52 protein-coding genes and 7 pseudogenes (1 of these 59 only partly in view) are annotated in these 56,961 nt (G+C 59.6%); 30 read left to right on the forward strand and 29 right to left on the reverse strand.

Annotated features, from left to right (window positions below):
• Nucleotides 1-54 precede the first annotated feature (54 nt).
• A complete protein-coding gene (locus NLN62_RS53640) occupies nt 55-453 on the reverse strand; it encodes a hypothetical protein (RefSeq protein WP_371933044.1) in 399 nt (132 codons plus the stop codon).
• A 196-nt stretch (nt 454-649) separates the two neighbouring features.
• On the reverse strand, nt 650-853 hold the full coding sequence (locus NLN62_RS30985) for a hypothetical protein (RefSeq protein WP_371933045.1): 204 nt from the start codon (nt 851-853) through the stop codon (nt 650-652).
• A 276-nt stretch (nt 854-1,129) separates the two neighbouring features.
• Here NLN62_RS30985 and NLN62_RS53040 point away from each other — a divergent pair, with 276 nt between their 5' ends.
• On the forward strand, nt 1,130-1,264 hold the full coding sequence (locus NLN62_RS53040; RefSeq protein WP_256575984.1) for a hypothetical protein: 135 nt from the start codon (nt 1,130-1,132) through the stop codon (nt 1,262-1,264).
• A gap of 10 nt (nt 1,265-1,274) precedes the next feature.
• Here NLN62_RS53040 and NLN62_RS30990 read toward each other — a convergent pair whose 3' ends face one another.
• Nucleotides 1,275-1,454, reverse strand: coding sequence for a hypothetical protein (locus NLN62_RS30990; RefSeq protein ID WP_035665280.1), 180 nt, complete (start codon nt 1,452-1,454; stop codon nt 1,275-1,277).
• Between the two features lie 189 nt (nt 1,455-1,643).
• On the opposite strand from NLN62_RS30990, the gene NLN62_RS30995 reads away from it, so the two are divergent.
• The 3 genes and pseudogenes from NLN62_RS30995 (at nt 1,644) to NLN62_RS31005 (ending at nt 4,152) form a co-directional block, all read left to right on the forward strand.
• Entirely contained in the window at nt 1,644-1,847 is a 204-nt protein-coding gene (locus NLN62_RS30995; protein ID WP_254111339.1) for a hypothetical protein, read from the forward strand.
• Between the two features lie 72 nt (nt 1,848-1,919).
• A complete protein-coding gene (locus NLN62_RS31000; RefSeq protein ID WP_254107408.1) occupies nt 1,920-2,108 on the forward strand; it encodes a hypothetical protein in 189 nt (62 codons plus the stop codon).
• 1,667 nt (nt 2,109-3,775) lie between these two features.
• Nucleotides 3,776-4,152: pseudogene (locus tag NLN62_RS31005) on the forward strand (NUDIX hydrolase).
• A gap of 15 nt (nt 4,153-4,167) precedes the next feature.
• Here NLN62_RS31005 and NLN62_RS31010 read toward each other — a convergent pair.
• From NLN62_RS31010 to NLN62_RS31030, 5 genes are all read right to left on the reverse strand, one after another.
• A complete protein-coding gene (locus tag NLN62_RS31010; protein WP_245288303.1) occupies nt 4,168-4,395 on the reverse strand; it encodes a hypothetical protein in 228 nt (75 codons plus the stop codon).
• Nucleotides 4,396-4,518: 123 nt separating this feature from the next.
• Nucleotides 4,519-4,896 carry a TadE/TadG family type IV pilus assembly protein gene (locus tag NLN62_RS31015; protein ID WP_084801920.1) on the reverse strand — a complete coding sequence of 126 codons (378 nt, stop codon included), beginning with the start codon at nt 4,894-4,896 and terminating at the stop codon, nt 4,519-4,521.
• The gene (locus NLN62_RS31020) at nt 4,893-5,390 is read right to left on the reverse strand and encodes a TadE/TadG family type IV pilus assembly protein (RefSeq protein WP_254111340.1); all 498 of its coding nucleotides are present in this window, start codon (nt 5,388-5,390) and stop codon (nt 4,893-4,895) included. Before NLN62_RS31020 ends, NLN62_RS31015 begins: the two co-directional genes overlap by 4 nt.
• A gap of 11 nt (nt 5,391-5,401) precedes the next feature.
• Nucleotides 5,402-6,706 (reverse strand): TadE/TadG family type IV pilus assembly protein, encoded by a 1,305-nt coding sequence (locus tag NLN62_RS31025; RefSeq protein WP_254111341.1) that lies wholly within the window; start codon nt 6,704-6,706, stop codon nt 5,402-5,404.
• Nucleotides 6,707-6,874: 168 nt separating this feature from the next.
• Nucleotides 6,875-7,063 carry a hypothetical protein gene (locus NLN62_RS31030; protein WP_254111342.1) on the reverse strand — a complete coding sequence of 63 codons (189 nt, stop codon included), beginning with the start codon at nt 7,061-7,063 and terminating at the stop codon, nt 6,875-6,877.
• 896 nt (nt 7,064-7,959) lie between these two features.
• Between NLN62_RS31030 and NLN62_RS31035 the strand changes: the two genes are divergently transcribed.
• Complete coding sequence (locus tag NLN62_RS31035) at nt 7,960-8,358, forward strand: hypothetical protein (protein ID WP_254111343.1); 399 nt, start codon at nt 7,960-7,962, stop codon at nt 8,356-8,358.
• 176 nt (nt 8,359-8,534) lie between these two features.
• Here the strand turns inward: NLN62_RS31035 and NLN62_RS53645 are convergent.
• The 4 genes and pseudogenes from NLN62_RS53645 to NLN62_RS31050 all read right to left on the reverse strand — a co-directional run.
• Nucleotides 8,535-8,639 (reverse strand): annotated as a pseudogene (locus NLN62_RS53645) (hypothetical protein); the annotation flags it as partial.
• Nucleotides 8,596-9,207: a glutathione S-transferase family protein gene (locus NLN62_RS31040; protein ID WP_254111344.1), complete on the reverse strand. Its 612-nt coding sequence runs from the start codon at nt 9,205-9,207 to the stop codon at nt 8,596-8,598. The pseudogene NLN62_RS53645 and the gene NLN62_RS31040, both read right to left, overlap by 44 nt.
• Before the next feature lie 104 nt (nt 9,208-9,311).
• Nucleotides 9,312-10,142 (reverse strand): AraC family transcriptional regulator, encoded by an 831-nt coding sequence (locus NLN62_RS31045; protein ID WP_254111345.1) that lies wholly within the window; start codon nt 10,140-10,142, stop codon nt 9,312-9,314.
• 174 nt (nt 10,143-10,316) lie between these two features.
• The gene (locus tag NLN62_RS31050; protein ID WP_254111346.1) at nt 10,317-10,562 is read right to left on the reverse strand and encodes a hypothetical protein; all 246 of its coding nucleotides are present in this window, start codon (nt 10,560-10,562) and stop codon (nt 10,317-10,319) included.
• Nucleotides 10,563-10,743: 181 nt separating this feature from the next.
• Between NLN62_RS31050 and NLN62_RS53650 the strand changes: the two are divergent.
• A pseudogene (locus tag NLN62_RS53650) lies at nt 10,744-11,190 on the forward strand (transposase); the annotation flags it as partial.
• A 194-nt stretch (nt 11,191-11,384) separates the two neighbouring features.
• On the opposite strand, the gene NLN62_RS31060 reads toward NLN62_RS53650, so the two are convergent.
• The 8 genes from NLN62_RS31060 to NLN62_RS31095 all read right to left on the reverse strand — a co-directional run bounded on the left by NLN62_RS31060 (nt 11,385) and on the right by NLN62_RS31095 (nt 22,805).
• Nucleotides 11,385-11,828, reverse strand: coding sequence for a CBS domain-containing protein (locus NLN62_RS31060; RefSeq protein WP_254111347.1), 444 nt, complete (start codon nt 11,826-11,828; stop codon nt 11,385-11,387).
• Nucleotides 11,829-12,364: 536 nt separating this feature from the next.
• Nucleotides 12,365-13,345 carry an ABC transporter substrate-binding protein gene (locus tag NLN62_RS31065; RefSeq protein ID WP_254111348.1) on the reverse strand — a complete coding sequence of 327 codons (981 nt, stop codon included), beginning with the start codon at nt 13,343-13,345 and terminating at the stop codon, nt 12,365-12,367.
• A 203-nt stretch (nt 13,346-13,548) separates the two neighbouring features.
• A complete protein-coding gene (locus NLN62_RS31070) occupies nt 13,549-13,938 on the reverse strand; it encodes a response regulator (RefSeq protein ID WP_027527826.1) in 390 nt (129 codons plus the stop codon).
• 24 nt (nt 13,939-13,962) lie between these two features.
• Nucleotides 13,963-16,887: a GAF domain-containing sensor histidine kinase gene (locus tag NLN62_RS31075; RefSeq protein WP_254111349.1), complete on the reverse strand. Its 2,925-nt coding sequence runs from the start codon at nt 16,885-16,887 to the stop codon at nt 13,963-13,965.
• Between the two features lie 381 nt (nt 16,888-17,268).
• The gene (locus NLN62_RS31080) at nt 17,269-17,571 is read right to left on the reverse strand and encodes a hypothetical protein (RefSeq protein WP_254111350.1); all 303 of its coding nucleotides are present in this window, start codon (nt 17,569-17,571) and stop codon (nt 17,269-17,271) included.
• Nucleotides 17,572-18,517: 946 nt separating this feature from the next.
• Nucleotides 18,518-18,853, reverse strand: coding sequence for a GYD domain-containing protein (locus tag NLN62_RS31085; RefSeq protein ID WP_027527827.1), 336 nt, complete (start codon nt 18,851-18,853; stop codon nt 18,518-18,520).
• Between the two features lie 1,448 nt (nt 18,854-20,301).
• Nucleotides 20,302-21,261, reverse strand: coding sequence for a formylglycine-generating enzyme family protein (locus tag NLN62_RS31090; protein ID WP_254111351.1), 960 nt, complete (start codon nt 21,259-21,261; stop codon nt 20,302-20,304).
• Nucleotides 21,262-22,115: 854 nt separating this feature from the next.
• On the reverse strand, nt 22,116-22,805 hold the full coding sequence (locus NLN62_RS31095; RefSeq protein ID WP_254111352.1) for a Crp/Fnr family transcriptional regulator: 690 nt from the start codon (nt 22,803-22,805) through the stop codon (nt 22,116-22,118).
• Between the two features lie 90 nt (nt 22,806-22,895).
• Between NLN62_RS31095 and NLN62_RS31100 the strand changes: the two genes are divergently transcribed.
• From NLN62_RS31100 to NLN62_RS31120, 5 genes are all read left to right on the forward strand, one after another.
• Nucleotides 22,896-23,729, forward strand: a complete 834-nt coding sequence (locus NLN62_RS31100; protein ID WP_254111353.1) for a TauD/TfdA family dioxygenase — start codon at nt 22,896-22,898, stop codon at nt 23,727-23,729.
• A gap of 101 nt (nt 23,730-23,830) precedes the next feature.
• Complete coding sequence (locus NLN62_RS31105; protein ID WP_254111354.1) at nt 23,831-24,028, forward strand: hypothetical protein; 198 nt, start codon at nt 23,831-23,833, stop codon at nt 24,026-24,028.
• Nucleotides 24,025-24,924, forward strand: coding sequence for a fatty acid desaturase (locus NLN62_RS31110; RefSeq protein WP_254111355.1), 900 nt, complete (start codon nt 24,025-24,027; stop codon nt 24,922-24,924). The genes NLN62_RS31105 and NLN62_RS31110 overlap by 4 nt, the downstream gene beginning before the upstream one ends.
• Nucleotides 24,925-25,110: 186 nt before the next feature.
• Nucleotides 25,111-26,382: an MFS transporter gene (locus tag NLN62_RS31115; RefSeq protein ID WP_254111356.1), complete on the forward strand. Its 1,272-nt coding sequence runs from the start codon at nt 25,111-25,113 to the stop codon at nt 26,380-26,382.
• A gap of 1,158 nt (nt 26,383-27,540) precedes the next feature.
• Nucleotides 27,541-28,718, forward strand: a protein-coding gene (locus NLN62_RS31120) for an IS3 family transposase (RefSeq protein WP_254107522.1) whose coding sequence is annotated in 2 segments (ribosomal slippage) — nt 27,541-27,838 and nt 27,838-28,718 — 1,179 coding nt in all. Because the reading frame shifts where the segments join, the coding sequence is not laid out codon by codon here.
• Here the strand turns inward: NLN62_RS31120 and NLN62_RS31125 are convergent.
• Complete coding sequence (locus NLN62_RS31125) at nt 28,704-29,075, reverse strand: hypothetical protein (protein WP_254111357.1); 372 nt, start codon at nt 29,073-29,075, stop codon at nt 28,704-28,706. The two genes, NLN62_RS31120 and NLN62_RS31125, sit on opposite strands and share 15 nt — an antisense overlap.
• 1,489 nt (nt 29,076-30,564) lie before the next feature.
• Here NLN62_RS31125 and NLN62_RS31145 point away from each other — a divergent pair.
• Nucleotides 30,565-30,711, forward strand: coding sequence for a hypothetical protein (locus tag NLN62_RS31145; protein ID WP_254111359.1), 147 nt, complete (start codon nt 30,565-30,567; stop codon nt 30,709-30,711).
• A 202-nt stretch (nt 30,712-30,913) separates the two neighbouring features.
• Nucleotides 30,914-31,474 (forward strand): hypothetical protein, encoded by a 561-nt coding sequence (locus NLN62_RS31150; RefSeq protein WP_254111360.1) that lies wholly within the window; start codon nt 30,914-30,916, stop codon nt 31,472-31,474.
• 691 nt (nt 31,475-32,165) lie between these two features.
• Here the strand turns inward: NLN62_RS31150 and NLN62_RS31155 are convergent.
• The 3 genes from NLN62_RS31155 to NLN62_RS31165 form a co-directional block, all read right to left on the reverse strand.
• Nucleotides 32,166-32,339 carry a hypothetical protein gene (locus tag NLN62_RS31155; protein WP_198031966.1) on the reverse strand — a complete coding sequence of 58 codons (174 nt, stop codon included), beginning with the start codon at nt 32,337-32,339 and terminating at the stop codon, nt 32,166-32,168.
• A gap of 40 nt (nt 32,340-32,379) precedes the next feature.
• Nucleotides 32,380-32,574, reverse strand: coding sequence for a hypothetical protein (locus tag NLN62_RS31160; RefSeq protein WP_156944911.1), 195 nt, complete (start codon nt 32,572-32,574; stop codon nt 32,380-32,382).
• Nucleotides 32,575-33,559: 985 nt separating this feature from the next.
• On the reverse strand, nt 33,560-33,979 hold the full coding sequence (locus tag NLN62_RS31165; protein ID WP_254111361.1) for a hypothetical protein: 420 nt from the start codon (nt 33,977-33,979) through the stop codon (nt 33,560-33,562).
• A 99-nt stretch (nt 33,980-34,078) separates the two neighbouring features.
• Here NLN62_RS31165 and NLN62_RS31170 point away from each other — a divergent pair, with 99 nt between their 5' ends.
• The 10 genes and pseudogenes from NLN62_RS31170 to NLN62_RS31215 all read left to right on the forward strand — a co-directional run bounded on the left by NLN62_RS31170 (nt 34,079) and on the right by NLN62_RS31215 (nt 42,258).
• On the forward strand, nt 34,079-34,360 hold the full coding sequence (locus tag NLN62_RS31170; RefSeq protein ID WP_254111362.1) for a hypothetical protein: 282 nt from the start codon (nt 34,079-34,081) through the stop codon (nt 34,358-34,360).
• Nucleotides 34,361-34,814: 454 nt separating this feature from the next.
• Nucleotides 34,815-35,069 carry a hypothetical protein gene (locus NLN62_RS31175; RefSeq protein ID WP_254111363.1) on the forward strand — a complete coding sequence of 85 codons (255 nt, stop codon included), beginning with the start codon at nt 34,815-34,817 and terminating at the stop codon, nt 35,067-35,069.
• Nucleotides 35,070-35,316: 247 nt separating this feature from the next.
• Entirely contained in the window at nt 35,317-35,676 is a 360-nt protein-coding gene (locus tag NLN62_RS31180) for an SPW repeat protein (protein ID WP_254113762.1), read from the forward strand.
• A gap of 694 nt (nt 35,677-36,370) precedes the next feature.
• Nucleotides 36,371-36,802, forward strand: a complete 432-nt coding sequence (locus NLN62_RS31185) for an SRPBCC family protein (protein WP_027528097.1) — start codon at nt 36,371-36,373, stop codon at nt 36,800-36,802.
• 204 nt (nt 36,803-37,006) lie between these two features.
• Entirely contained in the window at nt 37,007-38,647 is a 1,641-nt protein-coding gene (gene groL, locus NLN62_RS31190; RefSeq protein WP_254111364.1) for a chaperonin GroEL, read from the forward strand.
• An 81-nt stretch (nt 38,648-38,728) separates the two neighbouring features.
• Nucleotides 38,729-38,917 (forward strand): annotated as a pseudogene (locus tag NLN62_RS31195) (hypothetical protein); the annotation flags it as partial.
• Nucleotides 38,907-39,341 carry a hypothetical protein gene (locus NLN62_RS31200; protein WP_027528113.1) on the forward strand — a complete coding sequence of 145 codons (435 nt, stop codon included), beginning with the start codon at nt 38,907-38,909 and terminating at the stop codon, nt 39,339-39,341. The pseudogene NLN62_RS31195 and the gene NLN62_RS31200, both read left to right, overlap by 11 nt.
• Before the next feature lie 766 nt (nt 39,342-40,107).
• Nucleotides 40,108-40,770, forward strand: coding sequence for a ParA family protein (locus tag NLN62_RS31205; RefSeq protein WP_254111365.1), 663 nt, complete (start codon nt 40,108-40,110; stop codon nt 40,768-40,770).
• A complete protein-coding gene (locus NLN62_RS31210; protein WP_156944789.1) occupies nt 40,739-41,767 on the forward strand; it encodes a hypothetical protein in 1,029 nt (342 codons plus the stop codon). Before NLN62_RS31205 ends, NLN62_RS31210 begins: the two co-directional genes overlap by 32 nt.
• Before the next feature lie 128 nt (nt 41,768-41,895).
• Nucleotides 41,896-42,258 (forward strand): hypothetical protein, encoded by a 363-nt coding sequence (locus NLN62_RS31215; protein WP_254111366.1) that lies wholly within the window; start codon nt 41,896-41,898, stop codon nt 42,256-42,258.
• A gap of 300 nt (nt 42,259-42,558) precedes the next feature.
• Here the strand turns inward: NLN62_RS31215 and NLN62_RS31220 are convergent.
• Nucleotides 42,559-43,600: pseudogene (locus NLN62_RS31220) on the reverse strand (IS110 family transposase).
• Between the two features lie 182 nt (nt 43,601-43,782).
• Here NLN62_RS31220 and NLN62_RS31225 point away from each other — a divergent pair.
• The 5 genes and pseudogenes from NLN62_RS31225 to NLN62_RS31245 all read left to right on the forward strand — a co-directional run bounded on the left by NLN62_RS31225 (nt 43,783) and on the right by NLN62_RS31245 (nt 50,670).
• A complete protein-coding gene (locus NLN62_RS31225) occupies nt 43,783-43,926 on the forward strand; it encodes a hypothetical protein (protein ID WP_156944792.1) in 144 nt (47 codons plus the stop codon).
• 133 nt (nt 43,927-44,059) lie between these two features.
• Nucleotides 44,060-45,265, forward strand: a complete 1,206-nt coding sequence (locus NLN62_RS31230; RefSeq protein ID WP_254111367.1) for an efflux RND transporter periplasmic adaptor subunit — start codon at nt 44,060-44,062, stop codon at nt 45,263-45,265.
• A complete protein-coding gene (locus NLN62_RS31235) occupies nt 45,265-48,396 on the forward strand; it encodes an efflux RND transporter permease subunit (RefSeq protein WP_254111368.1) in 3,132 nt (1,043 codons plus the stop codon). The genes NLN62_RS31230 and NLN62_RS31235 overlap by 1 nt, the downstream gene beginning before the upstream one ends.
• A 149-nt stretch (nt 48,397-48,545) precedes the next feature.
• Nucleotides 48,546-49,523, forward strand: coding sequence for an ABC transporter substrate-binding protein (locus tag NLN62_RS31240; RefSeq protein ID WP_027527333.1), 978 nt, complete (start codon nt 48,546-48,548; stop codon nt 49,521-49,523).
• 120 nt (nt 49,524-49,643) lie between these two features.
• Nucleotides 49,644-50,670 (forward strand): annotated as a pseudogene (locus tag NLN62_RS31245) (IS110 family transposase).
• A gap of 565 nt (nt 50,671-51,235) precedes the next feature.
• On the opposite strand, the gene NLN62_RS31250 reads toward NLN62_RS31245, so the two are convergent.
• The 4 genes from NLN62_RS31250 to NLN62_RS31265 form a co-directional block, all read right to left on the reverse strand.
• Nucleotides 51,236-51,397, reverse strand: coding sequence for a hypothetical protein (locus NLN62_RS31250; RefSeq protein ID WP_254111369.1), 162 nt, complete (start codon nt 51,395-51,397; stop codon nt 51,236-51,238).
• 1,144 nt (nt 51,398-52,541) lie between these two features.
• Entirely contained in the window at nt 52,542-53,264 is a 723-nt protein-coding gene (locus NLN62_RS31255; RefSeq protein ID WP_371933046.1) for a cyclase family protein, read from the reverse strand.
• Nucleotides 53,265-53,370: 106 nt separating this feature from the next.
• A complete protein-coding gene (locus tag NLN62_RS31260; RefSeq protein ID WP_027527335.1) occupies nt 53,371-53,946 on the reverse strand; it encodes a thiamine pyrophosphate-dependent enzyme in 576 nt (191 codons plus the stop codon).
• A gap of 2 nt (nt 53,947-53,948) precedes the next feature.
• Entirely contained in the window at nt 53,949-54,461 is a 513-nt protein-coding gene (locus NLN62_RS31265) for a thiamine pyrophosphate-binding protein (protein WP_027527336.1), read from the reverse strand.
• A 121-nt stretch (nt 54,462-54,582) separates the two neighbouring features.
• Between NLN62_RS31265 and NLN62_RS31270 the strand changes: the two are divergent.
• A pseudogene (locus NLN62_RS31270) lies at nt 54,583-54,780 on the forward strand (transposase); the annotation flags it as partial.
• Nucleotides 54,781-56,769: 1,989 nt separating this feature from the next.
• Nucleotides 56,770-56,961, forward strand: partial view of a GNAT family N-acetyltransferase gene (locus NLN62_RS31275; RefSeq protein ID WP_198031920.1) — the beginning only. The gene runs 222 nt beyond the window's last position; only the first 192 of its 414 coding nucleotides appear in the window; it begins with the start codon at nt 56,770-56,772; the stop codon falls past the right edge of the window.

The raw sequence follows: 56,961 nt of genomic DNA on the forward strand, positions 1-56,961 counted from the left end.
CGGGACGCTCCTTGAAGAGGATTATTCCGGTCGACCTAGTATTGTTTGGGCTCACTAGAACTTCAACGTCCAATCAAGAACTCTTAGCCCAAGACCGCCAAAGCGCTCGGCATTGCCGTGCCTTCCACCTTGCTGGCACTCGCCGACGAGGTTTTCGAATAGAGTTCGCCCTTGCTGCACTGCATGAGAATCGAATGATCGCGAAATATCCAGCCCGACGGTGAGGCAGAGGGACCTCAACGGTAACCCATCGCAGACGTACACCGGCTTATTCCAGTTGAAATCCGGCCGGACATCGGCACCGCTCCTGCCGCAGGCAGAGCAGGTGAACCTAGGCTCGATGTCGGACACGCGCACCTCATCCGGCCAGCGATCGGCGCTCAGGGTCGTCCAATGGCCGCAACGGTGGTCGGCGCAATAGACCAGGACGCCGCGCACGCCCATCTCGCGCATGTCGGCGAAGGTTATCTCGACCGGGCGGTGACCAGGCGGTGTACGGTTCTCTTGGTGGACAGGTCCAACCATACCGCGATCAAAGCGGCACCGGGAGATATCGGCAAATTATCAATCTCTTGGGCGTCTGAGCGCACCAGGATTCGGAAGCTAGCCGTCTCAGGAAATCGCGCTCGATCGCATTTAGGTCCATTCGTTACTGCGTCAGGTGTACCAGAAAAGCCTCGCAGGCAGTCTCGGCTTCGGCGAAGGTCTTGAAGGGAGACCCAGCAATTTTGATTGCCGGCCTGTTCAGGTGGATGGGCCGCCACGAGGCAATGAAGCCGGGCTGTCCGTGAAGCCCGGGACCGGTACGGCTTTCATTGCTGATCACGAACGAAAATCCGTCGCTGCTCGCCATCCATATTTCGAGCTCGTCCCGTGAGGTATCAACGCGAGTAAAGTGCAGGGCCAAATCACCCCCCACATTCTTACTCGTCATAAAGTGTCACGGGTGCAGGCCGGGCGCATTTACCTGCGTAAATTCCTGACGATCGCACAAAGGCGCAACCGCCAGCGCCTGGCAGCGCACGCGTGCGGCTGACGCGGTGACGGAGAGACAGGCCCGCCGGTACGTGCTGGCGGGCCTTTAACGTAACTGAATTACATTTCTAAGCTTTCCGTCGATCATCGAGACATGGCAGCAGACGATGACAAACGGGAAGCGCCGCCCCCCGATCCTTCGCGCTCAGCAGAGGCCTTGCAGGTTATTGAGGAGTACGCTGGCGACCTGCGGGAGATCATCAGGAAGCTTCGTCGCAAGCTGAATTGAGGCCGCGCATTCACCTCACGAGTCGATGGGCCTTCGTTCGCTTGCGGTGCGGCGGGACCTCCGGGCTTGGCTTCCATCTGTTCAGCGCGCGCGCGTGCTTGATGCCGGCGCCGAACTCCTCGCCGCTGGCCTTCAGCGTGTAGAGGAAAGGCGCGTTGATCTTCTCGATATGGATGCGACCGCCTTGCACGGGCTCGATGCTAGTGGCGATCTCGACCAGCTTCCGTGCTGCGGCTTCCGAGTTGACGAAGGGACGTTCGGTGGGTGATTTCTGTCACAGATAAAAAATCCGTCCTCAGGCATCTACACGAGCAGTGAGGCACTGGCTCGCTTCGAGCCGGATGTTGTTCACAGATACAAACTCTTTGGATAAATCATCATGATTCGTGAACTCATCGATACGGACCTCGAGGCGGTGGCTGGCGGTACTGTCAACGTTGCTTCGATCTCGCTCCCGACGTTGACCCAGACTCTTCTTCAGAACAACTCGCTCAACCAGACCGGTGTTGCTATCGGCGGCTCCGTTGTCCAGGTGGCCGGCCCTCAGTCGAACACCGGGGTCCAGGCTGGATCCATCAGCTAAGTCGGCAATGCCCGCACACTCCACGGGCTGCTCCCGAGGGGTGTGCGGGCTTTTCTCCTAAGGAGGCAAGTCATGATCCGTGAACTGACGGAGATGGAAGTCGAGGCGGTGTCTGGCGGCGATTTTATCGGACCTATCACCGTAGCCCCCCAGGTCATCACACAGATCAACGCTCCCGTGCAGGCCGCTGTGGCTGTCGGCGGTGACGCTGTGAACCTGATCAATGGTGGTCTAACAAACTTGGGTTTCCAATCGCACTAACAGACTTCGGTTTCCAACTGTAAAATGCAATAAAGCCCCCCGCCATCGGGAATGCCCGCCCGGGCTGCTCCCGTGGTGGGTTTTTTTGCGCGCACTTCCGCCCGCACACTCACTGCCGGCGGCGCGACAGGGACTGGATCAATCCCCGTTAGGCGCGAGCACCCTGGTCGGTCAAGTCGCCCACAGGCGCGTCTTCGAATGATCCGGGATCAGCTTGACGTCCGAGAGCCGCTGTAGGGCGCCACGCTTCATCGATATCCCATAGCCGGAGTCGGAGGCCTATTCCAATTGAAGTCCGGACGGACATCTGCACCGCGGCGGCCGCAGGCCTGGCAGACGAAGCGCGGCTCGATGTCAGACAGCCGCACCTCATCCCGCCAGCAGTCAGCGTTAAGGGCAACGCTATGGCTGCAACGGTAATCGGCGCACCAGACCAATACTCCACGCATGCCCATCTCGCGCATGTCGCCGAAGGTAATCTTGAACGGGCGGTGTGCGGTTCTCGCGGCGGACAGGTCTACGCATGCCGCTATCCAAGCGGCATCGTAAACCTAGATCGCGCCCATCTTCACACAGATCGCATAAGCAATCACAAAGGCGGGGAGAAAGAGAAGAAACCACACGACGCCGGCCGGCTCGCGATGCGATGCGAACTCACGGTTTGCGTCCGTCTTTTGGCCGTGAGGGACAATTGAATAGACCTGACTTGGACGCCTGCGTCTGGCTGCCTTCCTTAGGAGCTGCTTGACAGTGGTTTCGTGCTCGATTGTCGGGGCGTCTTTTCGATCGGACATCCGTGCTCTACCTCTTTGCCTTGAGCCCGATCGTGACCAGCCCATCACGCCCATCTTCACACAGATTGCATAAGCAATCACAAATGAATCGCGCACGCGACATGATTGAGTTGGGCCACAGGGCTTGCACCTCGGCTTGTTTCGAGGGAGGGCGGAGGCATGCAGGCACCCGGTCGAAGCCTCGAAGGGGTGAGGGCGGCATGCAGGATTCAAGCGCCTCCCATGCGCCTCGCAAATTATCGATTCCTCGCGGTTCAGAACGGCGGCGGGCTGCCCCGACGTTGGGCCCGCCGGTTCACGCTGGCGGGCTGCAAAAAGGCCGCAGCGTCGAATGCCGCTGCGGCCCCGCCGGGTCAAAAAAGAATTGGTGAAGTATTAGCCAGCCCCGGTAGCCAACAGGGTACGCGCCGATAATTCCGCACCTCAAATCAAATCCGGCGGGTCACTTAACGAACAGGATTAACTGTTGCAGTGGAGACATCATTAGGACAACTGCTCTGACTGATTATAGGGAAGAGCTGACGTTGGCCTGGCTGGCCTACCGAGGCTGGTAGTAGTCCGGAGTGGCGGGGGATCGGCTTCCTTTAGCATCGAAAGGAATTCGATCCTGACGGGAGCCGGGGCCCGTGGAGTGGCTGGCAAGACAAGTCTCTTTTACGACCCTTCCAATCCAGAACTGGATGTTATTTGCACTTGCGGGACTGATCATCGGTGCAGCGTTCGTCTTGATTGTGCGCGTGATGGCATCGCGCTGAAACTATGTGCAGCGGGGGTGCTGTTCGGGCCGGCTGCCCGTTAGTTTGTCATTTAAGGCTAACCCGGCTTCGCTACACTCTCCACATATCTTCTCTTCGCGAATCATGAACGGAAGGCATGGCAAAATCGTCTAAGCTGGTCGCTGCAAAGCGAGGCAAGATCTTGTTGGTGCGGCGTCGATCGGACGGTTTGTGGATGTTTCCAGGCGGCCGCAAGCGTGCACGTGAAACGAACAAGGACTGCTTGCGGCGCGAGATTGGCGAGGAGTTGCCAAGCTCAAACTGGGTCGCCTGAGCCTCTGGAAAGAACTGAAGGTGAAGAACAAACGCTCCGGCCGTCGAATGAGCGATGCAATCTTCATTGCGCGAAACGCCAAGGGCAGGTTAGCGATTGGCGATAAGAAGGAGATCGATCGTGCGATGTGGCGAAAACCCCACCGTGTTCGTCTGACACCGACATCCCGTCATATTCGGGACAAGTTACTTCCGAGATAGATCTGCCGAGCAGCCTCACTCAGTTGCCAACTTGGTTTCGATATAGGCGTTCACGGTTTCGGCAAAGGAGCGCTGAACACCAACCACGGCATTGCGCTGGGCTAGAACGTCCTGCTGGAGAAGCCGCAGATCGCTCTTACGGGCCATAGCTGGGGTGACCTCCAGGTACTCGTTGATAGCTCTTTCAGCTAAGGGCAGGGCATTTGGATCTCCCTTAGCTATCAGTCGGCGCAGGATTCCCAAGCAGGTGTCCAAGTATGGCATAGTTTGAAATATAGATGCACAGTCACACCTTATCCACTTCCGATCGCGGGCAAGAGACCAGTGTCTCATCTGCTGCCGCCAGCACCACGCGACATCTTCCACTCAACTCGGAAAGCACGCCTGAGCTGTCAGTGTTAGCGGCGAAAGGTTCAGAATCTCCGGGAATCGAAAAGCATACGTAGCGCTGACTTGATTGCCACAGGTCGGCGCCGAATAGGTGAACGTTTGCGCCGGCAAGCTTAGCCCCAGTGCCTGTTGGGCGGCGTAGCCGGTGATGGCAGTGCTACTTGGACACAGCGTGGGATTGACGCTGGCGCAACGCGCCGCGAACTCGGCGCCATGCTGTAAGCCAATCTGCGTCCATAGAACCAGGCCAAATTCGATAATACCAAAGATAAACAGGAAAAAAACGGGCGCGGTCAATGCAAACTCGAGAGCCGTGGCTCCTCGGGTGTCGTGCCACAGAGCTCGGAGCTTCATTGCAGCCTCGACGTCGCTTGGGCGGTAAACGTATAAAGCGGAGCAACGATCTGATAGTTGATGAGCGTATGGTACGTTGCTTGAGCCGAAACCGTGGCATAGGTGCCGGCAAGGTTGCCGCTCGGGCAAGTCGAGCCGCAACTCACGGTGCTCAGGCCAGCGGTGCCGGGACAACCACAGAATTGAAATGCGCCGGGCGAGGCCGTGATCGATGATGAATTGGTGGCGCTCGTTACCGCTGCGGAGATTCCTGTCGTGTCAAAGCCATGCGTAATCGCGTATTGGGCACCGACTTGCGCGGCGCCTTCAACTTGCATCTTGCGATAAACGGCCAGGCCGATATCGGTGACCGAGACGACCATCAGCGACAGGAGCGGAATCAAGATCCCGAATTCTATCGCCGCAGCGCCCCTCGCATCGCGAATGCCACCCTGAAGAAGAGTACGCCAGACACGCACTGACCTTACACTTCCGAGCAAAGGCTGAATGGTCATGACAAGCTTCCTCACTCGACAAGTTGCGCGGTTTGGACTCCGATGTTGGCGGTGCCAAGTCCAGAACAGTTGACCTGAACATTGGATGTGCCGGTGAAAGTAATGGTGTCAGCGATGATTTTTGTGCACGAGGTGCTGGTGCCGCTACCGCCGCTAAAACTTAGATTCGCCTTGGGAAGATAGATGGCGCCATTAAAGATCTGTGTAGCGCCGCCGGTCAGATTGAAGGTTGTTCCCACCGGCATGTTGCGATCGCCATACATGACGATGCCCTGCGTCGAGCCCGACGTCGGCGCCGTCAGATTGATGATCGCGTTGCTGCCCAGTGAGGCCGTGCCCCAGTTGCTGCCTGAACCGGTGAACACGAGCGTTACGCCAGTTCCAGTCAGCGTAGCGTTACCGGCCACGCTTAGGTTTGCACCGTCTAGATAGTAGATACCAGGGTCGAGGTCCAGGGTGGCTCCAGCGTTGACGGTGATATTCCCGCTATAGCAGCCGGGGCTGAGCGAGTTGGTCTTTCCGTTGGCATTGATCGTGATCTTGCCGTTGCTGCAGCTAGGCTTTGCCGGCGGATAAACGCTTGAATAGGGGTCGGCAGTCGGTCTTGCATGGGTCCTGATGCCGTTTGTCGCCGTGATGCTGCTCGCGCCGGAGATGTCCCCGGAAACTGAAACCTGATTGGCGGCCACCGTTCCGCTGCCGCTGACGTTCAGTGACGGGCTCGCGCTGGAATTGCTGTAGAGATTACATTTGATGAGATTGAGCTGATTGCTCCCGCTCACATTCACTGCAGGACTTGCTGTCGAGTCGAGTGCCAGCACGCAGCCCGTTCCGGAATTCGGCATCGCGACAGAGCGGGCGGTGATGAGAACCGGGTCAGAGCCAAACAACGCAGACAGCAGCCGTGGCTGCGATTGACTGACAACAACTTCGACGGCCTGAGTGTTGGCAACATAACTGCCAGTCGTCGGCGGCTGACTGACGCTAATGGTGACGTTGTTCAAGCCATTCGTGTAGCCATAAGCGGCGGTCACGGCGTTGGCCTCGGCCGCCAAATTGCTTCCAGCGGTTGCAGCGCTTACAGCTCCTGAATCTGCAGCGCTCTGCATATTCTTATGCTTGTAATACCACCATCCGACCTCCGTGCCGAGGCCGGCCGCGCCGACCAGAACGGGCATGAGCAGCGCGGAAATAATCACATAACTGCCCGACTGGTCTTGGATAAAGCGTCGAAGAATGCCTTGCTCGCGCGCGCAGCTCGGCGAGGCTTGTCGCAAAGCAGGGTCGAAGTTCATGCTAAAGGGTTCAAGGCGCATTGCAGCCTCATTCAGCTGATTGCAACTTTTTCCCGAGTAGAATTTACGAGCCGTTTTAAAGGCGGCCTAAAAGGATCGATAAAATTGAAAAGAGGCTTGGTGAAGCTTTGGGATTACGATGTTCGGTCGCCGCATTCTCTGGTCGTGGGTACAATTCGACCTCTGCTCTTATTGTCGACCTGCAAAATGTAGCCTGCCCGAGAACTGCTCGACGTTCGAGGGCGGATAGGTCGCCGCTTTGATGATGGCATACCCGCTTTCACCCGCCGCACTGCACGAATTCAGCTCAGCAGTTTTGCCCCAGCCGCCGTCATCGCCCGCTGGGAAAACTCGCTGATCTACTACGGCGATGTTCACGTCGGGACTATCGGTCTGCGGAGCAGCAACCGGTCGAGAGTGATTCATGGCATGGCGCTGCGGCTCGCGACTGGACGGCGGAGAAGTATGCCGCATGGGCGCGCGGCGAGAATATGCCATTGCAATTGCCGGCGTCCGTGGCGGCGAACGTTTCGACAGCCACGCCCCGGCCGTGAGTTACATCCATCGCGCGCACATTAGCGTCGCGCGCCAATTGGCCGAGACCAATGATATGCAATAATCCCCGAATACTTGATCAAGTTTAATGAGGTAATTGCGTCATAGGTGTTGAAGGGCTGAGCGATGAAAGCGTTTTGCGTCTGTACGAAAACTTTAAGCAACAGGTCTCGGCTGACAAGCTCAATAGAGGCCGTCACCGCCTAATGGGCGAGGCCGCCAAGCAGCAAGCCGAGCGGCTGAGAGAAGAAATCGATCGCCGACGCTTGCGGTACAATCCAATAGACTGGTGAGGCCGGGTGCCCTCCATCCACCCGTAAACTTCTAAAGTGTCCGGCCGTCGTCGGTCGGATAGCGGTCCCTTGCCATGCGAACCGATGAGGATACCAAGCCACCTCCGGCGTGCGAGAACTGCGCGCGAAATGATGCCGGTGGGACAATTGCCGGCAATCGGAAATCGCAGAGCCGTCCAGGTCTACAAGTGTCGTCCCTCCGGCGCATCGGGGTTTAGCCCGGGCATCAGATGCACGCGGCATCTTCAAGCACGTCCTCCAGACATCCCGGCGCATCGGGGTTCAGCCCGGGACATAAGATGCAAGCGGCGGCTCCGAATCCTTAAGCCGGCGACGACCAGCAGTTCGCATCGAGCTTCGCGCTCCGAGGCAGGACGTAGAACGGCCTCCACTAGTCGTCGCGTCACGCGGCGGTCGGACAGCCGCGTGGCGATGATCGCACGCCAAGCAAAGCATCCGGAGCTGTCGGTCGTGCTGTCGGCTGATATCGAAGTCCGCATCTGCATCGCGGTCCGGTGGGATACTGCAGCTTCCGCTGCCGATCTGCTGAGCCGGCGTCACGCCCGTGCAGAAGACGTTCTTGTCGCACTCATGGCATTTGAAATTGTCTCGGAGAGGCGTTCTTGCTGGCGTCGTCTTGCCGTGGCCCACTACGACGCGCGTCAGGCCGACATCACGACAAAACCGGCGCGTGGGAAATGCACACAGACCTCTCCGACCGCGGGATCGCTGCGTCGGATGACGATCTCATGGACGCCCGAGGCGACCAACTCGCCGACGACCGGGTCGCGTCCGGTATCATCCGGCGTGACGGTCACTGTCTGACCAGGTTTCCGGCCGATCGGATCTCGCGGATCGGGGATTACGCTGGCGATCGACGTAGCGTCCCTCGCCGCATCGAGCGCTTTTTTCGAGGTCGTTGGGCTCCGCCTGCCGTGGCCGATTGCGGCAATGCGCTCGGTCCAACTCAGCAGCCTCGGAAAGCCGTCGAGCGGCACCGCCGTTGGCCCGAATTTTTGTTTCAAGAACCAAATCGGATGGTAGGCGGCGAGATCGGCAAGGCTAGCGGCAGAGCCCTGCAAGAATGAGCGCTCGTCGATCAGCATCTGATTCAGCCAATCGAAATGCGCGCGCAACTGATCGAGCAGGTTCGGTACTGCCGCCATCATCGCGGCCGGATCGATATTTCGGCCGGAGAATTTGATTCAGCCAATCGAAATGCGCGCGCAACTGATCGAGCAGGTTCGGTACTGCCGCCATCATCGCGGCCGGATCGATATTTCGGCCGGAGAATTTGGCCCGATCTTCGAGAAATCCTTCGGGCAACGCGTCGGGTCTCTTCGCGAACGCGATGCTAACAGCCGGGCTGAACGTTGTCTTCTCGGCCCACCAGGCAAGCGCATCGGCCGCGCCGTGGCCGGCGGGATAAAAGCTCGGGGTGGGATGCCGGCGCTCGAGTTCGCGCATAATCAACTGGCTATCGCAATAGATGTCTGCGCCGATCTGCAACACGGGCGTCTTGCGGTAGCCTCCGGTCAGCGCCGTCAGGTCGGGTTTTGGCATGATGACGGGGATTTCCACCGATTCCCAGGCCAAGCCCTTCAGACCAAGACCGAGCCGAACTTTCTCCGAATAGGGAGAGGTCTCGTAGTGATGCAGGATGATATCGGTCATCGAGACGGCCCTCGTTTTGGGATGATCGTTGCCCTGGATATCCCGCTCGCATCACCGGCTCTACCATAATCTTTAGCGATCTTACGTTCGGCGGTCGGCCAACTTCAGGAAAGTCGAGAGAAGTGTTGAAACGCCGAGGGTGTAAGGCCGTAAGCCTGTTTAAATGCGGTACTGAAATGGCTGTAGCTTGAAAAACCGAGGTCGAGCGCCAAGCCCGTCAAATCTGAACAATCATCAAGCAGGTCAAGCGCCCGGGCGAGCCGCAGTTGGAGTTGATAACGACAAAGCGGCAGACCCTCGACTTGCCGGAACAGCTGAGTGAGATAGACCGGCGAGACGCCGACGGCGCTGCCAATCTCAGCCAACGTCCATCGGCGTCCAAGATCTGAAGAAAGCACAAGTTTGGCGCGGTCCACCAGTTTTTGCCGCCCTACGCTGCCGGATGCGGCGTACGATGTGCGCTTCCCGAGGGCGCGGCTTACCAGCGATAGGATCAAATCCTCAGCTTCAAGAGTCTCAGTCATCCCGCGGGCAAGACGATGACGCACAAGTGCTGCGAGCAACTGTGCGGGCGCATCAATACGCATGCGAGGCCGGTTGAAAAGGAGTCGAGCTTTCGTATGGAGGAAGTCGGCAGGCGCCAGCTCCAACAGCGTCGCCTCATCGATTCCGATCGATAGACTTGCATCGCCGCCTTCAAGAGGATGGCTAACTCGATAGGGTTCACTTTCATTAAAGAACACCACCTGATTCGCTTCCGCGACTGTCTCGACCTGACCTGTATGATGCACGTAGACGCCGCGGTAAGGAAACACGAGATGTGTTGTGCTAACGCATTCCTCGGCGCTTTTGTGCTTGCATGTGCCTGAGCACAAAACGTCCCACACCGCTACGGTGTCAGTCGCCAAAAGTGGGTGAGAGCTGATTTCAGCCATTGTTGAACTGCCTACCCGGCCGCGTCGAGCTCAGTATCCTCGGTTGTCGGTTACGGTTCCTCGCCAGCTAGGTCATGGCCGCCTACGCGCGGCATCGGCGTCTGCCATTTACGAGAGCGGATATTCGCCAAGGTGAATGGTAGGTCGGCTAAGGCCATTTCCGGACTCATGAGGTCAACGGATTGCTTTTTCGACCGTTCCATTGAGGTCTATGAACTCGACGGCAAGATTTTCTCCCTCGGCATATCCAAGTTCTTTCAGCCGCTGTTCGAATGCTGTCCACAATGGTCCCGTGCGGGGTTGAATCGTCGCGATACCCACCCGCGTCATTTTGCGCGGTGCTTGCGCGCTGGACAGACGTGCAAGCGTGGTACCACCTCCCATGACGGCTAGGCCGGTGAGGGAATCACGCCGTCTCATGGATTTCTCGCCCCTAAGAGTGCTGCGCTGTAAAAGCCTAGCACAGTCTTCGAACGACTACGGTGTGGTCGCATTGCAGCAAATTGGGCCGCTCGACTTCCGCTAATGGGATGGTCCGGCCGTGCTCCAGCCCCGCCAGTGCGAGAAGCTGGCAAGGGCCGCTCAAGTCAAGGAGCACGCCATGTCTCAGAACCTCAACACAGCGATCGCCGTGATCGGCATCGATATCGGCAAGAACTCGTTCCACCTCGTGGGTCATGATCACCGCGGTGCCATCGTGCTGCGTCAGAAGTAGTCACGCAGCCAGGTGGAAGCACGGCTCGCGAACTTGCCGCCGTGCTTGATCGGTATGGAGGCTTGCGTTGGCGCGCATCACCTCAGTCGCAAGCTCCAAATGCTTGGCCACGACGCTCGCTTGATGCCGGCGAAATACGTGCGCCCCTACTCGAAGGGGCAGAAGAATGACTTCCGAGATGCGGAAGCCATCGCTGAGGCTGTCCAACGCCCGACCATGAAATTCGTCGCGACCAAGACAGCCGACCGGCTCGACCTTCAGGCGCGGCACCGCGTCCGCGATCGATTGGTCGGCCAGCGGTGGCGTCCGATGATGGTGAAGCGGGCGATCGCGGCGACCGCCTGACGCATTGCTGACGTAAAAAACCGGCCGCAGGGGCCGGGCTGAACCAAAGTCTGTTGCGCGAGAGGAGAAAACCACTTTCGCGTGGCGGCGGCTAGACCACCTCGGCGAGCGGTCTTCAATCGTGGAAGAACTAGGCCTGCCGCAGGATCGCGGCCGGGGGCGACGGCACCGCGGTTCGTCTGTCAGCCCCCGGGGCCGTCCTTCATGATGTAGCCCATCAGGTCGTCCACGTTGTGCTCCAAATCCCGGATGATGTTCTTGACGACGTCTCCGATCGAGATCACGCCCACGACCTTGCCTGCGTCTAGCACTGGCAGATGGCGAAAACCGCGCGCAGCCATCATTGCCATGCAGCCTTCTAGCCGATCGTCCGGCTTGACCGTCACCGGGTTGCCCGTCATCACTTGGCCCACCGGCGTCTGCTTCGCATCGAGCCCGGGCAGCAGCACTTTGATGGCGCAGTCACCCTGGGTCACGATACCGACCAGCACGTCGTCGTCGATGACCAGCACCGACCGGACCTGGTTGTCGCGCATCTGGCGCAAGGCTTCGACGACCATGTCGCCGGAACGAACACGGATCAGGGCGCCACTCTTCTGGGCCAGAGCGTTTTTTACAGTGCTCATCGATCTCCTGTCGTGGGCCCTGTTCCTTCCCGCCTTGCAGGTTAGTCGAAATATCTTGCCTTGTCAGCACCGCGCCGGGCTACGCCATCGAGGCGGTGAAGATCCCGCTGTCGGGATCGGTGGCAGGCTTCGCTGGCACATCGCCTGCAGCACCTTCACACTTCCAGCTCGAAGCCGCTGCCTTCCGTTTCGATGGATGTGCCACGTCTATTTCCCTCACCGAGGCAGCAGGTCTTGTTTCGGGATCGGGCTGTAACACCAACCCGTAAACCCCAGTCAGGCACCTCGGCGAAATGGAAGTAATCAAGCGGTTCGGCGACAACGCCCGCAACGTTTCTGCCTCCGTCGCCGGTGCTGACAGAAGGCGCTATGATCACATATGCCCCAAAATGGATTGGCGTCCATGAGAGGTCTGCTCGGGGTCAGACTCGGAATAACTCGCAGTGAGCACAACGAGTCCGCTTTGCGCCGATAGGCGGACGCAGCAGCGGACCCTCAAGGAGGCCTGCGTCGGGCCACAGCAGACTGTTGTCGCGCTATTCGATCACCTCGTCGGCAGTGGCGAGAAGCGTCTGCGGGATGGTCAGGCCAAGCGCCTTTGCCGTTCTCAGATTAAAAATGAGTTCGAACGTGGTGGGCTGCTGGACTGGTAGGTCCGCCGGCTTCTCACCCTTGAGAATGCGTCCGGCATAGACGCCCGACTTGCGGTACATATCGGCAAGGGTTGATCCGTAGCTAACGAGGCCGCCAGCAGCGGGGAATTCACGTGACTGATAGACTGCGGGCAACGCTTTTTCAGCTATGGCGGCAATAATTTTCTCGCGCCGAGACACGTAAAATGGATCGTTGGCAACAAGAATACCACCTGCCTTCCACTGTGGCAGGGTGGCCAGCGCCGCGTCGAGCTGTCCGTCAGTGGCAGCCTGCAGGAAGTGAATGCTGACACCGACGGATTTTCCGGCCGTCTCCACATTTGCGGTGACGTCGGGCGCGTTCGGATTGTCTGGGTTGACCAGCGCCGCAATGAGGTCGGTGGAGGGAGCGAGCTGCCGTAACAACTCAACGCGCTTAGCCTCAAGGGCGCTTGTGCTCAGCGTAACGCCGGTAGAATTGCCGCCGGGGCGCGGCAGGCTGGTCACCAGTCCCGCTCGCACCGGGTCGCTGCCCATGACGAAAACCAGGGGGATATCCACTGATACCTTGCGTGCCTCGATGGCGGCGACGGAGCCGCCCGCGGTGTACAGCACGGCGACATGACGGCTAACCAAATCACTGGCGAGTTGCTGTAGCCGATCATACTTACCCTCCGCCCAGCGATACTCCACAACAACGTCGTGCCGTTCGCGAAAGCCAGATTCCTCTAGCCCGCGTAGAAACGCCGCAACGAGATGCGCGTTCGGTCCAGGGGACCCGCCGTGCAGGAAACCAACCACTGGTACGTGCTGCTGCGCCCTCGCTGCGAGCGGCCACGCGAGGCTGGCACTGCCAAGCGCACCGAGGAATTCGCGCCGCCTCATGCCCGCCTCCGACCCAAGAGACAACAGCTTATCGTTTCAGCCGGGCTCATTGATAGGGGCCAAAAACCCAGCTTCGCTACTGCGTACATTCTGTCCGATGTCCGTTGAGGGTCAAAATGCGAAGAACTCAGCGTGTTCGCTATGCCCCACTCAGCGGACCTCAATGAGAGCTGCCGCCACTTCGCTGATCGGCCACTACCGAACTACGCCGCCCGTTGCAGCCGCTCATCGATTTCCTCGCGCAACAGCCCGAAGTCGATCGGCTTGGTCAGCAGGCCGGCGGCCCCGAGTTGAGCAGCTTTCTTCTTTGTCGCTTCATCGCCGTAGGCCGTGATCATGATCACGGGCACGTTCGGCCTCGCTGCCCTTACCTTCGGCAGCATTTCAAGTCCGCTCATGCCGGGCATGTTGATGTCCGACAGGATCAGGATCAGTAAGGGATCGGCGATCGTCTTCGTGCGCTCCAGCGCCTCCGCCGCTGACGTCGCAAACTCCATGACAAAACGTCCGGAGCGAATGTCCCGGCGGAATTGCTGGCGAAACAGGTGTTCGACGTCGGGTTCGTCATCGACCACAAGGATATAGGTGCTCAATTTCTCTGCCCCTGCTTCTGCTTGCTAAGGCATGACACGCAGCAACGTAATAACGAATTCGGTAAAGGAACCGGGTTCAGTCACAACTTCAATTGTACCTCCGTGCTGTTTCACCACGATGTCGTGGCTCATGGACAGCCCGAGCCCGGTACCTTCACCAGCCGGTTTTGTCGTGAAGAACGGGTTGAAAATCTTCTCCCGGATTTCGAGCGGGATGCCATTACCATTGTCGCGGATGCGCACTTCGACCCTGTCGCCGAGGTTTCGTGTTGCCGCTTTTAACCTCGGTTCAAAGCCGTTGCCGGCCGTCCCTGCGCGCTGGGTAGCGGCGTAAAACCCGTTCGAGATCAGGTTCAAAAGCGCCCGGGTGACCTCCTGCGGGTAGATGTCGGCAACTCCGATCGCCGGATCGAAATCGCGCTCCAGTGTGATGTTGAAACCCTGTTTCTCTGCGCGGGCTCCATGGTAGGCGAGGTTAAGGCTCTCGTCGATGATTGCGTTGATCTCAACTGCCCGATGCTCACCAGAGCCCTCGCGGGAATGCAGCAGCATGTTCTTGACGATGGAGTCGGCGCGCCTGCCGTGCTGTACGACCCTTCCGAGGTTGTCCTTCAAGGTGCCGGTCAGCTCGCTGACTTCCTCGCGGACCTTGCTAGGCAACGCTACCGGTTTGAGTACGTCGCTCAACTCGTCTGTCAACTCGGATGAGAGTGCCGCAAAATTGTTCACGAAATTGAGCGGGTTCTTGATCTCGTGCGCGATGCCGGCAGTCAATTGCCCAAGCGCCGCCATTTTCTGGGCATGGACCAGGCTCGCCTGCGCCGTCTGCAACTCGCGCAACGCCGTCTCGGCGGCGTCCCGTGCTGCGCGAACCGCCTGCTCGGCGCGCTTCCGCTCCGTGATGTCGGCATAGATCAGCACGAAGCCGCCGCCCGGTACCGGATTGCGGCGCACCTCGATGACGCGGCCGTCGGGCCGCATACGCTCGAAGCGCATCTCAAGCCTGGTGTCTTCGACCGTGCGGCTGAGTTGAGCTTCGAGATCGGCCGAGACGTACTCGCCGCGCTCAGCGAGATAGCGGAAATATTCGGCAAAGCTCGGCCGCGCGGCTAGAAAAGCGTCGGGCAGCTCGAGCATCTCCTGGAAATTGCGGTTCCACGCGGTAAGTCGCGCCGCGGTATCGAACATGACGACCCCGTCGCCCATATTGTCGAACGTGACGCGCAGCTCGGCCTGACGACCGCGCAATTCATCGAAGAGCCTGGCATTCTCGATCGCGATCACAGCCTGGTCGGCGAAGCTGGTGGCGAGTTCGATCTCTTTGTTCGTAAAAGGTTCGACGAGCGTCCGGGCAATGCTGTATACACCTATCAGCGTATCCTCGCGAAGCAGCGGAATGCCAAGCGTCGTGCGGTAGCCGGCGATCTCCTGCCCTTCGCTGAGGGTGTATTCTGGATCCTGCAAGACATCGGGGATGAGGACGGCTCGACGCTCCAACGCGGCGCGACCGGATGTCGAGCCGCGGCCAGGCGTGAACGGGTGCGTTTGAAAGAATTCTCTTGCCTCCGCCGAAAGCCCGCAGGCCGCGATCAGGTGCCACAGGTCATGGCGCAGGTGGAACATATATACCTGGTCTGCGCGGCAGAGACGCGCCACGGTCTCCACCAGCGTGTCGAGCACCGTCTCGAGGTCGATGGACGACCGGCTGATAGTCTTGAGCACGTCTGCGGTGGCGGTCTGTTGCTGCAGCGACTCCTCGAGATCGCGCGTCTTGGCCTGGACCTCGTCGAACAGGCGGACGTTGGCGATCGCGATCACGGCCTGGTCGGCGAAGGTCTGCAGCAGCTCAATCTGTTTCTCGCTGAATGGACGTACCTCCATACGGCGAAGCGCAATTACGCCGATGCACTCGCCTTCGCGCAGCAGGGGTACGGCTAGCACGGTGCGAGCACCGTCCCGGCGTGCGAGTTCGCGCCCGTCGGGAAACTCGTCGCCTTCAGGCGAAAGGAGGTCATGCACATGTACAGCTCTGCGGTCGACTGCCGCACGCCCCGTGACCCATAGGCGGTTGATTGGCCGCCGTTTCCAGACAACCGGGGCCGACCCGTGCTGCACCTGGAATACGAGGTGATCGCCATCCCTCAAGGCGACGTGGGCCTCTTCTGCTTCGCAAATCACGCAGGCGCTCTCCACGATTGCCGTCAGCACCGGTTCGACATCAGTCGGCGATGAGGCGATGACCTTGAGGATGTTAGCGCTGCCGGTCTGGTAGGTGAGGGCGTCCGTCAAATCGCGCGTCCTGGTCCGCACCTCGTCGAAGAGGCGGACGTTCTCGATCGCGATCACAGCCTGGTCGGCAAATGTTGTCGCCAATTCGATCTGCTTTTGTGTAAACGGACGCGCTTCCTTCCGCGTTATTACGATGACGCCAATGGGGGCGCCATCGCGCAGCATTGGTACCGCGAGGACGGCGCGAAAATCCGCAAGCCGCTGGCCTTCCGTGAAGGTGTATTCCGGATCGGCAAGCGCATCGGGGATATGAACGGCTGTCCCTTCGAGCAACGCGCTTCTGATCGCCGAGCCTCTGTCCGCCGCGACCGGAATGGTTCTGGAGTATTCGATAAACTGGTCAGGAAAACCATAAGCCTCCGCCCGAAAGAACACGCCGCCACGTTGGCGAGTGATTTGCGCCATGTCGGCATCGCACAGCCGGGCAACCGACTCGACGAGAGCTTGCAGCACAGCCTGCAGGTTGAACGTCGAGCGACTGATGACTTTCAGAACTTCGGCTGTGGCGCTCTGTTGCTCCCGCGTCTCTTTCAACTCGCGGGAGAGAATGCTGACCTGTTTTTGCAGATCGGCAACGGAAGGGACCGCAATCGCGCGAGCCTTGGCCCTATTCGCGCGCCGCCCCTTAATCGGTTGCTCGTTTCCATCACGTTGTCGCATTTCGCTCCCCTCGGGCGGATCACGACAAGGCTTAATCTTATGCAAATCTTGCGTTTCCCGCTATGGCAAGAAGTCCGCCTGGGGGCAAAATGAAGAACTCAACGTGAGTAAATCGAGTCCGCAATAGGCGGCCACCTCTCGCCGCCTTGTCGCTGTCGATGCGGAATACTCGCCCGAGGAGAGCAACCCCAAGACCTCGCCTGGAAGGGGCGAGATCGAACCCGACTTGCGGTCGTTGGAAGTGCGCGGTGTGATCTCGCCGGGGAGGGCCGCTCGGGTAGATGTGCCGTTCTGGTCACAGTCTGCGCAGAAAACAGCGTGCGCGCCCATTTGCCTTATTCGATGACTTTTTGGGCGGAACATTGGTCGCGCGCTCGACTTTCAACCACCGCCGAGCCCCGCAGTGTAGCCTGGAGCTGGACGCGGAGTGAGGGCGAAGAGGAGATCATCGTGACGAGGGTGGCAAAGCTTCTTGCAGTAACCGCAATACCTGCATTGTTGATCACAACGGCCGGGCCGCTGCTCGCTGGTGGTGGTGGTGGTGGTGGCGGCGGTGGTGGTGGCGGCGGTGGTGGTGGTGGCGGTGCCGGAGCGGGAGCAGGTGGCGGGGTAGGAGCTGGCGTTGGTGGATCCGGCGGACATGGCGGCGGCGTGGGACATGGTGGCATTGGTGGTGTCGGTCACGGCAGTTCGGCATCGACCGCTGCTCCAGGGCACGCGATGCAATCAATGTTCTCAAGCCCGCAGTCGCATGGCGCGCATCACGGGGCATCAAGCCTCAGCCTGGGACACGCGATACAAGCGGCGTTTTCAGCGGTGTTTTCAGGCTCGCACTCGCATAGCGGGCATCATGGTTCATCAAATCATGCCGGGCATCTCGGCGCGTCCGGCTTCAGTCCGGGACACGAGATGCAAGCCGCATCCTCAAGTTCGTCCTCCGGGCACCCCGGCGCGTCCGGCTTCAGCCCGGGGCATGAGATGCAAGCCGCATCCTCAAGCACGCCGTCTGGGCCTCCCGGCGCATCCGGTTTCAGTCCGGGACACGAGATGCAAACGGCGGCTCCGAGTCCCTAGGCCGGCGACGACCGGCGGTTCGTATCGAGCTTCGCACTCCTCCACTACGGTCGGTAATGCCTAACTATCGAAAGCTAGGTAACTCCTCGCGCAAGATCGCGACCTATTGGGGCCCCGTTGGAAAGTGATTGATCCTGCAGCATGAACGACGGCGCCGATCGCACAGGGAAGCGCAACCGGCAGCGGTTGTTGACGCATCGCTGGCGGCTGGGGCGATCAATCCAGGGCCCGCCAGCATGAGCCGGCGGGCCCACTCCGTTTGACCATTATTCTGTTTTTCCAACCGAGGCTTCGCGGTCAAAATCCGCAAGCTTAATATTGCTTTCTGGCGAGCCGAAAGTGTGAGCCAACTTGTACGAAGCGAGACACTGATTGCCTCGTCGGAAGTCACCACCGAGGCCTCTCGCATCGAAGGTATTCAAGATTGATGCGCCACCGGTGTTCACTCGGCAGGTAGGTAGCGAAGTAGTGCCGCGCCGCGCCTGCCGCGGGACTGGCAGACGAAGCGCGGCTCAATGATCCGACAGCCGAAAATCGTCTGGTGGCAATGTCTCTCTTAGCTCTTGCCGGGAGCCCGATAATGGCTAGCTGCTTTGGAAGCCCTTTCGGCCACCGATTTGAATTCCGCTCCAGTCCAAGCTCTTGCTGTTTTCACGCCGGATATTGTGCCCGCCGCCACCGCTGCCAACAGAGCGGCGATAATGGATTCGGACTCGTCAGCCTCAGAAATGAGCATGAAATCAGAGTCGCCGGTCGTGAAATAAAAGCTAACAAGCTTGCCACCTGCACCCTCAATCAGCTTGCGCACAGCCGGCTCTCTGTCCTCGGGTGCGCTAACTAACCCCTTGGCATAACTCTCAGTGAAGCAACCACGCGTAAACAATCTGATCATAACGCCCTCCATCGTTAGTGAGCGCATTGACGCGGATATTCTAGGGGCGGGCTCAGGAGGATTATTGAGATGGATCAATCCAACCAGCGATATTCCCATCTATCGCGCCGCCCTATTCCATCCCGCCGACAATTGATGTCCGGCGGTCCCCCTTGCCACAGCGGCGCGACAGACGAACCGCTGCTCGACGTCCGACAACCGCACCTAGTCCGCAAAGCGATCGGCTATGAGCAACACCAAATGACTGCAACGATATTCAGCGCAATAGACCAGGACGTCCACGCACGTCCATCTCGCGCATCTCGCCGAAGGTTAACTTGAGCGGACGGTGACCGGGCGGCGGTGTGCGGTTCTCGGGGCGGACAGGTCTACGCATGCCGCCATCAAAGCGGCCCCGACGCGGGCTTGCAAAATATCAATTACTGGGGGCCTCGGCGTGCGGTGGGCCCACTGGCTATCGCCGGTGGAGACTTAGGTCCCCGGTGTCCGTCCGTATTTGTCTGCCTGAACTCCCCCTTGAGAGCTGAACTCCCCCCTGAGAGACGGAATCGCGCTTCGTTGAGTCGGAAAATGCAGTGCTGCTGGGTTGTTTTCCCACCCCGGCTGCTGAACTCTCGCAAAACCGAGGCCGTTACACGCATGTGTTTCACTGATTGGTCTTTTCTATTCAACGTCGTCGCACTCGTCTCGAGTCGCGGAAAATTACTGTCCGGGGCGCTGTCCTGAAATTCTTTCCGTGAACGTTGCTATCGGGCAGACCACGCCAATTGGTGACACTAACATCTCACCTGGCGACAGTTTTACTGACTGCCGCCTTTAATTAAGCATATTAGTGATTGCGCAAACAGAATTCGGCGCGGCTAGTGAGCGAGTTCACATATGCGTCGCTGACCTAGAACTATGGTGACTGTGGAATTCGTGGTGAAAATATCTCTCTATTCCAGTGGGGTATTATCATGAGAAATCTGTTCTTGATCGCAACCGCCGTCGCCTCCGTAGCAGGTGCGGCGCCCCATCAAGCCGGCGCGTGCACTTTGCGCTTTCCGGCTTTCGAAGTGACGGGCTTCCCGATCTCCCGGACCCAAGTAGCAGTGCTGGGAGCGGCCCACGTTGAGGAGACTTCAGCTACGCCACAGCTAATGTTGGCCGGCATGCCCGCTTCTCCCAATCAGATCGCGATTCTGACACCACGCCTAAAACCACGGATAGTTGAGGCGTCGGCAGATCCCAGCCAACTCACCGTGGGCGTGGCGTCTAGCTTGCAGAGGAACACCGCAGAGACGTGTGCCGCTGACTGATATTGGCAGACCCATTGCGGTACCTTGCGCAACCCGCCTTCGGGCGGGTTTTCTTTTCTAACCATCGAACGATCTTTGTCGGCAGCGACGGGGCATTCCGCGACGATTGCTCCGTTTTGCTTTACCCCGCAGTGCCAATTAAAAGTGTCGTCAAGACTCACTGACATGTACATGGCTCATTGACGTGTCGATCGGTTGCGCATGGCGAGCTGCCGGACGATAGCGACGGCAATAGTTCGGTGCGCACAAATGAGAGCCGCCCTTCACAACCTTGCGCGGAATGTTGATTTGTGGCTGACACGGATCGTAGCTTGCAGTCTCGCCTCCCCCGCGGGGATTTTCCGGAATACAGCAGGATTTTAGCGCATCGGCCTGGTGCTGCGGCGAGTACCAGTCGGCGGTCCATTCCCAGACGTTGCCGATCATGTCATGGACCCCGTAGCCGTTGGGTGGAAAGGCGGTTACTGGCGATGTGCGTTCAAAGCCGTCCTCAGCGGAATTCTGCCGGGGAAATTGCCCCTGCCAGGTGTTGGCCATATGCCGCCCACGGGGGGTAAATTCATCGCCCCAGGCGAACTCAGCCCCGTCGAGACCGCCGCGAGCAGCAAACTCCCACTCCGCTTCCGTCGGCAGTTCTTTGCCCGCCCAGGCGGCATACGCTTCCGCATCACGATAAGCGACGTGAACGACAGGGTGATCATCGAGACCGCTGATCGAGCTGCGCGGACCGTACGGTCGGCGCCAGTTGGCGCCGAACTTGAACCTCCACCACTGGCTCCAGTCCCGGAGATCGACTTGATGTTTCGGCGGCGTGAACACGAGCGAAGCGGCCTTCAGCATGTGCGGCAGCGCACCAGGATAGTCGCTCGGGTCAGGTCTGATCTCGGCGCAGGTGATGTAGCCGGTCGCTTGCACGAACTTACGGAAGGCGCGGTTGGTGACGGGAGTTGCATCGATCCAAAAGCCAGCCACGGTCACACGATGGACCGGTGACTCCTCCGGATAGTGGTTATCGGAACCCATACGAAAGATCCCGCCCGGTATACGAACCATGCCGCGAAGCACATCAGATACTGAGGCTTGTGGTCGTCGACCAGTTTGGTCCAACATCGCGGGTACTCCTCGTGATGGGCACCGCCATGACATCCGCTGAACGTCCTGCCAGAAGGTTGAGCTTTGGATGGTTGGCGCGCTATGCACTTTCGGCACAGGCGCTGCGGTGCGATGGCCCTGGCAGGCCAGAAACTCGGTATGGTCGATCCGCGTCTTTTGGCAGAGATAGACAGTCGCGGTACCGCGCACGGCAGATGTTTAGGCGCTACTGTTTACCGCTGTGAGCCGCCGCAAAAGTGAGAGATTTGTCATCGGGCCCTCGCGCCTTAAACTGTTGCCGTCGGCAATGCCAGTGCTACGAGAATGTGGAGAGGACAACAAATGACCAAGTGCCGCTTTTCATGATCAAGCCCTTTCGTGTTGGGAGATTGAATTCAGTTCAGCAATGTTGACGGCGCATCCTAGCTTCCTTCGCCCAATTTGCACTTGCGAACCTTGCCGCGGAAGATCCAGACGCCGATCGTGTAAGTGGCGATGGCCGGCAAGACCAGGATTCCGCCGAAGAATGGGCTCTGCCGATTGCGGGCTCTGCTGGATCCGCAGTCCAATAGAGCTCGAGACCATTCGCGCTGTCGGATTCCATCTTGGCTCTCCCTACGATTGCGCGGTACCTGCATCACATTGAAGAGCAACTGCGGCGCACAGCTCAAACCTCCTCGAAGACAATATTGCAGTCTATGCGGCGTCGGCAGGTCTGCCCAAATGCGGGGCAGCGCTATTCGCCGTGCCGCTTGCCGGAATTGCATAGGCGTAACGACAAGACCGGTCGTCAAGCTGGGGGCAAAGCGCGACCTCACGGTGAGGGCGGCTGTTCGGCGCAATCCGAAAAATGAACCAGGATGATTGTGGTTTTAGCTTTCGGCAATGCGCCATAGACCCTGCGGATCGAGCAGAACGGCTGATCCGTAAGTGCGCCTGATCAAACCCTCGCGTTCGAATTCGGCCAAGTAGCCGTTTACGGTCTTCCGAGTTAGGCCCACCATTTCGGCGAGCGCCTCCTGGCTGAGTGATAGCACGTATTTTCCGGCTTGCTCCTCTGCCTGCGCGAGGCGCGTAATCCGGGCGGCAAGCCGCTGGCGCGGGGGCAACGCAATCACCTCTGCAGCGAGCTGGAGCAGATCGCGCACCTGCAAATAAAGCAGCGCCGCGACAGCTTGCCAAATTTGCGGCCGTTTCATTGCGATCTGAGTCAGGGCACGGTCGGACGCGAGCAGGATCAGACTGTCATTCATGCATTGGACCGTAACCAATCGCGGGCCTCCGCCAAACCGCGTCGTCTGACCAATCGCGCCGCCAGGAACTGTAGGGCCGATCAGAACCTCCCGATCACCTGGCGCCTTGCACAAGACGTAAACCAATCCGCGAATGACAACCAATATGCCGGTCTCTTCGTCACCTTCCGCGTGCGTCCATTGGCCGGCTTCAAAGCTCACCAACCGGCCATGGGCTAACAGCGGCTCCACAAGGTCCACGCCGTGACCATGCAGCCACGTCTGCTTTTTCAGAATTTCGCGGGTCTGGACAAGGTCGGCCTTTTCCAAGCCGAACTGTAACAGAAGTGACAGTCTTTTACATCCGCTCCGATATCCTGCGCTGATAAGGAAAATGCCGGCACAGGGAGGAAGACCCTCATGAGTTCTGCAATTATAGACATTCGTCCGTTGGACCGTTGCGGCGCCTTGATTGAAGAAATCGATGTGACGCGCGCCGGCGACGATGTGATCGAGACCATTCGCAACACCGTCTTTCAGCGCGGCGTCGTCTTCATCCATGGACGGGTGCTCGAACCCGAGGAACTGATCGGCTTCGCGCGCCGATTGGGTCCGATCGTGATCAATCGCTATTTTCCCAAAACCGAACGCTACCCCGAGATTGCCAAGGTTGAAAAGTCCGAGTCCCAGAAAACCAATATCGGTGGAGGATGGCACACCGACCACAGTTACGACGTAGCACCGGCGATGGGCTCCGTTCTGATGGCAGTCGAGACGCCCCCCGTGGGCGGTGACACCTTGTTCGCCAATCTGTACGCCGCCTACGACGCACTCTCAGCCGGGCTCAAGGCCACCTTGCACACACTGAAGGCTCATCACGCATCGGCTCACGCATTTGGCGAAGGGGGATACTACGCCAATAGCGATCGCGTGGAGTTGGGTGGCTTCAAGAATACGCCCCAGGCGATCCATCCGCTCATCATCACCCATCCCGGCAGCCACAAGCCGGTGCTCTACGTCAATCCTGGCTTCACGACTGGCATCGTCGGTTGGACTCGCGAGGAGAGCGCGGCGCTGCTCAACCATCTCTATCAGCATGTCACGCAGGATCGCTTCGTCCGTCGCTTTCAGTGGCGCCCGGGCTCGATGGCCATTTGGGACAATCGCTGCACGTGGCATCAGGCGCTCAACGACTACCACGGCCATCATCGCCTGATGCATCGGATCACCCTTGAAGGCGGTCCGCTTTCCTAAATGTAGGTCGGTTTCGTTAGCGAGAAATGCCCGCGAAACCGCGGCCGGAAAAAAAGCTCACTGATACCGCCCTGAAACCAGAACGGAAGGAGCAAGCGCGCATGATCCGAACCGTGCTGCAACGGTTGAATCCCTGGGGACCGCTGTTCTTCGGCCTGGGCTTTATCGCTCCGCTGACTGCAACGCTCCTGACGGGCACCGGCCTCGGAACATCGTTCGGCTTCTCTCCGATCTGGCCCGGGCTCGCCCTTGGCGCCGCTTGGGGTCTCTACGCAAAAATTCGCGGAAGCTGGCTATGACAATGACCATGGATGCAGGCATTCTCGCGGCCACCGATGGCAACAACGATCGCAATGACCTTATCGGTCAGGAGAGGGCGATCGCCCGCAAATATATCGGCAAGTTTCCGCTCGCGATGGCGATCTGGGGCTTCGGCAATCTCGTATGCTGGCTCGCCCTCTGGCCGCTTGTTTTCACCGGCATGCTGCCGCTATGGGCGACGTTCCCGATCGCAACCGTGAACGTCATTCTTTGTTACCTGCCTTCGCACGAGGCCCAGCATTCGAACTTCGCCAGACCCGGAGAGAGCCTGCGGTGGCTCAATGAACTGATCGGCTATGTCTCAACCATCCCGCTGGTGCTGCCGTTCAAGATCGCGCGGATTACCCACATCGAGCATCACCGTCATACGAACGATCCCGACCTCGACCCTGATCATGGCGCGAAGGCCGACACGTGGTGGCAGGCGATTCTGACCGGCATCAAGCGACGGCAACCGGGTCGGCCAAACAGCTACGCTGTCGCGATCAAGCGACTCGGCGGCAATCCGGTCGTCCATCGCGCCGCCTTGGAAGGCGCGCTGCAAACGCTGTCTTACTGGGGTATCCTCGCTGTGCTCGCTTGGGCAGGTTACGCGCTGGAAGCGGCATTGATCTGGTGGCTGCCGCGTCATACTGGCACGAGCTACATCTCGCTGTTTCTGAGTTGGGCGCCGCATCATCCGGCGAAGGAAAAAGGCCGCTATCGAAATACTCGGTTCTTCACCAGTCCGCTCGGCAATATCCTGGTGCTCGGGATGGAGCATCATGGCATCCATCACCTTTATCCTGCCATCCCGTTGACCAGCAATGCCGCGGCGTTTCGCGAAATGCAGCCGATCCTCGAAGCGCGCGGCTGCCGTTTCGAGCACCTGTGAGATTTTCGCCGTCCGCTTGTGGTCAGCAAAAGCGAGTACCGCAACCGGCGAGCCCGGCTTGGTGCCGGAGATTGCCAGTCGGTGGACCAGACGTGTCCGTGACCGCTGGACTCGCGAGGAGCATCGCGAGTTCTGCGCACGAAAATGCGCCGCCGCATAAAAAATGAATACAAAGGGAGGAATCCGGTGCAAGCTCAAAAGACACTCGGAAAAGCCTGGGCCATCGTCGCCCTGCTTTTCGGTTTCATGATGATCAACTTCGCTGACAAGGTCATCGTAGGTTTGGCTGGCGTGCCAATCATGACCGACTTGGGACTGACGCCGAAGCAGTTCGGCCTGGTTGGGTCGAGCTTCTTCTTGTTGTTCTCGGTTTCTGCAGTTGTCACGGGTTTTCTTGTCAATCGAATCCGTTCGAAATGGGCGCTCCTGGCAATGGGTCTCGTTTGGGCGCTGGTCCAGTTTCCCATGCTGGGTACGATCGGAATCGAAACCTTGATCGCCTGCCGAATCGTGTTGGGAGCAGGAGAAGGACCCGCCTATCCGGTTGCCCTCCATGCGACTTACAAGTGGTTTCCAGATGACAAGCGTACGCTTCCCGGCGCTATCATTTCTCAGGGAGCATCGGTCGGCGTAATTATTGTGGTCCCACTCCTCAGCTGGATCATCACCAACTACAGCTGGCATACTGCCTTCGGCGCGCTCGGCGTCGTCGGGCTGCTCTGGGTGTTGATCTGGGCGATTTGGGGCGAGGAGGGTAAAGGTGAGGTCGCGGCGGACTCCACTGCCGCGGATCATATTCCTTACCGCACCCTGCTGATGAGCCCAACGAACCTGGCTTCGTGGTGCAGCTACTTCGGCGCCTATTTCGGCCTCGCACTTATTCTTTCCTGGTTCACACCGTGGCTCGTCACGGCGCTGGGCTTCTCCCAGACAGCAGCGGGTCAGTTGACGGCGCTGCCGTTCCTGGTCGGCTTTCTCGTGGTTATCAGTGGAAGCTGGATCTCCGAGTGGATGATGCGATGCGGGTCTACCAGCCGGGTGGCGCGCGGCGTTTTGGTTGGCTCAGCCCTCATTCTCGGCGGAATTGCCCTGCTGGCGGCGCCTTACGTCGCCGGTATTGGGCTGAAGATCATTCTGGTCTTAACCGGCGTTGCGCTGCCTTCGATTGTCTATCCGATCTCGCCCGCAATTCTTGCCGAGATAACACCGCCAGGGCAGCGCGGCGCTGTACTGGGCATCAACAGTGCCGTCGGCACGTCGGCAGGAGTCGTGGCCCCTTACCTCATGGGAAGCGTCATCGAAGGAGCGGCGTCAGCTTTGGAGGGCTACAGCCTCGGCTTTTCGGTCTGCGGCGTCGTTACGTTGGTCGGCGGAATTATTGGACTGCTTTTTCTGCGTCCGGAACCGCAGCGCGCCCGCTTCGATATGCGCAAGCCAGCGGCAGTTCAGGCGACCTAAATCCATGATTGTGGGGCGCTGGATGAAAGGACGCACGGCGCTGTTCCGCCGTTTCATGCGGCAAGACCGCCGACAGTACGACGGGAAGAAGAAGCCCTAGTGAGATAGAGCGTCGAGCGATATATCTCGCCAGCCGCTTAGGTGCGGCATGATGACGACGAAGCGAAGCGTTTCTGGTGCGGTGGCTCAAAGGGACGAGGAATCAACATCCAATAAGCCATTGATTTCTTGATCGGCCCGGCAGGACTGCCACCCACAAAACAAATCAAAAGGTTAGTTGCCCCAACCCGCCATTTCCGCGCACTGACACATCAACCGAATTTTCTTTCTCCCCAACCCTGAGGGCGAGGAGGGGCTCCGTCGCGGCCCGCGAGTCCCGTCAGTGCGTTTTTCCTCTCGCCGCTACCGCACGCAGCCCCGGTCCCGCGAAAGCGCATCAAGGACGCTGCGAATCCTGTGGGCGATTGCCGACCATGACGCACGGGACCACGTTGCCGGCCCCATGCAGCAAACCATGGTCTACCGCCGAGCATGCTCACGGGTTACGCCTCGGTGAGTACGTCGACGTGTCGTTGCCCTACGTGGGCGAATTGGTGGATGGGGTTGAAGTACATGGAAGGTCGTACCGCGCCTGGAAGGCAACGAATTCCGACTGGCCAAGGCGCCAACGTTACGCTTGATGATGCAAATATCCACGTCGCCTTGCATGAGTTCTGTCTAAGAGTGCCACCCATCGGCCTCCAGACGTTGTTGCTCTGGGCATCCATGCCGGTGAGAATTGTGGGGGACACTCCATCGCTGGAATGTCCCCCGCAAGCGGCCAGGACGACCATCTGTGCTCTGTCGACGCGCTTTTAGCTTCTATGACCTTCTCGGCCCAGTACAACTCCATGGCTCGCTCCGTCCCTTGAGCTACCCCAACGAGAACCTTGAAGCGCAGGGCGGGAGTTGCAAATGGCTGAATGAGAACAGAGTGTTCGCCTAGAGGAACACTCACACCGCCTCTGCGGATGTTGGAATCGGAAGGGGCCGCTTTGAAAGCGGCCCCTTGGCGGCCGGTACAATTTTCATCGGGATGAAATACTCAGCCCCGGCAGTGTGAACCTCCTCCGAACTGATGGACACCTGTAGTAGGCTCGAAGAGCCAGGAGGTGTCGGATGGAAGGACGTCAACGTCGGTCGTTTACGGACGACTACAAGCGGCAAGCGATTGATCTGGTCGCATCGAGTGGCCGCTCGATCGGATCGGTGGCCAAGGAACTTGGCCTGCGCGATTCCGTGTTGCGGCGGTGGGTAGAGCAACGTGGGGCCAGGCGGGAGCCGACGGCGGCGTCGCGGCGCCCCACGACGCAGGCGGCGCTGCCGTCGGCGGACCACGCGGCGGAGATCGCCCGTTTGCAGCGAGAGAACGAGCGGCTGCGCATGGAGCGCGACATTTTAAAAAAATCGATCGCGATCTTTGCTGGAGTTCAGAAATGAGATTCCGCTTCATTGAAGATCGCCGTGCCGACTATCCGGTGATGATCATGTGCGACGTGCTCGGCGTCTCGCCTGCTGGCTATTATGCCTGGCGGGCGCGCCCGGAGAGCGCGCGAGCCGCCGCCAATCGTGAGCTCGTCGGCGATATCAAGCGGGTTCACCGCGACACCAATGGCCGCTATGGCAGCCCGCGCATCCATGCCGAGTTGAGGGCTCAGGGCCGCGGGGCGAGCCGCGGTCGCATCGAGCGATTGATGCGCCGCCACGGTATCAGGGCCATCATGGCGCGGCCACGACGGGTGCGCACCACCGACAGCCGTCACGACTTCCCGATCGCCGCGAATCTGCTCGAGCGCAACTTCATCGCCGCAGCGCCGAACCGGATCTGGCTCGCCGACATCACGTACGTCGAGACTGATCAGGGCTGGCTTTATCTGGCCACGGTCATGGACCTCTACAGCCGCAAGATCGTCGGCTGGGCGATGGCGGATCATTTGCGCGCCGAACTGCCATTGGCGGCCTTAGCGATGGCCATTGCGACACAGCGGCCTGGCGCCGGCCTGATCCACCATTCAGATCGCGGCGTTCAATACGCCTCCGCGGAGTATCGCAAGATGATGCAGTCCGCCGGCTTCCGAGCCTCGATGAGCCGCAGGGCCGATTGCTATGACAACGCTCCGATGGAGAGTTTCTTCCACACGCTCAAAACCGAACTCGTCCATCACCAGCATTATGCAACACGTGAGGAAGCCACACGTGATATCTTTGCTTACATCGAGGGCTTCTACAATCGAACACGTCGCCACTCGGCCATCGGATATCTCAGCCCGATCGAGATGGAGCTAAAAGCAGCTTAACCCTGTCCATTTTTTCGGGGGAAGATCAGTGGTCACTTTAGCCGCGCGCGTCGCCGCCGTAGAAGGTCGACCGGTCGTAGCGATTGAGGGGAAGGCCGCGCCGCAGCCGCTCGGGCAAATCCGGGTTGGAGATGAAGTGACGACCGAATCGACGAGGTCGGCGTCGCCGGTCGCGAGGATAGCCTCCGCCGAATCCGGTGCGAAGCCGCCTGCCGCGGTCAAGGTCCGGGAGAACTTCGGCCGCAAATGCTGGGCGGCGATCGGCGCCTGACCATGCGCGATCTCCTCGGTGCCCCTGATGCGCGGCTCGACGACGTGGAGGTAGGCAATGCCCAAGCGATCGAGCTGGGCCGCCACTTAGCCGAAGGTTGCGGGCGGATTACTATCCGACATTGATCCATACGTGCCGCTAACCGTTTAATCAGAAGAAAGTCTGAGCCTTGAGACAAGAAGGGACGCAAGAGCCAAGATCGCGCCCACGCCTGCAACGCAGGCGGGCCATCCGAAATGGTCGAACAATTGGCCAAGCACGGCGCTCCCGACTAGACCGCCGCGCTTCCGACATTGGGGGGCTTGAGGTTCGGGAAAGAGCGCCTTCATTCTGTGCTGCGCTTTTCGATCCCGTCAATGTTTCGAGCCGATGCAATCAAGAACAAAAAGTCAGACGATTGCGCTGTCATCATTTGGCCCCAGTCAAACACCGGACTATCACTCCTCGTTTCAATCTGCGAGACTTAACTCCGACCGCACTAACAACGGGCATGTGAAAAACAAAGCCCAAAGGGAGGTACGCAGTGGAGAAGGTGCGACGCTTACGCGCAAGGGGTTCGCTGTGCCGTCAACAGGCCGCGTATAACAGCATGAACAAATGGAAGCTCCTCGCCGAAGCAGAACACTGGGAGTACCTAGCTGAGCTTGCACTGTCGTCCTACTTCGAAGAATGCAATGCGGTTAGCTCAAACGAGGCAGCACAGCCTGTCTTGGGGTTTACAGCTCGCGCTCCATTGGATGCTGTTGGTACTTGACCTTAATCCAGAACTTCTGCCGCCCGCCGCGGTAAGGCCGATCGAAGCGCTTGGCTCCAATCCCATCCGGCAGGCTAGATCGGGACCGATCTCGCCTCGCTCAAACGATCCGGACGACGCGCTAGGAGTCGTGCCGATAGGACTTTCCGGCAGAAGCCACGACAGTCCTGTTTGTCTACTCACCGCCGTGCCAGCTAGGATCGGCGCGTTTTTTTTCCGATTTTTTTTGAGTAGGTCTGTGATGTCCAGTGCAATCGAATTGATCGTCGATGGCTATGCTCGGTTAGGAGATCGCCAGTCCCTAGAGGACCTAAGAATGCATAGGCGGCGACTTGCGGTCGATCTGAAATCCGTGAAGGGCTTTGACTGTAGTCGCTCGATCGAACAGATTGAAATCGACATCGCTGCGATTGACACAGGCCTTGTCAGCCTATCCAACGCGGTTGGATAGGAAGCCTCGACAGCGCTCGCCTACCTCTTCCGATTGTTTTTGGCAGCCCCACGATAGCTGCACTTAAGGATTGATCCTATATGACACGCTCCAATGAAGCTGCGCCGTGCCCGGCTTGTGAGAAATGCTCCGGTGAAATGTCGCTCGTAGGTGAGTTGCCAGCGGTATCGAATTCGCCCGCCGTCCGCATTTATAAGTGCCCACCTTGCGGCAGGATCGCTTCGGTCAGGACGCATCCCGAATAAGGGGTGACCCGCGACCGAAATCTAAGCCTATCCTAGTTCGTCGCGGGGAGCCCGAGCGCTTAAGAATTACATGCGTTAAGTTTTTGGTCGGACTATAATACCTCTCCGCGTGGGAGGTTGGCTCTATGGAAAAGTACATCCACAACGAGAACATCCGACGGTATCGGAAGCTCCTCGAAGAGGAGACCGACGAGCACAAGCGCGAGACGATCCGCCAACTGTTGACTGAGGAAGAAGCGAAGGAAAGCCGTCCCAAGAAGCCACATGTGTAAGGAGGTAAGCAGCGGCTCATCCTCGATAGAGCGCAACGATGGAAAGAACGTGCAGGCACCGCGGACAGACCTATGAGCTAAGCAGCAGTAAAGCAGACATCGAGCGGCGCGCGAAACCCGCAGCGTCGGTCGAAAATGACCCGTCGCCAAAGTCGACAAGCCCTCCAAGGATTCTTTCGAGTATGCTAGCCAATAGCGGTCTATGTCCAAATGGCTCAAACCGCTTCTTTTTGGGATTTGGGGTCTTTTGCTGATCCCCTTGATCGGCACGACTTTTGAAACCTGGTTGGCGGAAAATGTCTTTTCCGAGCCCAACGCTGTGGCCACGACAATTTCCAACAACCTCGTCGCGGTGGGCCAGCTACGTTGGTTCAAATTTGCGTTGGTCTTGATGACCGGAATCGTAATCGGCGTTTCATTAGACTCGTCAACCCGGAAGTCAGGCGAAAGAAGGGCTTTTGAGCTCCGGAGCCTCGGTTATAAATTTCGTAGTCTTTCAGATAGCATCAAGATTAGGACCGCATCGTCGGGATGGCCGGACATTGCGCGCGATCTCAAACCAGCAATCATGTCTGCATTTATCTCTGCCAGGAAATACGATTTGTGGGTACCCGGTGAGCGCGTGTTCGAACTGCCTGACGCCTCATTCCTTTGTGAATACTTCACATATGTCGGAAGGCTCTTAGAGGATGGACATCTAGACGAGGCCAGCCGCGAGGCGCTCTCCTGGAAACCATTTCTCGATAGAGCAAAGCCATCGTGAGTTTCCCGTGCGAGTATCGAGCGCACACCTTCGCCATCGTTTAGTCGTGCACTCATAAAGCAACGAGACCCTTCGGGGCTCACGTCTGCTTAGCAAGCAACCGCGGCACGAGCGCAGACATTCGGGACCGCCGCTTTTGAGTCCCGGAGCCGAACAGGCCAATGATGGTCGTCACGTCGGCTGTCAGCGGTACGCCGGGCATCGGTCCACAGTCGCTTCCACCGCCGCCTTTGACCGTAGCGGACCATCCGCTTTGCTATCTGCCAGCCTCGGCGACTTGCTCGTCTGGGGAATTGGTGTAGTCTTCCGGCGTCACCCGTCCGGGCCTTGCGGTCGGTCAACTTCGAGCGACCTCTTGCGATCCAACTTAGGAGATCGCCGGGCCAAGCCAAGGCACTGCCCAATGACGCACAGCGGCCAAAAGGGCTTCGGTATGACCAAGCACGGCCGATCAGGGCATGCGACCCGGTCGCCGCGTTTCCGCTTCCTACAGAAGCTTGAAGCACAAAAGAACGATCGCAAGGACCGCTCTCAGATTAAGGACCCGAAACAGTCCGTCGAAGAGTTGTTCCATCCCCGGCAGCCAACACGAACCTGACGAACTGGCTGTGTCGGGTCTACGTCGGTTGCTGGGCCAGCAGATGACATAGCAGGACGACGAGAACGAAAGAGGCGGCCAACTGAGGCGGCCTTACTCACTCTTAAACTCCGCGATCTTTCGATCTTGAATCCATAGCTCTACGTCGTATCCGTCAGCCAACGCTCTGGCGCGCTTCTTGGCTTCGGTTTCGTCCTCGCAAATCAGTTGGGTGCTAAGCTCGATATGCCCGTCGAAGCCCATGATGTATGCGCGATACTCCTGCATCTGCTGACCCCTTGCACAAAAGCTACCAACTGAGGCGGCCTCATTCTTCAGGGGGTTGCAGGCCCGGCGACGTCAGCCACCCGTCGATAGCAGAAGCGGACTCGAGCTGGCGCAGTTTGCTTTCCAGAAGATCACGCTGCGGTCCTGGCTGTGTGTTTTCCAGTTCCGCTATGATGCTGGCTCTCTCCGCGTTCAGATTCTCGTCAAATATTTGGGGTTGTGGGCGTCGTCTCATGGCACTCTCCTTTCCCTACGTGAATTGGGCGGGAGCGCAACCGGCGTTCTCATCACCGACCGAAGCAACGGTGCCTGCAGTGATGGAACCAATATGCACCCGGGATAGGAGCAACGCCAGAACAAAACTGAAGTGGGAGCTCTCAGGCCGCCGCTCGCGGCCTTACTACGCGAGGTAGATGCTCGTCATCGCCACAGCACCGAGGAGGGCCGAAGATCGCAATGCCAAGGCAGATACGTGCTTGGATTGAATATGAATCGAAATCAGGCTGGTCGATCATGGCACGCTCCCTCTCGTCTCAGACGGGAGCGCGTTGGTCTCTCAGTCACCGTCGCCTACAACTAGCCGCGCCGGTGATACAGCTTGTCCGACGGGGCCACCGTCCGGCTGAATTTAGGGCAGCCTTACTGTACGATCATGAGAAGCGGATGTCTCGCATGTCTCGTTCGATGTGCAGCATAGGCCGTTCTGGATCAAAAAGCGGCGGTCGAGGCGAGTGCCGCTCGGCATCTGGTGGGGGCGGTCCAATCGCGTACCGCCCAATTTTCATGTGTGCTACCTAGTCGGATAACAAATGGTAGCAGGAAAAGCAGATCATGACTGACGATCAGGCCAATCTCGTCGTTCAGCACACTTGGCGCTCCGATTGAAGGGCAGTGAGGCACATCCACCAAACGCCAAGGACATTGGATTCGATCCTGCCTCTATAAGAACTGTATTGCTGACCGGCTTGCGTTCGGCGGGCGTCACGATCCACCACGAGCCAGCCGGGGAAAGCGAAGAGCCGCCGTGGTCCTAAGCGCGGCACAGAAGGCCCGCGCCAATGTCTCAGTCGGGTCAAAATGCGAAGAACTCAACGCGAGCAAATCTAGCCCGCTACGCCCCACGGAGCGGACCTCATTGAGACTGCTGCCACTTCGCTGATGGGCCAATAAACGACATCATTCGCGTATCTCGTCGGTAGTCGCCAGTGACGTGGCATCGGTCAAAATTGAAATGGGCTGACCGAAATGGAAATCTTGCCGTCCGCAGCTTGTTCTACTTTAAAGTCTACCTCTTTTTGCGCTGTCACATCCTCAACGGTCACATACAACAACCCAGAACAAGTAACTGCTCGCTTGGCTCGGCTTCTTGAATTTGTGCGTATTGTATCATCCAGCCTATACGCGGCGCCTCGTCTCGCCTTTTCCAAAATGGCAAGTTTTTCAGACTCTGTGTTCGCATTACTTAGCATCGCCGCAACCGCCCTCGAATTCTCGACTGCGTAGTTGACAAGCGCGTTGTTGCTGTCGTCTGAAATGATCTTAACCACAGTACTGCGCGTATCTAAAAAATCACACTCGGGCGTCGTCCCGCCGCAACCGCTCAGCAAAAGTAAAACAGGGAGACACCCGCGCCGTCGCATGTGACCCCTCCGAGAGCGGGCCTTGCGCAATCCCGAAGCTATAGCAGCTTTCGAGCGGCCAATGGCGCGAACCAGTGCCGGAAGCTTTATCAGGCTCCAATGCTCGAGACGGGTGCTCTCAAGTCGGTGGAGCGCCGGATTGTTGATCGGCGCGTGCTGCATCTGCTGCTGGCTAACCTCTACATGCGCCGGTTTGTACTGGGATCGAAGATGCTCGGGCTGGAGCGAAGCCTCGGCTCTCGCATCGTGGCCTATGCTGACGACCTCGTAATCCTGTGCAGGCGGGCAAGGCTGAAGAATCCGGCCCCTCCAGTTGGCAGCCCCAGCGGCAAACGCGCCTCCCGTGCCTCCGTGGGCTGCACTGCTCTCGCAGCTTCGTGATCACGCCGATGCATTCGAGCAAGGCTCATCGTAGTAAAATGACGTGGCCTCGAAGAGGAGCCCGGCCATGAAGAAGATCGTGATTGCGACGACCTGTGCTGCCGTTACTCTTACCGCCTATCCGGCAACCGCATGCGATTGGAACCGTCAGGCAAGCGCCAAGGATCCTGTCGTCGTCGCCACCGCTCCTTCCACAACTGTTGGACGGGCCTCACAAGGCTGCGGCCCAGCCCTCGGGTGTTGCTTCCGATGAGGGCAATCGCAAGCCCGTCCAAGAATCGGCGCCGGTTGTTTTGGTCACTGACCGCCACTAGGCGCGCCTGCGATCCTCTCGACGACCGCGCGTGAAGTTACCTCGACGGCACTTCTGACGGGCCGAGGTTTCGATAGCCGCGGGGTGGTCCAGTGCAGCTGATGGTCCGCTTAGCGACGGCCTCCTGGCGGAGGCTGTACGTTGGTTAGCGACCGGGGCGCCACCAAATCGCCCAACGACTCAACGACACAAGTTGCAGCGGGCGGGGCGATGCGCATGGGTGCAGTAATGATGCGCTATTGGTTTAATCGATATCAGGCTGCGATCCTGAATGGGCTTGCCGTCGCGATGTTTATCCTCCTGATTGCCGCGATCCTCGCGCGAAATGTCGGACCTGCTGAGAAATCCGGTCGAGCCACCTCTGGTGTCGCTGAGCTTCGAGGGTCGCTGCCGTAAGGCCCCGCCTACCGAGCGCACTGATAGGCCTCCCGGCTAGCCGCTTTGTGTCTGTCCGGGCGAGGCGCGCTCGCGGGCTTACGCCGCGCGCTGCGTGGCTGCGACGACGGCGAACAGCGGCGGAGGCCGGTACACCAGCCGCGGGGACCCTTGCCATTATGCCGCGGACCGCGATGGAACTGGCGCGGCGAACTTACGGTTGATTAGCGTGTGTAAACCTTCCAATGGAGGTGTCATGGAGAACTGGATGGAGAACTGGACGAACGCAAAACTGTGCGACGTCGCAAACCTGATCCTTGGCGCGATTCTGTTCGTTTCGCCCTGGATGTTCGGCTTCGACGCCGGAACGGTCTCCACCAACGCCTATATCACCGGCATCGCCATCGCGATCCTCGCAATCGCGGCGCTGGCGGCATTCGCGGTGTGGGAGGAGTGGCTTAACCTCATCGTCGGCTTGTGGGCGCTGGTTTCGCCCTGGGTATTGGGCTTCCAGGGAACCACCGCGATGACGGTGCATGTGGTAATCGGCGCGGCGGTCGCGATCCTGGCTGCGATCGAGCTTTGGATGATGTCCCAGATCCCGCCGCGGTTGACCACCGGCCGCTGAGAGGCTGAGGTTCGTAGATAGTCAGGATTGTGATCAGCGGAGTCGCGAGATCATAGAGACGTCGACGGCGCGATCAGATCGTGGGCCAGGCAGCAACGCGATCGAGGAGTCGCTCCACGCTCTTCGCGTCGATCTTCGCCAAACCAAACTCGTCGGCTCAGACCGTCGCGATCTCACGTAGACTCTTGCCTTCGACCTGCAACGCTCTCCCGCGAGCCAGCGCGGCCTGCTCAGAGGCTTTCGGGACCAGCGGCCTGTTCTTGCCGGTGCCTTCGACATCGAAGCCGAAGGGCCGCTTTCTGCCATTGAACAGTTGCTGCCTGTGAACCTTGTGGCCGGCAACAGACGCTCATTCAGCCAGATTTCGCGGTCAATGCCGTCCGATAGCGAGACGGACGTTTCGCGATCTCCAGTAAGAACCTGTGGTACACCTTATTTGGCCGCCGTAAATCAGGAAATCCGGTTTCTTCGGAAGGAGAGAAGTTCTGTTCAGGGACGTCCAGCTATCCGCCGGGTGATTGGGGGAGTACGATGCAAAGGCCCACAGCATGTGCGAAATGGAGATGAGCCCATCGGCCCAGACGGGTACGACATCCTTGCTGACCCGGTGCGCCTCCGCCGGCTCCCATAGCGACGGATGCCCAGCGCCGGGGCCCGGCGACATCCGCAGGAGATCGGAGCAAAGGAGGAACAGATGGCAGCGATCGTAGAGAGCATTGAGATATCCCGTCGCCCCGAAGACGTCTTCCTATACGCGACGGACTTTTCGCATTTCCCCGAATGGCAGGGGGGCGTCGTGTCGGCACGCCGGCAGGGCGACGCCCCACTGAAAGCCGTGGTGACCCGCCGGGTCGGTCCGCGGAAGTTGCAGAGGACCGAGGAGATAACTGAACTGAATCCTCCGAGGACGTGGACGGTGCGCGGCGTTGGCGGCCCGCTCACAGCGATTGCCAAAGGCACAGTTGAGCCACTCGATGAGGGCAAGCGGTCGCGCGTAACGATCGCCCTTGAAGTAGAAGCCCACGGGATCGCCAGGGTGCTTGCTCCGCTCATCCTTCGGCAAGTGCGAAGGCAGCTGCCGAGAAACGAGCAAAAGCTGAAGGAACTGCTCGAGCGGGGCGCGTAACCGCAAAACGGGACGTCGTGTTCCGCCGTGCCGCCTGTGGGCATATGATCATGAAGGAGAGCGACATCATGGGTGTTCTCACCGACGTCGCCGGCTCCAAGAAGGCGGCCTGACGCTGACCGCCGCAAATGCTCACCCCTGAGGAGCGCCTGCCTATGCTGCCTCGCAGGTGAGAGACGAATTTCAATTCAGGGAGGAACAAATATGTCAGCTAAAGAAGTCAAGTTAGGCGTCGATGCCCGCGACCGCATGCTGCGCGGCGTCGAGATCCTCGCCAATGCCGTGAAGGTCACGCTCGGTCCGAAGGGCCGCAACGTCGTCCTCGACAAGTCGTTCGGCGCGCCCCGCATCACCAAGGACGGCGTTGCCGTCGCCAAGGAGATCGAACTCGAGGACAAGTTCGAGAACATGGGCGCGCAGATGGTGCGGGAAGTGGCGTCGAAGGCGGCGGATGCTGCCGGCGATGGCACCACCACCGCGACCGTTCTCGCCGCCGCGATCGTCCGTGAAGGTGCCAAATCGGTTGCCGCCGGCATGAACCCGATGGATCTCAAGCGCGGTATCGACCTCGCGGTCGACGCGGTCGTTGCGGACCTCTCGAAGAATACCAAGAAGGTCACCTCGAACGAGGAGATCGCCCAGGTCGGCACCATCTCCGCCAATGGCGATGCCGAAGTAGGCAAGTTCCTCGCCGATGCCATGAAGAAGGTCGGCAACGAGGGCGTCATCACCGTTGAAGAAGCCAAGTCACTCGAGACCGAGCTCGACGTCGTCGAGGGCATGCAGTTCGATCGCGGCTACATCTCGCCCTACTTCGTTACCAATGCCGACAAGATGCGCGCTGAAATGGAAGACGCCTACATCCTCATCAACGAGAAGAAGCTCTCCTCGTTGAACGAGATGTTGCCGCTGCTCGAGGCCGTGGTGCAGACCGGCAAGCCGCTTGTCATCGTGGCTGAAGACGTCGAAGGCGAAGCGCTCGCCACGCTCGTCGTGAACCGCCTGCGCGGCGGCCTGAAGGTCGCGGCCGTCAAGGCGCCGGGCTTCGGCGATCGCCGCAAGGCCATGCTGCAGGACATCGCGATCCTGACCGGCGGCCAGGCCATCTCGGAAGATCTCGGCATCAAGCTCGAGAACGTCACGCTCAACATGCTCGGTCGCGCCAGGAAGGTGATGATCGACAAGGAGAATACCACGATCGTCAACGGCGCCGGCAAGAAGGCCGACATCGAGGCGCGCGTGGCCCAGATCAAGGCGCAGATCGAGGAGACCACCTCGGACTACGACCGTGAGAAGCTCCAGGAGCGTCTCGCCAAGCTCGCCGGCGGCGTCGCGGTGATCCGCGTCGGCGGCGCGACCGAGGTCGAGGTGAAGGAGCGCAAGGACCGCGTTGATGACGCGATGCATGCGACCCGCGCGGCCGTCGAGGAAGGCATCGTTCCGGGCGGCGGCGTCGCCCTGCTCCGTGCCTCCGTGCATCTCAAGGGCATCCGGACCAAGAACGACGACCAGAAGACCGGCGTCGAGATCGTGCGCAAGGCGCTGTCCGCGCCGGCCCGCCAGATCGCGATCAATGCGGGCGAGGACGGCTCCGTCATCGTCGGCAAGATCCTGGAGAAGGATCAGTATTCGTTCGGCTTCGACAGCCAGACCGGCGAGTATGGCAACCTCGTCACCAAGGGCATCATCGACCCGACCAAGGTGGTTCGCGTCGCGATCCAGAACGCAGCCTCGGTCGCGGCGCTTCTAATCACCACCGAAGCCATGGTCGCCGAGCTGCCGAAGAAGGCCGGTTCCGGCCCCGCAATGCCCCCGGGCGGCGGCATGGGTGGCATGGACTTTTGAATCCAGCCGTTCGGCGCTCAAGGAAAAAAGGTCCAGCAGCGATGCCGGGCCTTCCCGGACTAGCTACCGGTCCAACTCGACGACAACAGCTGGATGGAGATGACCCATCAGCAGGGCTCAAGCGGATACGTGCAGCAGTTCGCCGATCGTATTTTCGCCGAGCGTGGCGTCTGCTTAGGGCGCGCGGCAATGCCCCAATCTCGGCCAGATGAAGCCATGAATGCCGGCGAGCTTGAGCGGGCGAACCAATCGGACCATCATGTCCTATAGCGCCAACACCAATATCGCCAGGAAAGCCCGCACGAAGGCCGAGGCGGATTTTGCCACTTGGCTCATGATGGCCAAGCTCGGTGGTTTCGATGACCTTCCGTCAAACGCACAGAGCTTTCTGACTAACTATCGAACCCGACTCGAGACGATCAGCGAGGTCGAGTCCACGGCCCTGGCCATTCGCGAGGTCTACAGCGCTTATTACAGGGAGATGGGAGGCGTAGGCGTGGCGCCGGAACCAAAGGCTCGCACGCAAACAACAAAGGGCAAAGTCGTGCGGTCTCAGCGACGGCCTAAACCTCAACCTGATCTACCGGCCGCGCGCCATTCGACGAGGCCAATGATCCGAAAATCCCTCCGAGCACTGCTGATTTTCGCGAGCATGGTGGCACTGATTGTCGCATATAGATTTCTGGGGCCGTAATGCCCGCAGATTATGTGCGACGTCCGCTTTTCCCCCGATAGCTACCAAGTAGCGGACATCGCGCACTTCGCCGATGCGCCGATTCCGTTGAAAAAGGCGGCAGTTGCGACGCGGAAGGATCAAATACGAGCACAGAAGCCGAAAGATTAGCCATTTGGAAAAGGGGAGACAAGGCGCCGCATATAGGTTGGATGATACAATACGCACAAATTCAAGAAGCAAAGCCAAGCGAGCAGTTACTTGTACTGGGTTGTTGCATGTGACCGTTGAGGATGTAGCAGCGTAAAAAGAGGTGGACTTTAAGGTAGAACAAGCTGCGGACGGCAAGATTTCTATTTCGGTCAGTCCGTTTCAATTTTGACCGATGCCACTCCACGGGCGACTTCCGACGAGGTCGGCGAATGACGTCGTTCATTGGCTATTCTGAGGTGTCCGCACGCGCCGTCGAGGTCCGCTTAGCGAGGCACAGCGGACTCGGTTGCTCATGTTGAGTTCTTCGCATTTTGACCCAGAAGAGACATCACCCGGACGAAGGGCGAGTCGCGGGAGATCCGCGATCCCTTGTTATCCATCGAGGAGGCTCGCCCTTTTTCGCGAAGAGTTCTCCGCGGTAAATCGTTAGTGGCTGGGCCTTGATTTGGTTGTGAGTTCCACGCTCGCTCTTGATGCGATTCACGATGGGGAATGGTAGGTCACCGATTGGTAGGCCCAACTTTTTCGACGACTCGTGCGTTTTCATGTCGTTGTCATACGGGAAGCACAGGAGATGTATGTCCTTGCTCTGGTCACCCAAAAAGGCGGAAGCGGCAAGAGCACGCTGGCGGTCGGAATTGCAGTCGCAGCGATGGGGAACGGGGAGCGCGTCGCATTTGTCGAGGCGGATCCACAAGGCACGATTTCAAAATGGAAAGAGCGGCGCGGCTATCCCTATCCGCGGGTCGTTCGGGTCTCCGATCCCGCCGAAATAGAAGGGGCGCTCGTCAGCCTTGCAGCTGAGGGAATCTGGCTTACAGTCATCGATACCGCAGCCACGAGCAATGCGCTGTCCGTGTGCGCTATCGCGAGGGCCGATCTTTGCCTGATCCCGGTGCGTCCGAGTCTGGCCGACATCGAAGCTGCGATACCGACGCTGATTGCTATTCGTAGGCTCAACCGCCGATTTGCTTTCGTCCTCAATCAGACGCCGCCGCGGGGCTGCCGCTTGAGTGAAGCTGCAACGTCGCTCAATTCGCTCGGGGTGCTTGCGCTTCCCTATGTCGGGCAACGCAATGACCACCAGGACGCGCTTGGGGCAGGATTAGGCGTGACCGAGTTTGCACAAGGGGGAAGAGCCTCGGAGGAAGTTCGTGAGCTGTGGCGCTGGGTCTTGAAAAAGCTTGTCGAGGGGTGGTTAGATCATGAGCCTCACGCAAAAAAGGCGGCGTGCTAGCCATACGCGCTGTGCGCGACGCTCGCTGGTGGAGCTTACCGCGGCGGCGAGTCGAGCCGTTGACGATGGCCTGTTTGTGGCGTCCAGCGGGATTGCTGCTTCCAATCCGCGATTGGAGCACGCGGGCGAGAAGACGTCTGATCAATCGATTTTTGCAAGGCAAGCGACGGCTCCGAGTCCCGTTGCGGTGCTTGAATCTCAGAATGCGGCGGCGCCGCGCAGGGACGAACTCCTAGATTTCGACACTACCACCGAGATGATGGCGAAGATCGCCAAGGAGTATCAAGACAGAGCTTTTGAAAATATCAAAGCCAGCCTGAATGCTACGTTGGACCATGCAAAGGACCTCGTAGAGACACGGGTGGAAGGAGAAGCGGCGTCGAAAGACATCGGCGCTTCCAGTCTTGAAAGCAATTTTTTGACCGTTCGCAAAGAAGCCGCAACGGAGTTCCGCGCGGATGCGGGCGAATTGATTGTGCAGAAGGAACCAGCCGACAGCGCAGGGCAGCCGCAAGTGCAATACATGCGGCGGCTCACTGACGAGGCGGTCAGATTGCTGGACGATCTTCGGAGCGGCAAGCTGGAGAATCAGGCGAACTTCATCCTGAGCGAATGCTTCAGAGAGGCTGCCAGCGCGTTCTCTATGATCAATCAGCAGCTCAAGCGCGACGGCTATGCCGCGAGCATTGATCCATCAATCTTCATTTGGCTTGCCAACATCACCGAACCGGAGACGCGCGACACCGGGACCATGCGGCTTGAGATCGTACCCAACCACCGAGGTCGTCCGAGCACGTACGCGCGCCATGTCGCTCAATTTATTTGGCACCTTGTCGAGGGGCAGGGCTGCCGGCGACAGGCCGCATATCGGGGGGCGCTCACGAAGTTCACCATAAGCGCGAGTTTCGCCGAGACGGCCTATGCCTTTTGGGAGCCGATCTTCAAACGGGCGGGACCGCACGTGAAGATGCTGACCCGCATTTCAGATCCAGAGTAAAGCTAAGCAGCGCGGGCATTTGGCATCCGATTTGACTGAGGCCGAGGCACCTGCGAGGACCGCCTGGCAACTTCGTCCGAGCTTTGGACAAAGAAGACGCTGACGTTGGGGCCGCTCCTGCATGGCCCATGATTGCGCTGATAAGGGCCGGAGCGATGCCGGCTGATCTGCCGGTGCAAACGCCGACCAAGTACGAGCTGGTGATCAATCTGAAAGCCGCCGAGGCGTTCAGCCTCGACCTGCCGGCATCGGTGCTCGCCCGCGCGGACGAGGTAATCGAACAGGGTTCGCTTTCAGGTAAAAACGGACATCAAGAGCAGGCAGAACCGGCTGGCTCAGTCGAGAATGACCCAGATGTATGGTCCGGCCGTGCGGTGCAAGAAGATTTCGACGATCCAGTAGATGCGGTCTTGCATCAATGTATCCGGCCTCTGCTTGGAGCGCAGTGCTCCGGGCCATCATGGATATCAGCGCGTATGCGATCTGGTTAGCGGACAGACCTCGGACGGGCCATTTGGGTCACCAGTGTTCGCATGCGCCGGGAAGACCGATTCTCCATCGTCGTCTCATCCTCTCGCAGACCTCGGCGGGTAAGGTGTCGGTACGTCATCGATAGCTCCTCACTTCGCGCTGTTCCTTTGTTCGTGCCTGGCGCTCGTTCCTTCGTCCCGGCCTGCGCGCGCAGACGCGCCGCGCGCAAGGGCCCGTCAAGGCCGGCCGTCGTGCTGTCCCGACGTCTTGCTCTCCTGCTGCCAGGCCGCGCCTTGACGGCGCCGCGTACGGCGCGAGGATCAAGCAGGTCGGGATGCCGTCTCCACCGTCTTGACGCACGCGAAGGCGCGTCCCTTGTTGAGGACCGCCCAGGCGATCCGGGCGAGCTTGTTGGCGAGCGCAATCGCCGGCACGTTGTGATGCAATCGCTTCTTGGCAGCTTCGATCCGAGATTTGAGGCCGTAGCGCTCCCAGCACTTGACCCTGACCAGCACGACCCATGCGGCTTGGACGAACAGCGCGCGTAGGTAGCGATTGCCGCGCCTTGATATCTTGCCGAGGATCGTGCGGTCGCCGGTCGATATCTGCTTCGGCACCAGTCCAAGCCAGGCGCCGAAGTCGCGGCCTTTCGAGAACACGTCTCCAGTGCCGATCGCGGCCACCATTGCACTAGAGATAAGCGGGCCAATGCCGGGCACCGTCATCAGTCGCTCGCAGGCCTTAACTTGACGGGCCAGCGTTTCGATCTCGCTCGATACGCGCATCCAGCCGGCGCCAGTCGCCCACCAGATGCTCAATGATGCGTAACATGCGAGGCGAGAGCACATCGGTACGCGTCGCGAGGATATCCGGCAACTCGGACCGCAGGGAATGCAGGCCTTGCCGTACGGCGATGCCCCGCTCCAGCAGGAACGCACGGATCTGATTGATGACGCCGGTACGCTGACCGACCAATCGATCGCGGACGCGGTGCAGTGCCTGAAGGTCGAGTTGATCGGCGATCTTGGTCGCGACGAACTTCATGGTCGGGCGTTGGACGGCCTCGGCGATCGCTTCCGCATCTTGGAAGTCATTCTTCTGTCCCTTCGAATACGGGCGCACGTATTTCGCCGGCATCATGCGGGCGTCGTGGCCAAGCATTTGCAGTTTGCGGCTGAGATGATGGGCACCTACGCGGGCCTCCATGCCGATCAAGCACGGCGGCAGGTTGGCGAGCCGCGTTTCCACCTGGCCGCGTGACCACTTCTGCCGCAGCACGATGGCACCGCGGTGATCATGACCCACGATGTGGAACGAGTTCTTGCCGATATCGATGCCGATCACGGCGAGTTTCTGAGACATGGCGTGCTCCTTGTCTTGAGCGCCCCTTGCCAGCTTCTCGTGCTGGCAGGGCCGGAGCACGGCCGGACCATCCCATTAGCGGACCGAGGATCCGCAGGTTCTAGACTTGATTTAGATCAACGCCGTTTCGGCCATGGCCTGACACCTTGAAATTTTTCAGTGGGAGGGTCGGAGCGACCGGCATGAGGCCGCGCGAGTTCATCGGGCTCATGGCCGAAACAGCAGCGTGGCCGCTCGCGGCACGCCTGCAGCAGCGGGCGCTGTCGGCGATCAGCAACGATCGCCGCGTTCATCGTCAGGAGTACGCCCATGAAATCCTTCGATGATTACAAAGGCATCCTGCCTTTCGCCAGCCAGCTCTTTGGCATCGATCAGCCGCTGCTTGGATGGCAGTCGCGGATCAGCCGCTGCATCACCAGTAGTCTGTAGAATCCGGTACGGATCACGATGGTGGGGCTGATGGGAAAGCGATACGTTGCCATTGTGGCTATTCTGATCGCGCTTGCAGCAGGCGCCTATATCACTGTTTTCGGCTGGCCGTGGGTCGCCAGGGACCTGCCCGCAGACCAACATACCACACGACCGTCGCCGGAAGTCGGCATCGTAACCGCTGAGTCAGCCGAGGTGCCGCTGCCTTTTGAGTACGCCGGCCGAATCGTGGGAGTCCGGGACGTCGAAGTGCGTGCGTTGGTCGGCGGCCTGTTGCTGAAGCGAGACTTCGACGAAGGCGACAAGGTCACGCAGGGGCAGCTTCTTTTCCAGATCGACCCCGCGTCTTACCAGGTAACGCTCAACCGCGCCGAGGCCCAGCTCGATCAGGCACAGGCGGCGCTCCGCCAGGCGGAAGAGAACTATGCTCGCGTGGAGGAACTCACGCGTCGTAACGTCGCGACGGAAAAGCAACGCGAAGAAGCGCTCGGGACCCGCGATCAGGCCCGCGCCACGGTCGAGGCAGCGCAAGCCGAAATCGCCAGCGCCAAACTGAACCTCGGATATACGGAGGTCCGGGCGCCGGTCGCAGGACTCACAGCTTTGAACTCGCCGTCGATCGGCTCGCTGATCCAAGCCCAGCAGACGCTCCTGACAACGATCACGCCGCAGGATCCCGCCTATGTGAATTTCTCGTTCACCGATGAGGAAGGGCACGCTTACCGGGACCTCAATGAACGGCGGGCAAATCCGATCGATGAGAAAGACTTGTCGGTGGAGCTATTTTTCAGCAATGGCCGCCTCTATCAGCATCGAGGCAAGCTCGATACGTCCGCTCCGCGAGTCGACCCGCAGACCGGCACGATCCAGGCACGAGTGGTCTTCCCCAACCCGAACGGTCTCCTGCTTCCAGGCCAGTTCGTGCGCCTGCGCATCCTTGGCGTTACCCTGCTCGATGCGATCGCAATTCGCAAAGAAGCGGTGAGTCAGGGTCCACAGGGGCCGTTTGTCTACGTCGTCGGCGCCAACGATGTCGCCGAGGTCAGACCCGTCCGGTTGGGTCAGCAAGTCGGGTTGGACTGGGTCATTTCGGATGGCCTCAAACCCGGTGAACGGGTTGTCGTCGACGGTGTTATTCGCGTTCGCGCCGGCGAAAAAGTAACACCGGTGAAATATGTGCCACCCGTCGAGTCACACGAACAGGCACCCGGGGCTCCGTTGGGAGTGCGCCCGTAATGTCGAAATTCTTCATCGATCGGCCGATCTTCGCGACTGTCGTTTCGATTGTCATATTGCTGTCCGGACTGATCGCGATGCGGGCGCTGCCGATCGCGCAGTATCCGGAAATCGTTCCTCCCGAAGTGGTCGTTACGGCGACCTATCCTGGCGGCAGTGCCCAGACGATCGCCGAAACCGTCGCCGCTCCACTGGAGCAACAGATAAATGGGGTCGAAGGCATGATCTATATGCAATCGACCTCGAACGGCTCTGGTTCAATGACTCTGTCCGTCCTGTTCACAAGCAGGACCGATCCTGATCAGGCATCGATCAACGTCAACAATCGCGTTCAGCGCGCGCTGCCGCTGCTGCCGGAGGAGGTCCGGCGGCAAGGCGTTACGGTCACCAGGCGGTCCTCCTCGTTCCTGCAGGTGCTGACGATGTCGTCGCCGGATCGCCGATACGACGCGCTCTACATTTCCAATTACGCGCTCATCAATGTCATTGACGAGCTGAAGCGCACGCCCGGAGTTGGCGATGCAACGCTCTTCGGTGCGACCGATTATTCCATGCGCATTTGGCTACGCCCCGACAAGGTCGCTCAGTACAAGCTCGTGCCAAGCGACATCGCGGCAGCCATTCGCGAGCAAAATGCCCAGTTTGCCGCAGGCCGCTTCGGCGAGGAGCCCCTGCCAGGCCATCAGGCTTTCACCTATTCGGTCACGACCAAGGGACAGCTGGTCGATCCGCGCGAATTCGAGCAGATCGTCCTGCGTTCGGACGAGAACGGCGCGGCGCTGCGCGTGAAAGACGTCGCCCGGGTTGAGCTCGGCTCCTTGAACTACGGAACCGTTTCCACGCTCAACGCCACGCCCGCGGTGCCGATCGGCATCTACCTGCAGACGGGCGCCAACGCGCTGGAGGTCGCAGCGGCGGTTGGCGCCACGATGAAGCGCCTGTCGCAGCGCTTTCCCGACGGACTACGCTACGAGGTGCCGTTCGACACGACCCGCTTCATCGAAGCGTCAATCCATGAAGTCATAAAGACGCTTGTCGAGGCGATCCTATTTGTCGTCCTGGTCGTGTTTCTGTTTCTCCAGAACATCCGGGCGACCCTCATCCCGATCCTCGCGGTTCCGGTGTCGATCGTCGGTACGTTTGCCGGCATGTACCTGCTTGGATTTTCCATCAATCTGTTCACGTTGTTCGGCCTTATCCTGGCGATCGGCATCGTGGTCGACGATGCCATCATCGTGCTTGAGAATGTCGAGCGCATCATGACCACCGATGGCAAGAGCCCGCGCGAGGCCGCTGTCCTCGCGATGCAGGAAGTCAGCGGACCGCTGGTTGCGATCGTGCTGGTCTTGTGCGCGGTGTTCGTCCCGGTCTCTTTCCTCGGCGGCCTCGCCGGCGAACTCTACCGGCAGTTTGCGGTCACCATCGCAGTATCGGTGATCATCTCCGGAATTGTGGCGCTGACCCTGACGCCGGCGCTTTGCGCAGTGTTTCTGAAACCGGGACACACGGAAACCTGGCGGCCATTCCGGATATTCAACCGTGGCTTCGACTGGGTGACACAGCGCTTCACTGGCGGCGTCGGTTTCTTCCTCAGGCATGTCTTGACCGCGGTCGCTCTTATTGCGGCGATGCTGGGAGTGACCTGGTGGCTATTTCAACGCGTTCCCGGCGGCCTCGTGCCTCCCGAAGACCAGGGTTACATCTTCCTGGTGACGATGCTGCCGCCCGCGGCCTCGCTCGATCGCACGCTCCAGGTGACCGCCAAGGTCACAGAAGGAGCAATGAGGAATCCAGCGGTCGCCGATGTTGTGACGATTGCCGGCTACGATCTGTTGAGCGGCTCTCAGAGAACAAATGCGGGCATTTCGTTCGTGACGTTAAAAGACTGGTCGGAACGCCGCGACCCAAAACTTGACGCGCGCAATCTGGCGCCAGCCTTTTCCGCGCTCAACGCAGATTTCCGCGACGGCATTGTTATCGGCATCAATCCGCCGCCAATTCCTGGCCTGAGCACCACCGGCGGCTTCGAGTTCTATTTGCAGGATCGCTCAGGTGGCAACCTTCAGTCACTCGCCGAGGCGGCACAACGGGTGGTGCAGGCCGCGAACAAGCGGCCAGAACTGAGCGGCGTGCAGACCACCTTTACGACCGACGAGCCGCAATACCGCCTCGATGTGGATCGAGACAAGGCAAAGGCTCTCGGGGTACCGATCAACACCATCTTCGAGGCGATGCAGAGCACTTTCGGCAGCCTCTACGTCAACGACTTCATCCTGTTCGGGCGCACCTATCGGGTGACGATGTCGTCCGAAGGTGCCTTTCGCGAGTCGGCCGAGGACATGCGGCATGTGTTCGTTCGTTCGAAAAACGACACCATGGTTCCGCTCGATGCGCTGCTAACGGTTCATCGCGTTATCGGACCCGACGTCGTGGATCGCTTCAATGTCGTCCCGGCTGCAAAAATTCTCGGCAATCCTGCTCCCGGCGTGTCCTCCGGGCAGGCCATCGCGGCAATCCAGCAAGTCGTGACGGAGACGCTTTCGTCGGACTACAGCATCGGCTGGACGGGCTCGGCTTTTCAGGAAATCCAAACCGCGGGGACCGGGTCGACAGGCTTCCTGTTTGGACTCCTCGCGGTGTTCTTGATTCTGGCCGCGCAGTATGAGCGCTGGTCGTTGCCGCTCGCTGTCATCACGGCGGTGCCGTTCGCGCTGTTTGGCGCCATCGTGGCAATCTATCTGCGAGGTATTGAGAACGACATCTATTTTCAGGTCGGTCTTGTGACCCTGATCGGATTGTCTGCCAAAAACGCCATTCTGATCGTCGAATTTGCGGCGCAGCGCCAACGCGAAGGACTTTCCGTCTACCATGCGGCAATGGATGCGGCCCGACTGCGCTTTCGTCCGATCATCATGACGTCGCTCGCTTTCATCCTCGGCGTCGTGCCCTTGGCGGTTTCGGCCGGCGCCGGATCCGCGAGCCGGCATTCCATCGGCACTGGCGTAATCGGCGGTATGCTGGCCGCAACCTTCCTCGCTATCCTCTTTGTACCGATGTTTTTCAAGCTGGTGACGCGTGAACGAAATGCGGGCGACACAGCAATGTCGACTGAGACTTCGGGGACCGGATAAAGGCCAAACGCCTCTAGCAAAGCACGCGGAGCGATGGAAGTGCTACGAGCAAACGGAATCCATTCCGGTCATTCCGGAGCCGAGTTCATGTGCGACGCTAACAGCTCCCATTCGATGTGATAGGCTATCTCCGGCTCGGGGTAAGGCCTATGAGGCGACGCGAGTTCATCACGCTTCTCGGTAGTGCGGCGGTTGCTTGGCCTGTCGCTGGACGCGCGCAGCAGCGCGAGCAGCCGCGGCGGGTCTCAGTGGTGATGCAATTCGTTGAGGGCGACCAGCAAGGACTACTGCGCGCCGCCGCGTTCCGAGAGGGATTGGAAAAGGCTGGATGGGTGGCCGGTCGCAATGTCAGCGTCGATTATCTCTGGGGACCGCTGGACAGCGGCATCACAGAGCAACTGCGGCAAAGGGTGCCGGAGGTGATTGCGATCAACAGCAGCATCGGCTTGCGCGCGATCGGATCGGCGTTTCCCGGAGTGCCCATCGTGTTCATTGGCGTGAGCGAGCCGGTGGAGCGGGGTTTTGTGGCGAGCCTCGCTCATCCTGGCGGCAACATGACGGGTTTCTCGCACCTGGAGCCGACGCTCGGCGCGAAATGGCTCGATCTGGTCAAGCAGGTTGCGCCACAGGTGACCCGCATTGCGTACCTTTACAATCCCGATAATCCCGGTGCCAAGGTAACCTTGCAGTCGGCCCAGTCAGCGGCCGGACAATTCTCGTTGGACGTGCTCGATACGCCGGTGCGCGACGTTGCGGAAATCGAAGCGGGTATTGCGGGGCTTGTGCGAGAGCCGGGAGGTGCGTTGCTGGTGCCGCCCGATCCGTTCACGACGGGGCATCACAAACGCGTCGTCGATTTGGCGGCACGCCACCGGCTTCCGCTGGTCTCCGCGCTGCGCTCCTTTGCCGACGAGGGCGGTCTCTTGGCCTATGGCGTCTCCATCCCGGAGCTGTTCCGACAGGCCGCAGGCTATGTCGACCGCATCCTGCGCGGTGAGAAACCGGCCGACCTGCCGGTGCAGGGACCGACCCAATTCGAGTTGGTGATCAACATCAAGACCGCAACGGCCCTCGGTCTCACCGTGCCGCCTGCCCTACTTGCGGCCGCCAACGAAGTAATCGAATAGAAACATTGTTTGCTGCAGTGCACCGGTCCGGTTGTGATGCTGTGGACGGCTCCTCCACCGGCGTGAGAGCGCCAAGGAGTGGGCGCCGTGTGAGGCTCCCACGATTCGGAGGAGCAGCCTATGCAGTCAATTTCGACAATCGGTCTGGATATCGCGAAGTCGGTCTTTCAAGTGCATTGCGTTGATGCAGCCGGCCAGGTGGTCATCCGCCGTCAGTTAAAGCGCCAGCAGGTCGTAGCATTTTTCCAGAAGTTGCCGCCATGCCTGGCAGGGATCGAGGCTTGCGCGTCATCCTACTATTGGTCCCGCGACCTGCAGGCGTTGGGGCATACGGTGCGATTAATGCCTCCGGCCTATGTGAAGCCCTACGTCAAGCGACAGAAGAACGACAGCACGGACGCGGAGGCGATTTGCGAGGCGGTCACCCAACATGCGGTTTGTGCCGACCAAAACCCTCGAGCAACAGAGCTGTCTGATGCTTCATCGTGCGCGCCATCTGTTCATCCGCCAGCAAACTGCCATCATCAATTCGATCCGTGCCTATCTTGCCGAGTTCGGGATCGTCTCCCCCGTCGGACGCAGGGGTGTCGAGCAACTGCTGGAGGTCGTCGCCGATCCAGCCGACCACCGGCTGCCGGAGGTGGCGCGCGCCTGCGTCACGGCTCTCGGCAGTCAATTGCGGTCACTGAAGGCCCAGATCCTGGAGTTCGACCGCTGCATCATCGCCTGGCATCGCTCACATGCGACGAGCAAGCGGCTTGACGCGATCCCCGGCGTTGGTCCGGCGCTGGCGACGGCTCTGGTCGCGAGTATTGCTGATCCGAAGGCCTTCCGATCGGGACGGGACTTCTCGGCCTGGGTCGGGCTTGTGCCGAGGCAGAACTCGAGCGGGGGCAAGGACAAGCTCGGCAGTATCAGCAAACAAGGCGATCGCTATTTGCGCAGCCTGTTCACGGCTGGCGCGCTCGCCGTGATCCGCTATGCCAAGATCCATGGCACGGGGCATCGGCCCTGGCTTACGGGGCTGCTGGCGCGTCGACCGACCAGGGTTGCTGCGATCGCGCTCGCCAACAAGATCGCCCGCATGGCGTGGGCCATGATGGCCAGGGGCGAACGCTACCGGGAGCCCGCTGCACTCGCGACGTAAAGGAATCGCGCCGGATATCCGGCGTGACGTAACGGTTGGGAGAGCGAACAGCACGTAATGCAGCGCCGGTCGATCCGGCGATCAGGACAACCCACATGGGCCACGGCATCATCGAATGCGAGGTTTTGACCGGGACCTGATCCGCGAAGGGCATTATGGCCAGCGGTCAGGTGAACCGCGCTAATAGGCCGAACACATGGCTGCTCCGACCACCGCCGCAAGCGTGAAGAAAACTCTTGCCAACCCGGAGCCGTCCACACATGGCCCATCGCGTCATTTCGCTGCGCTGCGGAAGTTCGTCGCTATCGGGGCATAGCGGACTCTGGCGAGCCGTCCGCCCGGCAGGCTTATAGCTAGTACGATGCTCGCGGCATTCGCGAGCCACCCAAATTTAGATGTAGTCCAGGGTGGTTGTGAACTAGGTGCCTGAGCTGGTGCTGGATCCTATCCGTTCTTCTGCCGCAGAGCTCGCAAGACCGGCTCGCAGCCTCGAAGAACTAGCGACCGGCGTCTGTCCCCGCGTTCACGATCGCGGCGTTTTTCGGCGACGCCATTCAACCGCGGTTCAGCCCAGCACCGCCACACTGCACACGAGTTCAACTATGGAGGCTTCGATGGCAAAGCCGATTGCCGTTCTTTTTTTTTCTGCCGCAGCGCTCGCCGGATTGGCTGCGACTAGCGCCAGCGCCATGCCGATCGCGCCACCTGTGGCGTCGGTGTCAGGCATCGAACAGGTCCGATTGGTCTGCAATGAGTGGGGACGCTGCTGGCGGCAGCCGGACTATTATCGCCCCTACGGATACTATCGACCCCGTGACGACGATGAGTGGCGAGACCGTTATCGCTATCGACACAGCTACGGCTACTACGGCCCACGTTATGAGGGTGGTTGGCGTCGCGGCCGGGATCGCGACGACGATTGACCGGGACGCGAAAGCAGCAAGCGCGCTAAGTGAGACGAAAAAAGCCCGCCGATGCACAGCGGGGCGTTTTCTTAGACGGCTCGCAACCGCTAGAGTGGGCGGGAGCGCCGTAGGTTAGGCGCTCCAAGTCGACTTTTGTCCGCTCCAAAATTGCCGGGAGTCGGTCATCTTTTCGGTCGAAGCCCCCCGACAACCATTCACGCTCGCGTGGGAAGCGTGGAGGGCACTGTGCTGAGTGATCTACAGACGAAGCTGGAGAGGTACGAGACCAGAGCCGCCGAGTGCGCGAAGGCGGCTCGAAAAATGACAATAATATCCCAAACGATCGTAAGCGAGCAGGCGACATCGTCGTTCGAACTCGAGCGCTCATAAAGAACGTGGCCGAAGCGGGTGGCGCTGGCGATCCTTCTGATAACCCTGACAGTAGGCGACGTGGCGTCGCCTTTTGGCGCCCGATACTAACGTTCGTCGCCCTTCAACGGAGTTCTTAAAGAGCGTAAGACCTGAGCCCACTGCGGCGCCGACGAAGTGCCTCATGCGTAAGATCGGATGAGATATCGTAGGTTTGGTTGGTGTGGAGAAAGGCGGTAGCGCTCCAGTGACTCGAACCCCCGACACCTTTCGGATGGATCGGTCCGCCACCCATGTGCGCGCTCTCCCGCGGTTGGATTATTCGCTGTAAGCTATTGATCTGTATTGATCCGATTTTGGCTTAGTTGGAAAAATTCTCTCGTGAAATCAACGCGAGTGGCGTGTCTCTTAATCAGCGGGTCCCAGGTTCGAGCCCTGGTGCGCCCACCACAAAAACATCTGCAAAATCAGATATATATATCACAATTCTCGGACGGTACGTGAGCCGCCCCAAAGGCCAAAAATCGCAATTTGGGTGTGTTTTTGGGTGCAGAGTAGTTCGCTGAAAAATCGAACGCCGATCGGTTGGCGTCTGCATCACGCGGGTGCAAGTGCAATGACGCGCAGCGGGCTGCCTGAGCCGTCGGCGATCTTGAGCGGTGCGGCGATGACCACAGCGCCGATTGGCGGCAACTGGTCCAAATTGATCAGGCTCGTGATGCCGAATTTGCCTGCGCCATGCATTGTACCGTGATTGGGGAATGGCGGATTGAAGGTGCCGGCTTGCCCGGCGTCTGTTCCGATGGTCTCTACGCCGACGCCCAGGACATCGCGTTCGTGCGCCAGGAACTCGGAGCATGCCTTCGAGAACCCCGGCGAATGGGGGCCGTCGTCGCGCGCGTTGAGGAATTCCTCGCGAGTCGTGCGGGCGCTCCAGCCGGTGCGCAGCAGTACCCATGCTCCGGCGGGGATACGACCATGCGTCGCCTCCCAGGACTGGACACGCTCAGGTGTGAGCAGGAAGTCCTGATTGGCCTGAACGTCCGCCGTCACGTCGATGACGCAAGCGGGGCCGATGAATTTGCGCGGCGCGATCGTATCGGTCGCATTCTCGGGAAGATCTTTGCCGGTGATCCAGTGGATCGGCGCGTCGAAGTGCGTCCCCGTGTGTTCGCCGAGCGTGAGCACGTTCCAGTACCATGCCGGGCCACGGGAATCGTAGCGCGAGATCTCGGTGAGCGTCAGCCCCGGCGACGGCGCAAAGATCGGCGGCAAATCGATCACGGGCGTGCTGGGGCTTAGTGTCGTGGTGAGGTCCACGACGTGAATTCGCTTTGAGTTCAGCTCTTCCACCAGTTGGGCCAATATGCCGCTAGATTGTCTATCCGCCATGCTCGCCTCCTTCACTTCAAACGCAGGTCACGTCTTAGTCGTGTTGCCGCAGCGCCTCCAGCGCACGCTTGAACTGGAAGCGATTCTCCAATAGTGGCAAATCCATGTGAAACGATTTGGGTCCAACCGCCTCGACCTTGGCGACGATCGTCGTCAGCGTCCCGCCCGCCAATGCGCCTGCAACCGCGCCTTTGAGCTGCTCTGGCGTGTCGGACTCTGTTACCTGCGGAATGGCGCAAGCCCGCGCCACGCCCGCCAAATCGGTACCAGTCGCAGTCGCTGTGGGAAAGCCGCCGACGGAAAGCAGGCTTGCGTTGTCGAAGACGATATGCACCAGGTTGCCGGGTGAGTAGCGCGCCATTGTGCTCAGCGTGCCGAGGTTCATCAGCAGCGAGCCGTCGCCGTCGATCACAACCACTTTGTGGCGGGGCATGGCGACCGCGATGCCCAGTCCCATAGAGGAAGCCAGCCCCATCGCATGCTCCAGGTAGAAGAAGTTGGGGCGGTGGCCAAGCGTGTAGAGCTCCGCAGCGACGGCGCCCATGATTGTGACAACGATCTGATCCTTCACCTCAGGATAGATTGCCTGCAAGGCATCGACGCGCAGCATGGCTACTCTTCCCACATCAACTCGCGGGTCAGCAGCACAGCGACCGGCGACAGCGAAGCGTGTGCCAGCGTCTGCGCATCCTTGATGCGGCGTTGAGCGTCATCGGGGTTTGATAGGTGCCAGACGGGAATACCCAGGGTCCGCAACAGCGGCTCAGTCACCATGCCACCCTGTGTCTGCCAAGGATCGCGCTCGCCCATGTGACCGCGGTAGCTGATGAGCATCAGGAGCGGAATCTTGTAGAGCAGCGCCAGCGAGACGATCGGGTTGATGGCTGCGAGGAAACCGTGGTTCTGCATTAGCAGCGCGGAGCTGATACCTGCCAGATGTGCTCCGGCAGAGATGCCAATCGCCTCTTCTTCCTTGGCGACGCGTATCAGCGTGACTTCGGGGTCGTCGTCGGCCATGCGGATAAGGTGGACCAGCCAGGTTTCCGGCAGAGCGGAAATGATCCTCACGTCGCAGGCTTTGAGGGCCTCATAGATCACCTCGGAGTTGGCGAGTGAAACTGGCATACGCCACACCCTTCAATGCCGTCGCGCGCCCCATTGAGCAGATCGCAGCCTAACACACGCCGTTGCAAAGCAGCAACGTAGTGGGTGCTGTCGGCATCGTCTTTTGAAATGACGGACACGGAGCAACCCTGTTCGTGTGATCGACGCGTTTGTCGATGCGCTGGATTTGGCTGAGATGGGTTTTGAGGGGGCAGAGCCGGCGGCGACTGGCCGGCCATCGTACCACCCCTCGGTGCTCCCCAAGCTTTACATCTATGGCTACCTGAACCGAGTGCAGTCCAGCCGGCGGCTGGAACGGGAGCACGAGTATCTGCTCGAGGCCGTGCAGCAGCGCCTAGAAGCCCCGGAAGCCATGCGTCAGCGTCGGGAGACGGTCGAGCATCCGTTCGGCACGATGAGGGCCCGCATGGGAGCGTCGCACGTCCTCACCAAAACGCTCCCAAAAGTAGCGGCCGAGATGGCGATCATCGGGACCACGCCACTGATCGCTGCGATTGCGGTCTGAGACAGGCGCGCTTCCTGGCTTCCCGGGGCAGACGCCCCTTGAAGCCGTTTTGACACGGCCAAGACCCGAAGCCGACCTCCATAGGATCCGATCCGTTCGGCGCTCTCCATCGTCGTCGCCTCGGGCCCGGCTGAGACAAAGATATCCGGCCGACCCAAGCCCGCTATGCATTTTCGGCAAAGAGACGCAATTCAAGGAAGCGCAATTGTTGGCGCTGGTAGCCTTACGCTGCGCGTCCACATTCAAATGGGGAACGTGGTCGGAAACGAGCATCGCCGATTGGCTTCCGGGAGTGCCAAAGCTGAACAGCGCAGCCTTCGTCTGAGTCTCTATGGACAGCTTTCACATAGCGATTAGAACTGGCCAGGCTGAGCAGGCGGAGCTGGATAATCTGATCGTAAATTGTTCGGGTTGTTACGATCGAACAAATCTTGCGGCACAACGAAGCCGGCCTTGCAGCTATAAACTGACGGCGGAATTTTCCGCACCTCCCGAACGACGAGACATGGGGACACTATTTCCGCCTTGGCCAAGCCGATCGTCTTCGGTAGCGGGACATGACGTGGAGGGGCTGCATGTGCCGACGCTAGGCCAGTCACAACTAATGCGGGAACGGTGATGGCGAGTACGCGCAAGTATTTGAAGAACATGGTACCCCTCTGGCATAGAATGTTGGTGGGCCTGAGAGAGTTGTGTGCCTAAAGAAACGCGAACTTATCGGGTCGCCGATAAGCCACACTATTTAGTACCGACTTCGTACTGCGCGCTATGCGGATTCGGCTGACGCCAGATGGCCGACGCAGCGTTCTACCTGCGTCGGGGCGGCGGCAGGCCTCGAAACGAAATTGATCGCAGCCTGCGCTTCACATGGCGTGATAACAACACTCATTCCACGATGTCGAAGCTCGCCGTCGAAGTGGCTGGAGATCAGGTTGTGCGGTTCACACCGACATAGAGCCCCGTCCAATTCTAGACACGGCTGCAGGAGCAAGGCGTAGCGTGTTTATGGTGCGCTCTCTTGGAGAGCCGCATGGCCGAATTCTGCATCGCCGCCTGATTGCTCGCTCAACGCACGCAGAGCAGGTGCCGAATGTGCATAGCGCGCAATCCGGCTCGGGCCCAGACTGCGGGTTCGTACCGGATATCGGCGGAGAGAAACATGAGGAAGAACGTTTGGCTCGGGTCACTGGCGGCGCTTGCCGTCACGATAATGCCGGGTCTGCCGGCGACGGCGCGCGACGCCGATCTCGCCTCTCATACTGTTGCGGCCGCTCCAACCGCTAAACAGCAATGCATAAGTACCTGTCGTGCCCGCTATCGCGACTGCCGTCATCTGAACCAGCTGCCATCGTTCGAGTGTCGGGGCGTTTACCAAGATTGCACCCGATACACTTGTACCGGCTTAGGACCAGGATGACCGACGTGCCTTGCCGGACGGCAGCGGCTCCTGGGGCGGACCAAGCCAGAGAGGCCGACGGCCAACGTCGATCGTTCGAGAGCCGGCTTTCGTCGGGAAGGTTGGACGAGTTGAGACAACCCACTTTCTGCGACCGAGATATGGTCTGCTAATCGGTGAGCGAGCGGATGAAGGACGAACATTCGCGGAGACTTAGGGCTGCTTCCGCGCCGCGACGCGCAAGGTTGGAGGATGCGCACCAACTCGCGCGGCTGTTGACGAGGGCATTTCTCAACGACCCCGTTATGGATTGGTTGGCTCGATCAGGGCCAGAACGGCCCTCGGTACTAGAGGCATTCTTCTTTTGGCACTTGTATACGCGCGCAATACCCGCCGGCGAAGTATGGATGAGCGATGACGGCGCGGCATGTGCAATATGGCTGCCGCCAGGGATACCTGCGTGGCCTCCTGGATTCTTTGAGCAGTTGAAGCTGTTGCCTCTATTCCTGAAGATGTGCGGATTGGGGGGGATAGTCCGAGGGGCTGCAATATCCGGCGAATTGGAAAGGGCGCATCCGCGCGAAATGCATTTCTATTTG

This window comes from Bradyrhizobium sp. CCGUVB23 (assembly GCF_024199885.1).
GTDB lineage: Bacteria > Pseudomonadota > Alphaproteobacteria > Rhizobiales > Xanthobacteraceae > Bradyrhizobium.

Excerpts from the sequence above, each read along its gene's own strand:
- NLN62_RS53040 (WP_256575984.1), top strand. The coding sequence starts at position 1,130 with ATGGCAGCAGACGATGACAAACGGGAAGCGCCGCCCCCCGATCCTTCG.
- NLN62_RS31150 (WP_254111360.1), top strand. The coding sequence starts at position 30,914 with ATGTCCAAATGGCTCAAACCGCTTCTTTTTGGGATTTGGGGTCTTTTG.
- NLN62_RS31000 (WP_254107408.1), top strand. The coding sequence starts at position 1,920 with ATGATCCGTGAACTGACGGAGATGGAAGTCGAGGCGGTGTCTGGCGGC.
- NLN62_RS31180 (WP_254113762.1), top strand. The coding sequence starts at position 35,317 with ATGGAGAACTGGACGAACGCAAAACTGTGCGACGTCGCAAACCTGATC.
- NLN62_RS30995 (WP_254111339.1), top strand. The coding sequence starts at position 1,644 with ATGATTCGTGAACTCATCGATACGGACCTCGAGGCGGTGGCTGGCGGT.
- NLN62_RS31235 (WP_254111368.1), top strand. The coding sequence starts at position 45,265 with ATGTCGAAATTCTTCATCGATCGGCCGATCTTCGCGACTGTCGTTTCG.
- NLN62_RS31225 (WP_156944792.1), top strand. The coding sequence starts at position 43,783 with ATGAGGCCGCGCGAGTTCATCGGGCTCATGGCCGAAACAGCAGCGTGG.
- NLN62_RS31065 (WP_254111348.1), bottom strand. The coding sequence starts at position 13,345 with ATGAGGCGGCGCGAATTCCTCGGTGCGCTTGGCAGTGCCAGCCTCGCG.
- NLN62_RS31205 (WP_254111365.1), top strand. The coding sequence starts at position 40,108 with ATGTATGTCCTTGCTCTGGTCACCCAAAAAGGCGGAAGCGGCAAGAGC.
- NLN62_RS53640 (WP_371933044.1), bottom strand. The coding sequence starts at position 453 with ATGCGCGAGATGGGCGTGCGCGGCGTCCTGGTCTATTGCGCCGACCAC.
- NLN62_RS31250 (WP_254111369.1), bottom strand. The coding sequence starts at position 51,397 with ATGCCTGACACCGACGCCACAGGTGGCGCGATCGGCATGGCGCTGGCG.
- NLN62_RS31155 (WP_198031966.1), bottom strand. The coding sequence starts at position 32,339 with ATGCAGGAGTATCGCGCATACATCATGGGCTTCGACGGGCATATCGAG.
- NLN62_RS31170 (WP_254111362.1), top strand. The coding sequence starts at position 34,079 with ATGCTCGAGACGGGTGCTCTCAAGTCGGTGGAGCGCCGGATTGTTGAT.
- NLN62_RS31200 (WP_027528113.1), top strand. The coding sequence starts at position 38,907 with ATGTCCTATAGCGCCAACACCAATATCGCCAGGAAAGCCCGCACGAAG.
- groL (WP_254111364.1), top strand. The coding sequence starts at position 37,007 with ATGTCAGCTAAAGAAGTCAAGTTAGGCGTCGATGCCCGCGACCGCATG.
- NLN62_RS31090 (WP_254111351.1), bottom strand. The coding sequence starts at position 21,261 with ATGTTGGACCAAACTGGTCGACGACCACAAGCCTCAGTATCTGATGTG.
- NLN62_RS31050 (WP_254111346.1), bottom strand. The coding sequence starts at position 10,562 with ATGAGACGGCGTGATTCCCTCACCGGCCTAGCCGTCATGGGAGGTGGT.
- NLN62_RS31100 (WP_254111353.1), top strand. The coding sequence starts at position 22,896 with ATGAGTTCTGCAATTATAGACATTCGTCCGTTGGACCGTTGCGGCGCC.
- NLN62_RS31215 (WP_254111366.1), top strand. The coding sequence starts at position 41,896 with ATGATTGCGCTGATAAGGGCCGGAGCGATGCCGGCTGATCTGCCGGTG.
- NLN62_RS31040 (WP_254111344.1), bottom strand. The coding sequence starts at position 9,207 with ATGACCGATATCATCCTGCATCACTACGAGACCTCTCCCTATTCGGAG.
- NLN62_RS31265 (WP_027527336.1), bottom strand. The coding sequence starts at position 54,461 with ATGCCAGTTTCACTCGCCAACTCCGAGGTGATCTATGAGGCCCTCAAA.
- NLN62_RS31025 (WP_254111341.1), bottom strand. The coding sequence starts at position 6,706 with ATGCGCCTTGAACCCTTTAGCATGAACTTCGACCCTGCTTTGCGACAA.
- NLN62_RS31075 (WP_254111349.1), bottom strand. The coding sequence starts at position 16,887 with ATGCGACAACGTGATGGAAACGAGCAACCGATTAAGGGGCGGCGCGCG.
- NLN62_RS31020 (WP_254111340.1), bottom strand. The coding sequence starts at position 5,390 with ATGACCATTCAGCCTTTGCTCGGAAGTGTAAGGTCAGTGCGTGTCTGG.
- NLN62_RS31185 (WP_027528097.1), top strand. The coding sequence starts at position 36,371 with ATGGCAGCGATCGTAGAGAGCATTGAGATATCCCGTCGCCCCGAAGAC.
- NLN62_RS31260 (WP_027527335.1), bottom strand. The coding sequence starts at position 53,946 with ATGCTGCGCGTCGATGCCTTGCAGGCAATCTATCCTGAGGTGAAGGAT.
- NLN62_RS31105 (WP_254111354.1), top strand. The coding sequence starts at position 23,831 with ATGATCCGAACCGTGCTGCAACGGTTGAATCCCTGGGGACCGCTGTTC.
- NLN62_RS31060 (WP_254111347.1), bottom strand. The coding sequence starts at position 11,828 with ATGAGCACTGTAAAAAACGCTCTGGCCCAGAAGAGTGGCGCCCTGATC.
- NLN62_RS31160 (WP_156944911.1), bottom strand. The coding sequence starts at position 32,574 with ATGAGACGACGCCCACAACCCCAAATATTTGACGAGAATCTGAACGCG.
- NLN62_RS31240 (WP_027527333.1), top strand. The coding sequence starts at position 48,546 with ATGAGGCGACGCGAGTTCATCACGCTTCTCGGTAGTGCGGCGGTTGCT.
- NLN62_RS31210 (WP_156944789.1), top strand. The coding sequence starts at position 40,739 with ATGAGCCTCACGCAAAAAAGGCGGCGTGCTAGCCATACGCGCTGTGCG.
- NLN62_RS31230 (WP_254111367.1), top strand. The coding sequence starts at position 44,060 with ATGGGAAAGCGATACGTTGCCATTGTGGCTATTCTGATCGCGCTTGCA.
- NLN62_RS31165 (WP_254111361.1), bottom strand. The coding sequence starts at position 33,979 with ATGCGACGGCGCGGGTGTCTCCCTGTTTTACTTTTGCTGAGCGGTTGC.
- NLN62_RS31145 (WP_254111359.1), top strand. The coding sequence starts at position 30,565 with ATGGAAAAGTACATCCACAACGAGAACATCCGACGGTATCGGAAGCTC.
- NLN62_RS31045 (WP_254111345.1), bottom strand. The coding sequence starts at position 10,142 with ATGGCTGAAATCAGCTCTCACCCACTTTTGGCGACTGACACCGTAGCG.
- NLN62_RS31110 (WP_254111355.1), top strand. The coding sequence starts at position 24,025 with ATGACAATGACCATGGATGCAGGCATTCTCGCGGCCACCGATGGCAAC.
- NLN62_RS30985 (WP_371933045.1), bottom strand. The coding sequence starts at position 853 with ATGGCGAGCAGCGACGGATTTTCGTTCGTGATCAGCAATGAAAGCCGT.
- NLN62_RS31015 (WP_084801920.1), bottom strand. The coding sequence starts at position 4,896 with ATGAAGCTCCGAGCTCTGTGGCACGACACCCGAGGAGCCACGGCTCTC.
- NLN62_RS31085 (WP_027527827.1), bottom strand. The coding sequence starts at position 18,853 with ATGATCAGATTGTTTACGCGTGGTTGCTTCACTGAGAGTTATGCCAAG.